A 57671-nucleotide genomic window follows, 5' to 3' on the forward strand; every position below is an offset into this window, starting at 1 on the left:
CTCCTCACCCCAGACACCCCCACCCCCACCAACCTCCCCACCTACCCCTTCCAACGCCACCACTACTGGCTTTCGGCGGCCCAGCGGGTCGGGGACCTCGCCGGGGCGGGGCTGTCCGTGGTGGGGCATCCGCTGGTGGCGGCCGGGGTGAGCATGGCCGAGGGCGGCGGATTCGTGTTCACGGGCCGGATCTCCGCCCGTACCCATCCATGGCTGGCCGACCACATGGTGCTGGGCCGGGTCCTGGTGCCGGGCGCGGCCCTGCTGGAGCTCGTGCTGGGGGCCGGGCACCATATGGGCGCCGAACGGCTGGACGAGCTCGTGCTGCACACCCCGCTGACCCTGCCGTCCGACGACACCGCCCTCGACATCCAGGTGGGCATCGACGCGGCCGACGAGCGGGGCGTGTGCGCCGTACGGCTGCACTCCCGGCCGCACCGCCCGGGGCAGGACGACGATCCGGCGGACTGGATGTGTCATGCCACGGGGACGCTGACGGCGTCGGTGTCGTCGCCCGGCGACGAGCGCAGGGACGCGGACGCGGAGCCGGAGGCCGAGGCCCAGTGGCCGCCGACCGGCGCGGAGCCGGTGGACATCGACGGGTTCTACGAGCGGCTGGCGGACCACGGCTACGGCTACGGCCCGGTGTTCCAGGGCGTGCGTGCCGTATGGCGCCGGGGCGAGGAGACGTTCGCCGAGGTGCGGCTGCCGGAGTCGGCCGCCGGTGACGCGGACCGGTTCGGTGTGCATCCGGCGCTGGTGGACGCGGCGTTGCAGCCGCCGCTTGTGGGGCTCCTGGAGGGCGAGACGGAGCGGATGATGCCGCTGTCGTTCTCCGGGGCGCGGCTGCGTGCCACGGGCGCGACCGTCGCCCGGGTGCGGATCGCGCCCACGGGGCCGGGCGGGATCTCGGTGCGGCTGACGGACCTCGCCGGTCTGCCGATCCTCACCGTCGACGAGGTGGTCTCGCGGCCCCTGGCGGCCGACGCGCTCACCCTCGCCACCGGGACGGACGCGCTCTTCGAGGTCACATGGACGCCGCTGCCCCTCCCGCCGTCCGAGGCCACGGAGTCCATGGCGGTGCTCGGCACTGCCCTGTCCGACGCTCCCGAGGCACCCGACGCCCCCGACGCCCCCGTCCATGCGGACGTGGCCGCGCTCCTCGCCGCCGTACGCACCGGCACACCGCTGCCCCCGCTGGTGCTGCTGCCCGCTCTCCCGGCGCGAGCGCCGGACGGTGTCGCGGACGTGCCCGCCACCAGCCGCGACCGCTTGGCGGCCGTACTGGCGACGGTGCGGGAGTGGCTGAGCCATCCCGAACTCGACGGCACCCGGCTCGCGTTGGTGACCCGGGGCGCGGTGGCCGCGTTCCCGGGGGAACGGGCCGAGCCGGCGTCGGCCGGGGTGCGCGGGCTGTGGCGTTCGGTGTGCTCGGAGCACCCGGGCCGGTTCGCGCAGGTGGATCTGGACGAGGCTCCCGAGTCCACGGCGGCGCTGGCCGTCGCCCTCGCCACCGGTGAGCCCGAGCTCGTGGTGCGCGCCGGAGCGGTGTCCGTGCCCCGGCTGGACCGGGTCTCGCCGTCGGCGCCGTCGGACGCGGGAATCCTGATGGCCCCCGAAGGGGCCTGGAGCCTGGACCTGGACACCGGGGGCACCGTGGAGGGGCTGCGGCTCGTGCCCGCTCCGGGGGTCGAGGAGCCCCTGGCCCCGGGGCAGGTGCGGATCGCCATACGCGCCACGGGCGTCAACTTCCGTGACGTCCTCGCGTCGTTGGGGGTGGTGCCCAGCGGTGAGCCCAGTGGTGAACCCAACGGTGAGCCCAGCGGTGCGGGGCTTTTCGCCGCCGAGGGCGCCGGTGTGGTGCTGGAGGTCGGCCCCGATGTCGACGGCCTCGCCGTGGGCGACCGGGTGATGGGGCTGGTGTCGGGCGCGTATGCGGGCCCGGTGGCGGTGGCCGACGCCCGGATGGTCGTGCGGATGCCCCACGGCTGGACGTTTCCGCAGGCGGCCTCGGTGCCCGCCGCGTTCCTGACCGCGTACTACGCCCTGGTCGAGCTGGCCCGGGTGCGTGCGGGCGAGTCGGTTCTGGTGCACGCCGCCGCGGGTGGCGTGGGGATGGCGGCGGTACGGCTGGCGCGCCATCTCGGGGCCGAGGTGTATGCCACCGCGAGCGAGCCGAAGTGGTCCGTGGTGCGGGGCATGGGCGTTCCGGCCGAGCGGGTGGCGTCGTCGCGCACCCCGGGGTTCGCCGACCGCTTCCTGACCGCGACCGATGGCCGGGGCGTCGATGTCGTACTGAACTGCCTGACCGGGGGGTTCATCGACGCCTCGCTGACGCTGCTGCCGCGCGGCGGCCGGTTCGTAGAGATGGGCAAGACGGACGTCCGGGACGCCGATGAGGTGGCGGCGCGATGGCCGGGCGTCGGCTATCGGGCGTTCGACCTCGCCGAGGCCGGGGCGGAGCGGCTGGGCGCGATGCTGGCCCATCTCGCCGAGCTGTTCGAGGCGGGGGTGCTGGCGCCGCTGCCGGTGACGGCGTGGGACACCCGCCGGGCGCGGGAGGCGTTCCGCCATGTCAGCCAGGCGCGCCACACCGGAAAGGTGGTGCTCATCCCGCCCCGGGGCACGATCGACGGCACCGTGCTGATCACCGGTGGCACGGGGGTCATCGGCTCGGCGGTGGCCCGGCATCTGGTCACCGGCCATGGCGTCACGGACCTGGTCCTCGTCGGACGCCGGGGCCCGGACGCCCCCGGAGCCCGCGAACTCACCGCCGAACTGGCCGGGTTGGGCGCGACGGCCCGCGTGGTGGCATGTGATGTCTCCGACCGCACCGCGCTGGCCGCCCTGCTCGACGGCCTGCCGCGACTGCGCGGTGTGGTGCACGCGGCGGGGGTGCTGGACGACGGTGTGGTCTCCGCGCTCACCCCCGAGCGGCTGGACACCGTGCTGCGCCCCAAGGCGGACGCGGCCTGGTATCTGCACGAGCTGACCCGGGACCGGGATCTGGCGCTGTTCGTGCTCTTCTCCTCCGCGGCCGGGGTGCTGGGCTCGGCGGGCCAGGGCAACTACGCGGCCGCCAACGCGTTTCTGGACGCCCTCGCCCGGCACCGCCGCGACCAGGGCCTGCCCGCACACGCCCTCGCCTGGGGCCTGTGGGGCGAACGCGGCACGATGACCGGTGGCCTGGGCGCCCCCGGCCTGGACCGGATGCGCCGTCAGGGCGTACTGCCGCTCACCACGGACCAGGGGCTGGCGCTCTTCGACGCGGCCATACGGGCGCCCCGCGCGCTCAGCGTTCCGGTCCGGCTGGACGTGGCCGCCCTGCGCCGCCACGGCGAGCCCGCACCGCTGCTGCGCGGCCTGGTCCGTACGACGACGGTCCGGCGCGGCGCCGCCAACACGGCCACCGGTGGCGGGCTGCGGGACCGCCTGGCGGCGCTGCCCCCGGCGGACCGCGAGCGCACCCTGAGCGACCTCGTACGGGCCCAGGCCGCCGTGGTGCTCGGGCATACGGGCGGTGCCGCGGTGGCCTGGGACCGCTCCTTCAGGGACCTGGGCTTCGACTCGCTGACCGCCGTGGAGCTGCGCAACCGGCTCGGCACGGCCACCGGGCTGCGGCTGCCGGTGACCACCGCCTTCGACCACCCCACCCCGGCCGCGCTGGTGGCCGAGCTGCTCCGGCTCCTGGCGCCGGTGAGTGAGACCACCGTCGTCCCCACCCTCGCGGCGGTGGCCGCCGATGACGACGACCCGATCGCGATCGTCGGGATGAGCTGCCGCTTCCCCGGCGGGGTGCGCTCGCCCGAGGAACTGTGGCGGCTGCTCGCCGAAGGGCGGGACGCCATCGGGCCCTTCCCCGACGACCGTGGCTGGCACGCCGAACTGGGCCGCCCCGGCGCGCCCGGGAGCCATGCGCCGGCCGGTGGCTTCCTGTACGACGCGGCCGACTTCGACGCCGAGTTCTTCGGCGTCTCACCCCGCGAGGCGCTGGCCACGGACCCCCAGCAGCGGCTGCTGCTGGAGACCACATGGGAGGCGTTCGAACACGCGGGCATCGACCCCACCGCGCTGCGCGCCACCCCGACCGGGATCTTCGCGGGGCTGATCTACGGCGACTACGCCACGCGCTTCCCCGGGCAGTTGGCCGACGGCTTCGAGGGCTATCTCGGCAACGGCAGCGCGGGCAGCGTGGCCACCGGCCGGGTGGCCTACGCCCTGGGGCTGGAGGGCCCGGCCGTCACCGTGGACACCGCGTGCTCCTCGTCCCTGGTGGCGCTGCACCTGGCCGCGCAGGCGGTACGGCAGGGCGAATGCGGCCTCGCGGTGGCCGGTGGGGTGACGGTCATGTCGACCCCGCGGCCGATCGTCGAGTTCAGCCGGGTCGGCGGGCTGGCCCCCGACGGGCGCTGCAAGGCGTTCGCCGCCGAGGCCGACGGGATGGGCTTCGCCGAGGGGGTCGGCATGCTCGTGGTCGAGCGACTGTCCGACGCCCGCCGCCACGGCCACCGGGTGCTGGCGCTGCTCCGGGGCTCCGCGCTCAACCAGGACGGCGCGTCCAATGGCCTCACCGCGCCCAGCGGTCCGGCCCAACAGCGCGTCATCCGGCAGGCGTTGGCGAACGCGGGGCTCACGGCGGCCGATGTGGACGTGGTCGAGGCGCATGGCACGGGGACGTCGCTGGGCGACCCGATCGAGGCGCGGGCGCTGCTCGCCACGTACGGCCGGGACCGGCCCGCCGACCGGCCGGTGGTGCTGGGCTCGGTGAAGTCCAACCTCGGCCACACCCAGGCGGCGGCCGGGGTCGCGGGCGTCATCAAGATGGTGCTGGCGATGCGCCATGGCGTCGTACCCCGCACCCTGCACGCCGAACGCCCCACCGAGCGGGTGGACTGGACGGCGGGCGCCCTGCGGCTGGCCGGGGAGAACGAGGACTGGCCCGCGGCCGATGCGCCGCGGCGCGGCGCGGTGTCGTCGTTCGGGATCAGCGGCACCAACGCCCATGTGATCCTGGAGGAGGCGCCGGACGCCGACATCCCCACTGAGCCGACGCCGACGCCGGTGGCGATGACGGCGGCGGTGGCGGTGCCGTGGGTGCTCTCGGCGAAGAGCGCCGACAGCCTGCGCGACCAGGCCCGCCGACTGCGGGAGCGGCTGGCCGCCGAACCGGACCTGGCGCCCGTCGATGTGGCCCGCTCGCTGCTGTCCCGGGCCGTCTTCGGCCGGCGCGCCGTGGTGATCGGCCGTACCCGGGAGGACTTCCTGGACCGGCTGGCGGCGCTCGGCCGTGGCGAACCGGCCACCGGTGTGGTCCTGAGCGCGTCCACGGACCGGTCCGTGTCCGGCGACCGGTCGGGGCCGGTGTTCGTGTTCCCCGGGCAGGGCTCGCAGTGGGCCGGGATGGCGGCCGAACTCCTCGGCTCGTCAACGGAGTTCGCGGAGTCGTTCGACGCCTGCGCCCGAGCGCTGGCGCCCTATGTCGAGTGGTCGCCGCTCGATGTGGTGCGCGGACGTCCCGGCGCGCCGTCGCTGGACCGGGCCGATGTGGTGCAGCCGGTGCTGTGGGCGGTCATGGTGTCCCTGGCGCGGGTGTGGCGGTCCCATGGGGTCGAGCCCGCCGCGGTGGTGGGTCATTCGCAGGGCGAGCTGGCGGCGGCGTGTGTCGCGGGGGTGCTCTCACTGGAGGACGCCGCCCGTGTCGTCGCGCTGCGCAGCCGGCTGATCGGGAGCGAACTGGCCGGGCGGGGCGGCATGGTCTCGCTGCCCGTGCCGGTGGACGAGGCCGGGAAGCTGGTGGCGCCCTGGGGCGAGCGGCTCTGCGTGGCCACCGTGAACGGGCCCGGCTCGACCGTGGTCGCCGGGGACGCGGCCGCGCTGGACGAGCTGATGGCGGCGTGTGAACGGGACGGGGTGCGGGCGCGCCGTGTCCCGGTGGACTACGCCTCGCACACCCCGCAGGTCGAACGGATCCGCGAGCGGCTGCTGGAGCTGGCCGCGCCCCTCACACCCCGCCCCGGCGAGGTGCCGATGTACTCGACGGTGACCGGCGCCCTCCTCGACGGCGCGGGCGCCGACGCGGCGTACTGGTACCGGAACCTCCGCGAGACCGTGCGGTTCGAGCAGGCGACCCGCGCCCTGGCCGAGGCCGGGCACACGGTGTTCATCGAGGTGAGCCCGCACCCGGTGCTGATCCCCGGGATCGAGCAGACGGTCGAACGGATGCCGCGGGGCACCCCGGCAGCCGTGGCGGTGGGCACGCTGCGGCGGGACGAGGGCGGCCGGGAGCGGCTGCTCACGGCGCTCGCGGAACTGTTCGTGGCCGGTGGCGCGGTGGCCTGGGCGACCGCGTTCGAGGGCGGGCGGCCCGTCGATCTGCCGACGTACGCCTTCCGTGCGCGGCGGTACTGGCTGGACGCGCCCGAGCACACCGGGGACGTGGGCGGCGCCGGGCTCACGGCGGTGGCCCATCCGCTGCTGGCGGGGGCGGTGGCCCCGGCCGGGAGCGACACGGTGCTGTTCACCGCGCGGCTGTCGCAGACCACTCACCGCTGGCTCGCCGACCACGCGGTGCTGGGCGGCGTGGTGCTGCCCGGCAGTGTGTTCCTCGACTGGGCGCTGTACGCGGGGCGTACGGTCGGCTGCCCGTATCTGCCCGAACTCACCCTCCAGGAGCCGCTGTTCCTGCCCGCCACCGACGCGGCGCACCTCCAGATCCAGGTGGGCGCGCCCGATGCGGAGGGCCGTCGGGAGCTCACCGTGCACTCCCGCCCCGAGTCGGCGGCCGAGGACACGGCGACGGGCTGGACCCGCCATGTGCGGGCCGTCGTGGCACCCGGCCCGGCGGGCCCGGACGACGCCCAGGCGGGTGGTCAGGAGGGCGCTGACACGGCCGCGTTCGCCGAGATGGCGGCCGTCTGGCCGCCCCCCGGTGCCCGCGCGGTCGACCTGACGGGCTTCTACGACCGGCTGGCGTCCGACGGCTTCGACTACGGCCCGGCCTTCCGCGGTCTGCGGTCGGCCTGGCGGCGCGACGGGGAGGTCTTCGCGGAGGTGGCCCTGGGCGAGGGGGCCGGTGGCGGCCCGGTGGACGGCTTCGCGCTGCACCCCGCGCTGCTCGACACCGCCCTGCACGCGATCGGCCTCGGCGGGTTCTTCGACCGGGCGGAGCCGGCGGGCGCGCCGATCCGGATGCCGTTCTCCTGGACCGGCGTCCGGCCGCACTCCACCCCGGACACCGCCCCGCCCGCCACCATACGGGTACGGCTGTCCGCCGTCGGTCCGGACGCCATCGGCGTCCATCTCACGGGCCCCGACGGTCAACCACTCGCGCATATCGCCGAGTTGACGCTGCGACCGGTGTCCGCGGACCGGTTGCGAGCGGCCGCGGAGGAGCGTGCGGCCCGGCCCGTACGGCGTGAACGGCCGGGTCCCCGGCCGCAGGACACCGCCGCCGCCCAGCGCGTCCTGGACGCCGCGTACGAGGACCGGGAGCGGCTGCTGGCGGATCTCGTCCGGGAACAGCTGCGCGCGGTGCTCCACCACGAGACGGGCGCGGAGATCGGACCGGACACCGAGTTCCTGGCGCTCGGCATGGACTCGGTGCGCGGCATCGATCTGCGCGACCGGCTCGCCACGCTGCTCGGGCTCCGGCTGTCGGCCACGGCGACGTTCGAACACTCGACCGTGGACCGGCTCGCCGGGCACCTGGCCACCCTGGTGGACAGCCGGGCCGCCACCCGGCCGAGCGCCCCCGTGGCCGAGGACACCACACCCCCGGCGCAGACCACACCCCCGGCGCAGACCACACCCCCGGCGCAGACCGCGCCCGAGAGCGCTTCCGAGACCGCGTCCGCGATCGCGCCGGACGGTTCAGCGGCGCCGCCGTCCGCCATCGAGCTGGAGCTGGCGAAGGCCACCGCGGCGCCGGAGTCGGATCCGTACGACAGCCTCACCACCCTCTACCACCAGGCCTACGCCAGCGGCCGGGCCCAGTCGGCTGGCATGGCGCTCATCCAGGCCGCGGGCCGGCTCCGGCCGTCCTTCACCACCGAGGGCGCCGCCGACCACATCCTCCCGCCGGTGAAGATGGCGAGTGGCGACGGCACCCGGGCCACGCTGGTGTGTCTGCCCGCCATCACCGCCACCGCCGGGCCGATCCAGTACGGGATGATGGCACAGATGTTCGAAGGCAGGCGGGATGTGCTGTCGCTGGTCAACCCCGGTTACCTCGAAGGCGAGTTGGTGGCCGAAAGCTTCGACGCCCTGATCGAGCTGCACCTCCATCAGCTGCGCGCGGCCATCGGCGCCGAGGCTTACGTCCTGGTCGGCCACTCCATGGGCGGGCTGCTCGCCTACGCGCTGGCGGAGCGCGCCGAGCGGGCGGGGCTGCCGCCCGGCGCGGTCGTGCTGCTCGACACCTTCGAGGGCACCCACCAGTTCTCCGAGAAGACCCACATCGCGCTGAACGAGGGCCTGGACTCACGGGAGCAACTGCTCGGCGACTTCGCGCTGACCGGAGCCAAGCTCTCGGCGAGCGGACGCTACAACGCGCTGCTGATGGAGGAGTGCGCCCTGCGGCCCGTCCAGAGCCCGACGTTCTTCCTCAGCGCGGCCGAGCCCATGCCCCACCAGGACGAGGGGTTCGAGGGCGACGCGTGGCGCGCGTCCTGGCCCTTCCCGCACACCGCCCGGACCACCCCGGGAGACCACTTCACGATCATGGAACACCACCTCCCCGAGACCACCGAGGCCATCGAGAGCTGGCTCACCGAACGCGGTCTGTGACCGAGTGCTGCCTAAAGGGGTGTCCGATGGATCGTGACGCCTGCGGCGGGCCGCTGGGGCTCCGCCCCAGACCCCGCTCCTCAATCGCCGGAGGGGCTGAAATCAGCCCGTCAGGGGGCACCTCCCAGCGGTAGCTGGGGGAGATTGAGGACACGCCCGAAGGGCGTCCGGGGTCCAGGGGCGAAGCCCCTGCCACGCGGCGGGGCAGGGCGCGGCGCGGTCAGCGCACCGGGTGGTCGTCGTCCGCCGCGGCGTCGTCCTGGGCGGCGGTGCTGTTCGTGGCGCCGCTGTCCGCGCCGTCCGCCGCGGACCGTACCTCCGGACGCCTCGGCCCCTGCCGGGGCGTCCGGGGCTCCCCGGCCGCCTTCCCCGAGGGCTGAGCCGTGCCCGGGGGCCGTGTCGTACCCGAGGGCTGAGCCGTACCCGAGGGCCGATCGGCGGGCTTCCCGGCCTTCCCCGCGGCCTTCTCCCCCGCCTTCTCGCCCGCCTCGCGCTTCGTGTGCAGCCGGGAGCGTATGTCGCCGTGCGGCAGGAACTGGGCCCAGCGCTCGGGGAACTCCGACGGCGGGGTGATCTCCGCCGCGCCGTCGTCCGCCGTGCGCTGCTCCTTCGCCCGCAGCCTGGCCGCCTCCTCCCGGGACCGGGCGGCGCGCTCGGCACGACCGGCGGCCGTGGCCACCGAGGGCCAGACCCGGTCGATCGCGGCGTTGACCGCCGCCCCCACCAGCACCGCGAAGGCGGACACCCCGATCCACAGCAGCACCGCGACGGGTGCGGCCAGCGAGCCGTAGATCGTCGGGCCCTCGACCGTATGCACCAGGTAGATCCGCAGCAGGAAGCTGCCCAGCACCCATATCGCGAGGGCCACCAGTGCCCCCGGAATGTCCTCGGGCCACGGCGAGCGCACCGGTACGGACACGTGGTAGAGCGTGGTGAGGAAGGCGATGGAGAGCAGGATCACCACCGGCCAGTACAGGATCGGTACGAGATCCCCGCTGGACGGCAGCAGGTCCACCACCGCCTCCGGCCCGATCACCATCAGCGGCAGCGCCACCGCCCCGATCACCAGCGCCACCAGATAGAGCAGGAAGGACAGCAGACGGGTCCTGACGATCCCGCGCCTCCCCTCCAGCCCGTACATGATCGTGATGGTGTCCACGAACACGTTCACCGCGCGGGAGCCGGACCACAGGGCGATGGCGAAGCCCAGCGAGATCACATCGGGACGGCCGCCCTTGATCACATCGTCCAGCAGCGGCCGGGCGATCTCCTTGACACCCCGGTCGGACAGCACGGTCGCGGAGGCGTCGAGGATGTTCTGCCGGATGGTGGCCACCGTGTCGGTGCTGGTCCAGGCGTCGAAGTAGCCGAGCAGCCCGATCAGGGCGAGCAGCAGGGGCGGGAGCGACAACAGGGTGAAGAAGGCCGCTTCGGCGGCGAGCCCGGTGACCCGGTACTCCATACAGGAGTTGATCGTGTCCTTCAGCAGCAGCCAGGCCATCCTGCGCTTGGACACATTGCGGTACAGGGCGCGGGCCTTGCGGAGCCGGCCGGACGGCTTCGATGTTTCTTCTGCTGGCTGCACCTTCTCACCGTATCCGGCGCTTTCACCGCCGCTCATCCGGTGACCAGGCCGAATCGTCGCAAAAGGCCGCCGCACAGGCATTGGCGGAGGGGATACCGCGCCGACTCGGCACCACCCTCCGCCCGCCGGGCCCACTGTCCGTGCCGGATACAGCCATGCGCAAAGGTTGCGCCGCGTTGCAGCCGGCCGGACGGTCGGTGGGAGCGCTGGGGGCCGCGGGTCAGCAGCCTCCGCAGTTGTAGTAGGTCACGTCCCAGTGGTTGCTCTCGCGGGCGTAGATGTTGCCGGAGCCGGACTTGTACTGCTGGGCGCCGTCACCGGGGCGCGGGCCGATGTTGGTGAAGGTGCCCGTGATGTAGTTGCTGAGGCAGCTGGTGGGGCTGAAGTCCAGCTTGTAGCCGTTCCAGTGGCTGTACGTACCGGAGGCGTGCCCGGTCTCCGTACCGCCGGTGATGGTGAGCGCGCAGCCGGTGGCCCCCTTCAGGGTGATGGCACCCTGCACGGTGGTCAGGTTGATCTGCTCGAACGAGGTACAGGTGGGGTTGTTGCGGTCCGAGCAGCCCCCGCTGGAGGTCCAGGAGACCCCGGCACCGCGCAGCCGGTTCGCCGCGTCGGAGTGGCTGAGCTTGGTCACCGCGGCGGCGGAGGGCGCGTCGGCGGCCACCGGGGCGCTGGGGGCGGCCGCCGCGCTCTGGGCGGTGAGAACGCCGGTGGTAGCGAGGACCGCGCCGCCGAGCAGGGCGCCGAGTCTGATCCGGGTGCTGGTCACAGCCATGGTCGTCTTCGTCTCCTTCATCTGCGGATCCGTGGACCGTCGAGGACGGCGGCAGCACGATCCCAGCCCTTCGGGTCGGACGGGCGACTCACCGGGGAAATCGGGACAGCGGGATCAGAAACCGTCTGTGAGCTGCGGGGACGGCGGGGGCTGGGACGGCCGGTGGGATGCCGGGCGGCGCGGCATGCGGTGATCAGCTCTTCGATCCGGCGCGGTAGGCGCGGTCGCAGGCTTTCCAGGCGCTGAAGTCATGGGTGAGCGCCCACAGCCGATGGGCCGCCCGGATGTTCCAGTCCGGGTCCAGCGCCTGCTCCCGGGTGCCGCCCAGCTTGCGCAGCGTGCCGTCGTACAGCTGGAAGACGCCCCAGTTCCGGGTGGCGTTGGAGTTGGGCAGCGTATAGAGGGGATCGAGGTACGAGGCGCAGTCCGCGATGCCGACCGCGCGCTCGGGGTCCTCGGTGAAGACCTCGCGGATGCGCCGGGTGACCCGGTCCGGTGTCCAGGTGTCGAGCGGCTTGCCCTCGTTCTCGTAGAGCGCCCGTTTGGTCCGCTCGTCCACCGATCCGTTGGGCGTCAGCCCGCTGCGGAGCTGGAACACCACAACCCGCATCTGGGTGACCGGTCCGAAGGCCCCGTCGACGTCGAGCCGACCGCCCGCGCGGGCGAGCAGCGACTGGAGCTCATGCACACACGCGTCCGCCTGCCCCATGCTCACCACGACCGGACAGCGGGAGGACAGCAGCGGCCGACCGTCCGAGGATCCGCCCGACCCGTCCGATGACGTCAGCGCCTTCCCCAACAGCGCGGCCGCCACCCCGGCCGCGGCGAACACGACCAGGGCGAGTACGGCGAGCAGTGGCCGACGGCGCGGCGGCGACGGCAGTGGCGCCATGGCGGCCCCGGGCGCCGGGGCCGCGGCGACGTGCAGGGGCTCCGGCTCGGGTTCAGGGTCCGGTTCAGGTTCACGCTCCGGCCCGGGTTCAGGCTCCGGCTCTCGTTCCGAGGCCGCACCGGGCCCCGTCTCGACATGCGGCTCCTCCTTCGTCTCGATGCGTGAGACAGCCGCCCCAGCGGCCCCACCCCGCCCCACCGGCACCACAGCCGACGCCCGCGACCCGGACCGCTTGCGCTCCGCATCGGCCAGCACCCACCGCCGATGCAGCTCCAGCAGTTCCTCACCGCTGGCCCCGCACACCTTGCCGAACCGGGCGAGCACCTCGTAGTCGCCGGGCACGCTCGCCCCCGAGCAGTAGCGGTGCAGCGCCGACGCGCTCACCCCGCTGCGCGCCGCCAGCGCCGCGTAGCTGCGGTTCGCTCTCCCCTTGAGCTCGCGCAACAGCTCCGCGAACTCCTCCGCATCCCCGTTGTCCCCGTTCCCGGACACCCCGACCCCCGCCCTCCCCGCTTGAGCGATACCCGTCAAGGGGAGTCAACGGCGTCCATGGTTATCTGTCCACCATGACCACCACCGTGACCACCTGGTACCTGGAGCAGACCGCCCCCTCCGACCTCAGCCCGGCGCAGGAGCCGCCCGCCACGGCCGGGGTGCGGATCACCCGGGCCGAGGTGCCGAGCCCCGAGTTCAGCCACTTCCTGTACACGGCGGTGGGCTCCGATGTGTCGTGGACCGACCGGCTGGTGTGGTCACGGGAGGCGTGGGAGGGGTATCTGCACCGGCCCGGCGTGGAGACGTGGGTGGCGTACGAGCGCGGGACCCCGGCCGGGTACATCGAGCTGGAGGGCCATGACGAGGGCGTGGTGGAGATCGCGTACTTCGGCCTGGTGCCCGCCTTCCGGGGCCGCCGGATCGGCGGGCATCTGCTGACCTGGGGGGCCTCCCGCGCCTGGGACATGGCGGAGCGCTGGCCGGACCGGGTGCCGACCAAGCGGGTGTGGGTGCACACCTGCAGCAAGGACGGGCCGTACGCACTGGACAACTACCGCCGCCGGGGCTTCCGGGTGTTCGACGTCAAGACGTCGGACGAGGAGTGACCAACACCACAACGTATCGCATCTTGAGACAGATTCGTCCGCATAGTGGATTAAGGTGGACTCGTCAGAGACCACCATGCGACGCTTCCATCATGTCTCGAGCTGGAATTGCCTTGGTGAGTCGACGCCACGTCGACCTCGGCCGCATGTCCAGCGCGATCTGTCCGGCGGGCTGACCCGCACCTCGACAGGGCCGTCACCAGGACCCCGGGCAGCACCACCACATCTTCCGCACGCCCCCGACGACGTGGGCGGACGCGCATGTCTCGACACTCCCCGCCGCATTCGCACCGGTCAATGCCGTATACCCCTGCCCGCCTGCGCATGCGCAGGTCAGACGGTGCGCGCAAATGTACTACCCGCCGCACCAGAGCCGCATCGAAGGACATACACCGCCATGGCTGCCACCCCGGAACGCGCAAGCGCTACGCCCCGCCGCAAGGCCGGACGCCACCGCGGCGAAGGCCAGTGGGCCGCGGGGCACTTCACCCCCCTCAACGGCAACGAGCAGACCAAGAAGGACGATGACGGTCTCAATGTGCGGACACGCATTGAGACGATCTACGCCCACCGCGGCTTCGACTCCATCGACGGCGCCGATCTGCGCGGCCGGATGCGCTGGTGGGGGCTGTACACCCAGCGCAAGCCCGGGATCGACGGCGGCAAGACCGCGATCCTGGAGCCGGAGGAGCTGGACGACGAGTACTTCATGATGCGGGTCCGGGTGGACGGTGGGCGGCTGACCACCGAGCAGCTGCGGGTCGTCGGCGAGATCTCGGAGGAGTTCGCGCGCGGCACCGCGGACATCACCGACCGGCAGAACATCCAGTACCACTGGATCCGGATCGAGGACGTGCCCGAGATCTGGAGGCGGCTGGAGGCCGTCGGGCTGTCCACCACCGAGGCGTGCGGTGACACCCCGCGTGTGATCATCGGCTCCCCGGTGGCGGGGATCGCCGAGGACGAGATCATCGACGGCACCTCCGCCATCGACGAGATCCACCGGCGCTACATCGGCAGCAAGGAGTTCTCCAACCTGCCGCGGAAGTTCAAGACCGCGGTCTCCGGCTCGCCGGTGCTCGACGTGGTGCACGAGATCAACGACGTCGCGTTCGTCGGCGTCCGCCACCCCGAGCACGGCCCCGGCTTCGACCTGTGGGTCGGCGGCGGTCTTTCCACCAACCCCAAGATCGGCGTCCGGCTCGGCGCCTGGGTCCCGCTGGAGGAGGTCCCGGAGGTCTGGGCCGGAGTCGTCGCCGTCTTCCGCGACTACGGCTACCGGCGGCTGCGCACCCGCGCCCGGCTGAAGTTCCTGGTCGCCGACTGGGGCCCTTCGAGGTTCCGCCAGGTGCTGGAGGACGAGTACCTGGGGCGCCCGCTGTCCGACGGCCCGGCGCCCGAGCAGCCCGTCCAGCAGTGGCGTGACCACATCGGCGTCCACCGCCAGCAGGACGGCCGCTACTACGTCGGCTTCGCACCGCGCGTCGGCCGGGTGGACGGCACGACCCTCACCAAGATCGCCGATCTGGCCGAGGCCCATGGCTCCGGGCGGCTGACCACCACCGTCGAGCAGAAGATGATCGTGCTCGATGTGACCGAGGACCAGGTGGAGTCGCTGGTCGCCGGTCTTGAGTCGCTGGACCTCCAGGTCAAGCCGTCCCCGTTCCGGCGCGGCACGATGGCCTGCACCGGTATCGAGTTCTGCAAGCTGGCGATCGTCGAGACCAAGGCGCGCGGCTCCTGGCTCATCGACGAGCTGGAGCGCCGGCTGCCCGAGTTCGACGAGCCGATCACCATCAACCTCAACGGCTGCCCGAACGCCTGCGCCCGTATCCAGGTGGCGGACATCGGCCTCAAGGGCCAGTTGGTCATGGACGACAACGGCGAGCAGGTCGAGGGCTACCAGGTGCACCTGGGCGGCACCCTGGGCCTGGAGCCGGGCTTCGGCCGCAAGGTGCGCGGGCTGAAGGTCACCGCCGCCGAGCTCCCGGACTATGTGGAGCGACTGCTGCGCCGCTTCCAGGAGGAGCGCGAGGACGGCGAGCGCTTCGCCACCTGGGCGGGGCGTGCCGGTGAGGACGCTCTGCAATGAGTGAGCGTGCCGCGCCGTTCTACTGCCCTTACTGCGGGGACGAGGATCTGCGTCCCTCGGAGGAGGGCCACGGCGCGTGGGAATGCGCGTCCTGCAACCGCGCGTTCCGCCTGTCGTTCCTCGGGCTGCTGGCCAAGGGCCTGCGGCGCGACCCGATCGATGAAGGGGGCACGGCGATATGACGACACGGCTTGAGGACACCGATCTCGAAGGGCTCGCCGAGAAGGCGGGCCACGAGCTCGAGGACGCCCCGGCGCTGGACATCCTGCGCTGGGCGGCGGACACCTTCGGATCGCGTTTCTGCGTCACCTCCTCGATGGAGGACGCGGTGGTGGCACACCTCGCCTCCCGCGCCTTCCCCGGTGTCGACGTGGTCTTCCTCGACACCGGCTACCACTTCCCCGAGACCATCGGCACCCGTGACGCGGTGGCGGCCGTGATGGACGTCAACGTCATCACCCTGACCCCGCGCCAGACGGTGGCCGAGCAGGACGCCGAGCACGGCCCCCGGCTGCACGACCGCGACCCCGACCTGTGCTGCGCCCTGCGGAAGGTCCGGCCCCTCGAGGAGGGATTGCGGGAGTACGACGCCTGGGCCACGGGATTGCGTCGCGACGAATCGCCAACCCGCGCCGATACCCCGGTCGTTGGCTGGGACGCCCGGCGCCGTAAGGTGAAGATCTCCCCGATCGCCCGCTGGACGCAAGCGGATGTCGAGGCCTATGTCGCCGAGCACGGCGTGCTGACCAACCCCCTGCTGATGGACGGCTATCCGTCGATAGGCTGCGCGCCCTGCACCCGTCGGGTTCTGGAGGGCGAGGACATCCGGTCCGGCCGCTGGGCGGGGAGCAACAAGACCGAATGCGGGCTGCACGGCTGATGGCTGTCGACCAGGAGAACGAGATGAGCGCCCCCACGACCACCGGTGCCACGGTGTGGCTGACCGGTCTGCCGAGCGCGGGAAAGACCACGATCGCCTATGCGCTGGCCGAGCGGCTGCGCGGCGAGGGCCGCCGGGTGGAGGTGCTCGACGGGGACGAGATCCGTGAGTTCCTCTCCTCGGGTCTTGGGTTCTCCCGGGAGGACCGGCACACCAACGTCCAGCGGATCGGCTTCGTGGCCGAACTGCTGGCCTCCCACGGGGTCACGGTGCTGGTGCCGGTCATCGCCCCGTACGGGGACAGCCGCGAGGCGGTGCGCAAGCGCCACCAGCGCGAGGGCACCCCGTATCTGGAGGTCCACGTGGCCACGCCCGTCGAGGTGTGCTCCGAGCGGGACGTCAAGGGGCTGTACGCGAAGCAGGCGGCGGGCGAGCTTTCGGGTCTCACCGGTGTGGACGACCCCTACGAGGCCCCTGCCGACCCGGATCTGCGCATCGAAACCCACAGGAACAGCGTGCAGGAGTCGGCGGCCGAGGTGCGGTTGCTGTTGAGTGAAAGGGGACTGCTGTGAGCCACGCACGCGCGGCCACCGCGCTCCCCGCACCGGGGCGCCGACCCATGGCGAACTCCGCCGATATGACGGGAAGCTACTACCGCAGCCGAGCGAACGAAAGGGGCGCGGCATGACGACCGTGACGGCGATCAACGCGGACGAGGGCGCGGGCCTTTACGCGCTCGCGCACCTGGACGCGTTGGAGTCCGAGGCGGTGCACATCTTCCGCGAGGTGGCGGGCGAGTTCGAGCGGCCGGTGATCCTGTTCTCCGGCGGCAAGGACTCCATCGTGATGCTCCACCTCGCGCTCAAGGCGTTCGCCCCGGCGACCGTTCCGTTCTCGCTGCTCCACGTGGACACCGGGCACAACTTCCCCGAGGTCATCGCCTATCGGGACGCCACCGTCGCCCGGCACGGGCTGCGGCTGCACGTGGCCTCGGTCCAGGAGTTCATCGACGACGGCCGGCTGCGCGAGCGCCCGGACGGCACCCGCAATCCGCTGCAGACCGTGCCGCTGCTGGACGCCATCGAGAAGAACCGCTTCGACGCGGTCTTCGGCGGCGGCCGCCGGGACGAGGAGAAGGCCCGCGCCAAGGAGCGGGTGTTCTCCCTCCGGGACGAGTTCGGCGGCTGGGACCCGCGACGCCAGCGCCCCGAGCTGTGGCAGCTCTACAACGGCCGCCACTCCCCCGGTGAGCACGTCCGGGTCTTCCCGCTGTCCAACTGGACCGAGCTGGACGTATGGCAGTACATCGCCCGGGAGAAGATCGACCTGCCGCAGATCTACTACGCGCATGAGCGCGAGGTCTTCCGGCGCGCCGGCATGTGGCTGGCGCCCGGTGAGTGGGGCGGCCCGAAGGACGGCGAGACCGTGGAGCGGCGCATGGTGCGCTACCGCACCGTGGGCGACATGTCCTGCACCGGTGCCGTGGAGTCGGACGCGGTGGCCATCGAGCAGGTCATCGATGAGATAGCCGCGTCCCGGCTGACCGAGCGGGGTGCGACCCGCGCCGACGACAAGCTGTCGGAGGCCGCGATGGAGGACCGCAAGCGCGAGGGGTACTTCTAACGATGACGAGCAATCTGACGTCCGAGGAGCAGGCCGCGGCGGCCGCCGTGGAGCGGTCCGCGGCCACCTCGCAGCTGCGGTTCGCCACCGCGGGCTCGGTGGACGACGGCAAGTCCACCCTGGTCGGGCGGCTGCTGCACGACTCCAAGTCGGTGCTGGCCGATCAGCTGGAGGCCGTGGAGCACGCCTCGCGCAGCCGTGGCCAGGAGGCGCCGGACCTGGCGCTGCTGACGGACGGGCTGCGGGCGGAGCGCGAGCAGGGCATCACCATCGATGTCGCCTACCGCTACTTCGCCACGCCCAAGCGGCGGTTCATCCTCGCCGACACCCCCGGCCATGTGCAGTACACCCGCAACATGGTCACCGGCGCCTCCACCGCCGAACTCGCGGTCGTCCTGGTGGACGCGCGCAACGGTGTGGTGGAGCAGACCCGGCGGCATGCCGCGGTCGCCGCCCTGCTGCGGGTCCCGCATGTGGTCCTCGCCGTCAACAAGATGGACCTGGTGGACTACGCGGAGCCGGTCTTCGCGGCCATCGCCGAGGAGTTCACCGCCTACGCGGCCTCGCTTGGCGTGCCGGAGATCACGGCCATCCCGATCTCGGCGCTGGCCGGGGACAACGTGGTGACGGCGTCGGCGAACATGGACTGGTACGGCGGCCCGACCGTGCTGGAGCACCTGGAGTCCGTGCCGGTGGGCACCGACCCGTCCCAGGACCCGGCGCGCTTCCCGGTGCAGTACGTGATCCGTCCGCAGACCGCCGAGCACCGCGACTACCGCGGCTACGCGGGCCAGATCGCCTCCGGTGTGCTGCGGGTCGGCGACGCCGTCACCGTGCTGCCGTCCGGCCGGACCAGCACCATCACCGGGATCGACGCGCTGGGCACGATGGTGGACGTGGCGTGGTCCCCGCAGTCGGTGACCCTCACCCTCGCCGACGACCTGGACATCTCGCGCGGGGATCTGCTCGCGCCGAGCGACCACGCGCCCGAGACCACCAGGGACGTCGAGGCCACCGTCTGCCATCTGCACGACCGTCCGCTGCGCGTGGGCGACCGGGTGCTGCTCAAGCACACCACCCGCACGGTGAAGGCGATCATCAAGGACATCCCGTCCCGGCTGACGCTGGCCGATCTGTCGCACCACCCGGCGCCGGGCGAGCTGGCCGCCAATGACATCGGCCGGGTCGTGCTGCGTACCTCCGAGCCGCTGGCGCTGGACGCGTACGACGCCTCGCGCCGCACCGGCTCCTTCCTGCTGATCGACCCGGCCGACGGCACCACGCTCACCGCCGGGATGGCGGGCGACTCCTTCGCGGCACCGGCGGACGGCGCCGAGGCCGCGCGGGACGACGAGGGATGGGCGTCTGACCATGGCCGGTGAGGTGTTCTCGACATTCGCCAAGGAGGGCGGCCGCGTGGGCAGCGGGGCGCTCGGCAGCGGGCAGGGCGGGGTCGGACGATGTGCGGGCTGATCCCGCAGTCCGCTCGCGTCCACCAGCACCGCCGCCGAAAGCCGTCTGAACTGCCGGGCGTCCTCTGACGCCGCCCCGGCCCGTCGAGAGGAACACCCCCATGTCGTCTGCCGTCCGCCTCATAGCCCCGCGACCAGCCACGCACCCCGGCCGCCGCACCCGGATCCTGGCGGCCGCGGCCGTCCTCCCCCTGCTGATGGGCGCGCTGGGCGCCTGCGGCTACGGCTCGGAGAAGAAGAACGACGACACCGGATCCTCAGCGGTCCCCGCGGCCGGTGGTGAGAAGGTCGACGGTCTGGACAAGGTGAAGGTCGGCTACTTCGCCAACCTCACCCACGCCACCGCCCTGGTGGGGCTGCGCAAGGGCGGCCCGATCCAGCAGGAGCTCAAGGGCACGAAGGTCGCGCCGTACGTCTTCAACGCCGGTCCTTCGGAGATCGAGGCGCTCAACGCGGGCTCCATCGACATGGGCTGGATCGGCCCGTCGCCGTCCATCAACGGCTATGTGAAGTCCCATGGCTCCAACCTCAAGATCATCTCTGGTTCGGTCTCGGGCGGTGTCAAGCTCGTGGTCAACCCCAAGAAGATCAAGACACTGAACGACGTCAAGGGCAGGAAGATCGCCACCCCGCAGCTGGGCAACACCCAGGACGTGGCGTTCCTCAACTGGATCAAGAGCAAGGGCTGGAAGGTCGACGCCCAGAGCGGCAAGGGCGATGTGTCCGTGGTCCGCAGCGACAACAAGGTGACGCCCGACGCGTACAAGTCCGGCGCCATCGACGGCGCGTGGGTGCCCGAGCCGACCGCGTCCAAGCTGGTCGCCGACGGCGGCAAGGTACTGCTGGACGAGTCCTCGCTGTGGCCGGACAAGAAGTTCGTGATCACCAACCTGATCGTGAAGCAGTCGTTCCTCAAGGAGCACCCGAAGGTCGTCGAGGCCGTGCTGCGCGGCTCGGTGAAGACCAACGCATTCATCAAGGCCAACCCCGAGCAGGCGAAGAACGCGGCCAACGCGGCGCTCAAGGAAGAGACCGGCAAGCCGCTGCCCGCCGACGTGATCGACCCGGCGTGGAAGTCCATCCAGGTCACCGACGACCCCCTGGCCTCGACGCTGAACACCGAGGCCGACCACGCGGTCCAGGCGGGGCTTCTGGAGAAGCCCGATCTCAAGGGGATCTACGACCTGGCCCCGCTGAACAAGGTCCTGAAGGCCGAGGGCAAGCCGACGGTCTCCGCCGCGGGCCTCGGCAACCAGTAGCCGCCCGTCCGTCCCGTACGCACGCACCGTACTCATGTACACGCATGTACGCATCCATCAGGAGGTGACCGGATGTCCCCGGCACTGACCACCGAGAAGGACGACCGGGCGAGCACCGCGGCGGCGGGCTCCGCCGGCGCCGCCGGGTCCGTCTCGATCGCCCACGTCCACAAGGCCTTCGGCCGTCCCGGGGCGGCCCAGCCCGTGCTCGAGGACATCAACCTCCAGGTGCGGCCCGGCGAGTTCGTCTGCATCCTGGGGGCTTCCGGCTGCGGCAAGTCCACGCTGCTCAATCTGATCGCCGACCTGGACAAGCCGACCTCGGGTGCCATCGAGGTCCCCGGCGGGCGACCGGCCCTGATGTTCCAGGAGCACGCCCTGTTCCCGTGGCTGACCGCGGGGAAGAACATCGAGCTGGCGCTGCGGCTGCGCGGTGTGCCGCGCGCCGACCGCAGGCCGCGGGCCGAGCGGCTGCTGGAGCTGGTGCGGCTCGGCGGCGCCTACGGCAAGCGGGTGCACGAGCTCTCCGGCGGCATGCGGCAGCGCGTGGCGCTGGCCCGCGCGCTGGCGCAGGACTCCAGCGTGCTGCTGATGGACGAGCCGTTCGCCGCGCTCGACGCCATCACCCGCGATGTGCTGCACGAGGAGCTGACCCGGATCTGGAGCGAGACCGGCGTCTCGGTGCTGTTCGTGACCCACAACGTCCGCGAGGCCGTCCGGCTGGCCGAGCGTGTGGTGCTGCTGTCCTCCCGGCCGGGGCGGGTCGTCCGCGACTGGTCGGTGGACATTCCACAGCCGCGCCGCATCGAGGACGCGGCCGTCGCCGACCTGTCCGTTGAGATCACCGAAGAACTGCGTGGGGAGATCCGCCGCCATGGCCAGCAGTAAGACCACCCGCGGCGCCGCGGTCGAGGAAGCCGACGGCGGGAAGCGACCCACCGAGAAGTCCACGGCGAAGTCCGCGGGCAAGGCGGGTCCGGGGCAGGACCTGGCGGGCCTGGAGGCCGGTCTTGACGCCCTGGACGCGGTGCAGACCAAGCGGGTCTCAGCGGCCGAGGTGCTGGTCCAGAAGGTGCTGCCGCCCATCGTGGCCGTCGCCTTCGTGCTGGCCCTGTGGAAGGTGCTCGTCGTCGCGAAGGTCACCCCGGACTACAAGCTGCCCGACCCGGGGCTGGTCTGGGACTCGCTGCGCCAGCTGTGGCTCCAGGGCGAGCTGCTCGACATCATCTGGACGAGCGTCTCGCGCGGTCTGTTCGGCTTCCTCATCGCGCTGGCGATCGCGACCCCGCTGGGTCTGGTCGTCGCCCGGGTGAAGTTCATCCGCGCCGGGCTCGGCCCGATCCTGTCCGGGCTGCAGTCGCTGCCGTCGGTCGCCTGGGTGCCGCCCGCGGTGATCTGGCTGGGCCTGAACGACCAGATGATGTACACCGTCATCCTGCTGGGCGCGGTCCCCTCCATCGCCAACGGGCTGGTGGCCGGCATCGACCAGGTGCCCCCGCTGTTCCTGCGCGCCGGACGCACCCTCGGCGCCCGCGGCCTGGTCAGCGCCCGGCACATCCTGCTGCCCGCCGCGCTGCCGGGTTATGTGGCCGGGCTCAAGCAGGGCTGGGCGTTCTCCTGGCGCTCGCTGATGGCCGCCGAGATCATCGCCAAGTCCCCCGACCTGGGCCTGGGTCTTGGCCAGTACCTGGAGAACCAGCGCAACAACTCCGATATGGCGGGGGTGCTCCTCGGCATCCTCCTGATCCTCGTCGTCGGCATCGCCATCGAGCTGCTGATCTTCGCCCCGATCGAGCGCCGGGTGCTGCGGAGCCGCGGCCTGCTGGCGAGCGCACGCTGATCCGACCGGGGATATGACACAGGCTCTGAACCAAACCCACCGAACGGAAGGCCACGGAAAGCCACCACCATGTCTGCCCCGACCCTGCTGATCATCGCCCACGGCAGCCGCGACCCCCGCCATGCGGCGACCGTCGACGCGCTGCGTGCGCGGGTGCGGTCGCTGCGGCCGGGGCTGCGGGTGGAGGCGGCGTTCCTGGAGTTCAACGCGGTGCGCGTACCGCGGGTGCTGGCCCGGCTCGCCGCGGAGGACGCCACCGAGGTGATCGCCCTCCCGCTGCTGCTGACCCGCGCCTTCCACGCGAAGACCGACATCCCGGCGGTGCTGCGCGAGGCCACGGCCCGTCACCCCCGCCTCTCCGTCCGCCAGGCCGAGGTCCTGGGCCCGTCCCCGCTGCTCGTGGACGCCCTGGAACGCCGCCTGTACGAGGCGGGGCTGCGCCCCGCCGACCGCTCCTCGACCGGGGTCGTCCTGGCCTCGGCGGGGTCCACCGACCCGGAGGCGATCGCGGTGATCGCTGAAATCGCGCGGGAGTGGCGGCATACCGGATGGTGCGCCGTGCGACCCGCGTTCGCCTCCGCCTCTCTTCCCCGCACCGAGGACGCCGTCCGCGCCCTGCGCGCGGACGGCGTCCCCCGGGTGGCCGTGGCCCCCTACGTCATCGCCCCCGGCCGCCTCCCCGACCGCATCGCCCACGGCGCCGAGGCCGCGGGCGCCGACCTCCTGGCCTCCGTCCTGGGCCCCGCCCCGGAACTGGCCCGCCTCCTGCTGACCCGCTACGACGAGGCCCGCACGGCACCCCCGGCCCTGCTGACGGCCTGACTGAACTTTTCAGCACAGGGCGGCGTCACAATTGGGTGCCGCCACCGTCCACCGGGAGTTCGGCGCCGGTGGTGTAGGTCGCGTCGAAGGCCAAGAAAATGGCGGCACGCGCGACCTCCTCCGGATTTCCTATACGCTGCATCGGAATCTGGGCGGCTATACCCGCGGCCATTTCATCCGCCACCTCGGCGGGCAGGTTCTTGTGCAGAATTCTGGTGCCGATCGGCCCTGGGCTCACCGCGTTGACACGTACGCCGCGCGGCAGCAGTTCGCGAGCCCAGGTTCGCGCCATCGACCGGAGGGCCGCCTTGCTCGCCGCGTAGACACCGTGGTCCGAGTACCCCACCACGTTCAGGACCGAGGTGGTCAGCACCACGCCACTGCCCTCGGCGAGCAGCGGAAGCAGCCGCCGCAAGGTGAAGTAGGGCCCCTTGGTGTTGGCCGCGAAGATGACGTCGTACATCTGCTCCGTCGTCGCCTCGAGCGACGCCGAGTCGGTGATGCCCGCGTTCAGGAACACCGCGTCCAGTTGGCCGAACGCCTCCTCGACCTTCCCCGCCAGGGAATCGATGTCGGCTTTTGAGGTGGCGTCGCTGCGAATCGCGACCAGCCCCTCTTCGCCCGCCGCTTCGAGCTCGGCTTCCTTGCGTCCCGTGACCATTACCTGAGCACCCTCGGCCGCCAGCAGACGGGCGATCGACAGGCCGATTCCGCTGCTGCCACCGGTGATGAGGGCGCGCTTTCCGCTGTACTTTTCCATGCCCCGATTCAAATCCCGGACCGGCGACGGCGTCCAAGACCTGATCCGCAACCCGTCATGCGCACATTGCATATTGGTACGCTCGAGGCGTGCGCGTTCCCGGATCGGATCTCGACCTGCGGCTTGTCGGCTACTTCACGGTCGTCGCGGAGCACGCCAACTTCAGCCGCGCCGCCGCGGTGCTGCACGTCGCGCAGCCGTCCCTGAGCCGCCAGATCCAGCGCCTCGAGGAACATCTGGGCGTGCGCCTCTTCGACCGCACCCCACAGGGCAGCCGGCTCACGGAAGCCGGTCGCGCCTTCCTGCCGCAGGCCCAGGCGCTGCTCCAAGCAGCCCATCAAGCCGAGCTCACCGCCCGCGAAGGCGCCACCCCGCGCGAATTCACCATCGGGTACGTCGAGGACCTGGTCATCACGCACGCCGTACGCCGGCTGCGGCACCGACACCCCACGGCCCGCATCCGCACCCGCCACCTGGAGTGGAACGACGCCCACGCCCTCACCGACCGCCGCGTGGACGCCCTGGTCGCCCGCGCCCCGCTGCCCTTCCCCGCCGACCGCTTGCGCCTCACCGAGCTGTGGACCGAGCCACGGGTCCTGGTCGTCTCCACGGACCACCGCCTGGCCGGAAAGGAGTCGGTGACCGTCGACGACCTCAGCGAAGAAGTTTTGCCGCAATGCCCGAGCGCGGTCCCGCAATGGAGCGATTTCGCCCGCCTGGAGCCGCGCCCGGACGGCGTTCCGGCGCGCAGCGCGCCGATCGACTACGAATCGTTCGAGGACAAGCTCGACCTTGTGGCCGAGGAGCGGACGGTATTGATCCTGGCCGCCGGCGACCGACGCCCCCAACTCCGCCCCGGCCTGACCACCGTGCCCATCGAGGGCATCGACCCGGTCCGCGTCGTCCTGGCAACCCGCCCGGCCGAGACCAACCCTCTGATCAACGATTTCCTGAACGCCTGGTCATCCGACGCACCCGCTCCTCGGGGTCGCTGAGCAGGGCGCTCCGGGAACCGCGACCGCGGAGCCGGCCGGGAAAAGCCGGCGGTAGGCACGAGGGGCGGTGCGGTCCTCGTGCCTTCTCCCGCCCGTTCACCGTACGTTCCGCAGACCGCCCTCCGCGTGTGCCGTCCCGGTCCCCGGTCGGCGCTGGACTGCCGGTCATGCGCAACGAAGAGAGAACCGTCGGCCGGAGCCTGGGCGTCCGTATGGGGGCCGCGCTGGGGGCCGTCGTCGTGCTGGCGGCCATTCATCCCCCGGCGCAGGCGGCACCGGATACCGGGTCCTGGACGACGGAGACGGTGGCCCCGGGGGTGCAGGTGCGGGCCGGGGTTCTCCGGGACGCGGACGCCGAGCCGAGCTGGACGGTCACCGTGCAGGGGCCCGGTGCCGCGCCGCTGGGCGACCGGTCCTGGGCGGACGACACGGCGGGGCGGCTGCGCGACGCCGGGTTCGAGCCGCGGGTCGAGCGGGTGGTGTGGCCCGCCTACGCGGACACCCCGCACGGCACCATGGGCTGGCGGGTGCGGGTCGGCTCGTACGGCGCGTCCGGCGAGGCGCAGGGCGCACGCGAGAAGGTGGCCGCGGCCGGGTTCACGGCGGTGGCGGAGTGGACCGGCTACGACGGGCAGCACCCCGCGGACCGGGAGAGCGTGCATGTGGCGGTGATCGACCCGGCCCGGTTCTCCGGCAGCGTGGCGGCCACGCATGACCTCAGCGTGGCGGACCGCGAGACGACCTCTTCGGTCGCCGCGAAGCGCCACTCCCTGGTCGCCGTCAACGGTGGCTTCTTCGTCACCTCCGACGCCGACGGCGTCCAGGGCACGATGGCCGGAATCGCCGCGTACGACGGTGAGTTGGAGTCGATGGCCGCCGGTTCGCGGGCCGCGCTGATCCTCGCGGACGGCGGCCGGCACGCCCGTATCGCCGATCTGACCAGCACGGTCACGGCTCGGGCGGGCTCGTCCACATATGCGGTGCAGGGCATCAACCGGGTGCCGGGCAAGGTGCGCAACTGCGGTCGGCCCGGGGCCACTCCGACCGAGCTGCCCCGGCAGGACCTGACCTGTTCGGAGGCCGACGACCTCGTGAAGTTCACCCCGAGGTTCCGCGCCGCGCTGCCCACCGGGCCCGGGACCCAGGTGGTGCTCGAGGCCGACGGCCGGGTGGTCTCCACCGGCCCGCGCGGCGGCACGGTCCCGGCCGGGGGCTCCGTGCTCCAGGGCATCGGCGCCGCGTCCGGCTGGCTGACGGCCCACGCTCGGCAGGGCGAGCGGATCGCGCTGGAGGAGGTCGTCCGGGACACCGCCGGCCGCCGGGTCCGGCTCGACGCCGACGACAGCATCGTCAGCGCCGCCCCCACCCTGGTGAAGGACGGCCGCATCGCCATCGACGCCGCCACCGAGGGCACCCTCGACCCGAAGAACCTCTCCTTCGGCTACGCCTGGTCCAACGTCCGGCAGCCCCGCACGATGGCCGGGCTCGACAAGCGGGGCCGGCTCATCCTGGCCACGGTGGACGGTCGGCAGCCCGGTGTGAGCGAGGGCTTCACCCTGGCGGAGGCCGCCCGCTTCATGCGCTCCCTGGGCGCCGTCCAGGCCCTCAACCTGGACGGCGGCGGCTCCACCGCCATGGCCGTGAACGGCCATCTCGCCAATGTCACCTCCGACGCGACGGGCGAACGCGCGGTGGGCGACACGGTCCAGGTGGTGCCGTAGCGGGACCGGGGTGTCGCCGAAGGGGGCTCTGACCGCCCAAGGGCGCAGCCGGTTGGTCTCGCCACCCGGCTGCGCCCCTGGGACTGTCACCTCACCCGTATGAGCCTTGCTCGAACGAGCCTTGCTCAAAAGAGCCTTACTCGACGACCTTCAGCAGCTTGTTCGGCGTGCCGTCGCCCGGGTTGGAGATCTTGTCGGCGGTGGCGCCGTCCGTCAGCCCCTTCGCCACGTCGGCCGGCTTGGCATCCTGGTGGCCACTGAGGTAGACGGCGGCGGCGCCCACCACGTGCGGGGTGGCCATCGAGGTGCCGGAGATGGTGTTGGTGGCGTCGTCGCCGGTGTTCCAGTCGGAGGTGATGTCCGAGCCGGGGGCGTAGATGTCCACCACGTCACCGTAGTTGGAGAAGTCGGACTGCTCGTCCTGGTCGGTGCTGGAGGCGACCGTGATCGCGTCCTTCACCCGGGCGGGAGAGCTCTGGCTGGCGTCGGCCGACTCGTTGCCCGCCGCCACGCCGAAGGTGACACCGGAGTCGATGGCCTTCTGCACGGCCGCGTCGAGGGCCTCGTCGGGGGTGCCGCCCAGGCTCATGTTGGCGACGGACGGGCCCTCGTGGTTCTCGGTGACCCAGTCGATGCCCGCGACGACCTGCTCGGTGGTGCCGGAGCCCTGGTCGTCCAGCACGCGCACCGCGACGATCTTGGCCTTCTTGGCGACACCGTGCTCGGTACCGGCGATGGTGCCGGCCACGTGGGTGCCGTGGCCGTTGCCGTCGTCGGCGCTGTCGTCGTTGTCGACCGCGTCGAAGCCGGACGTGGCGCGGCCCTCGAAGTCCTTGTGGCTGGTGCGGACACCGGTGTCGATGACGTACGCGGTGACACCCTCACCCGCGCTGTCGGGGTAGGTGTACTTCTTGTCGCCCTGGGTGTCTTCCTGGTCGATCCGGTCCAGGCCCCACGACGGCGGGTCCTCCTGGGTGCCCTTGATGGTGTAGCGGTGGTTCTGGACCACCTTGGCGACCGCCGGATCGGCGGCCAGCCGCTTGGCCTCGGTGTCGGACAGCCCGCTGGCCGAGAAGCCGTTGATGGCGGAGTCGTAGCTGCGGCGCAGCTTGCCGCCGTACTGCTCGGCGAGGTCCTTGCCCTCCGAAGCGGCCTTGACGCTCTTGCCGCCCTTGAGCATGACGATGTAGCTGCCGTCGACGGCGTTCTTCGCCTGGGTGCCGTAGACGGTGCCCTCGGCCTGAGTGGTGGTGGCGCCGGCCGGAACGGCCACGAAGACACCGGCGGTGACGGCGGTCGCGGCGGCTATGGCCAGACCGAGTCGACGCGCGTTGCGCTGCTTGTGAACTGCCATGACGAGGGTTCCTCCTCGTGCGGTTGTGGGGGGAATCCGCACCACGGATCGCGTCCGATCCCTCAAGTGCGGCAGATCCGGAGTGTGTTGGGGCCACTCCGGTTCTGACAAAACCCTGACTGATGAGTACGGGTCAATTCAAGATCCCCACCAATGTGTGACATAGGCAACGTTCTCCACTTCGGCCACACCCGGACCTCGAGGTCAACGCCCTTTGCGTGTAAGGGGCCCGCATCAGGGAGGGTAGGGCTGTCCCCCCTTCTGCGGTTGGAGGGAACCACCGGACGGTTCACCGGTCAGCAGGATGGGTCGGCCGGACGCCACGGCCTAGCGTCGTCAACGAGTGGCGGGACGGTCCGCCACCAGGGCATAAGGGGATGTCGTGGCGGACACAGGCCGCTTGGAGAGGCCGCGCGGGATAGCGGCCCGCGCCGGCAGTTGGAGCGCCCGTCACCGATGGGCGGCGGTCGGGGGCTGGGTGCTGCTGGTCATCCTCGCCCTGGCCGTCGGCTCGATGACGGGCCGGGTCGATGTGTCGGAGAGCGAGCAGGTTCCCGGCGAGTCCGGGCGCGTCTCGCAGATTCTCGACGAGGCGGGCATTGACGACGCGGCCGGGGAAACCGTGCTGATCCAGGCGAAGGGCGGCGGGCTCACCGCGAACGACCCGGCCTTCCGCAAGGCCGTCGACGCGGTGCTGGCGGGCGTACGCGACACCGGCCAGGTGACCGCCGTCCACTCCCCGTACGAGACGAAGACCATCTCCGCCGACCGGCGCTCCGCGCTGGTGCAGTTCGAGATGCGCGGCGACGCGGAGAAGGCGGCCGACCACATCCAGCCGGTCCTGGACGCGGTGGACAAGGCCGGGGACGGCCACCAGGACCTGCGGATCGAGGAGTTCGGCGACGCCAGCGGCCAGAAGGCGTTCGACGACGCGTTCGGCGACGACTTCAGCCAGGCCGAGTACTCCGCGCTGCCGGTGGCGCTCGGCATCCTGCTGATCGTCTTCGGTGCGCTGGTGGCCGCGCTGCTGCCGGTGGCGCTCGCGATGACCGCGTTCCTGGCCACCACCGGTCTGGTCGCGGTGGTCAGCCACTGGGTGCACATGAGCGACACCGCCAACTCCGTGATGCTGCTGGTGGGCCTGGCCGTCGGCGTCGACTACTGCCTGTTCTACCTGCGCCGGGAGCGCGAGGAGCGGGCCGCCGGACGGGACGCGCAGACCGCGCTGCGGGTGGCGGCGGCCACCTCCGGCCGCGCCATCCTGGTCTCCGGCGTCACGGTGATCGTGGCGATGGCGGGCATGCTCTTCACCGGTATCGCGGAGTTCAAGGCGATGGGGCTCGCCACGCTGATGGTGGTGGCGGTGGCGATGGTCGGCTCGGTGACGGTGCTGCCCGCGCTGCTCTCGCTGCTCGGTGAGCGGGTGGAGAAGGGCCGGATGCCGTTCCTGGGCCGCGCCAAGCGGCGCGGCGGCAGCACCGAGAGCCGGATCTGGCGCGCCGTCCTGCGCCCGGTGCTGCGCCGTCCCAAGCTGTCGCTGGCCCTGGCCACTGGCGCGCTGATCGCGCTGGCCGTCCCCGCCGTGGGGATGAACACCGCGAACCTCACCCTGGACCAGGAGTTCGGCGACCGGCTGCCGGTCGTGAACGCGTACAACCACATCGACGAGGCGTTCCCGGGCGGGTCCGATCCGGCCAGGGTCGCGGTGAAGGCGGACGACATCGACGCGGCGCCGGTGCGCGACGCCATCGCCCGCTTCCGTTCCGAGGCCGTGGCGAAGGGCGCCTCCAAGGGCCCGGTCGAGGTGACCGTCCACCACCGGCAGAACGTGGCCGTGGTGGAGGTCCCGCTGATCGGCGGCTCGGACGAGGGCAAGGCCGAGCAGAGCCTGGAGGTGCTGCGGAACGAGGTGCGCCCGGCGACCCTCGGCGCGGTGGACGGCGTGGACGCCCCCATCGGCGGCTCGACCGCCTCCTCCAAGGACTTCAACGACAAGCTCGGCTCGGCCGTCACCCCGGTCTTCGCCTTCGTGGTGGTCTTCGCCTTCCTGCTGATGCTGATGTCCTTCCGGTCGCTCACCATCGCGGTGACCTCCATCGTGCTCAACCTGCTGTCGGTGGGCGCCGCGTACGGCATCCTCACCGCGGTCTTCCAGCACGGCTGGGGCGCGGGGCTGGTCGGCGCGGAGGGCGTGGGGGCGATCGTGTCCTGGCTGCCGCTGTTCCTCTTCGTGATCCTGTTCGGGCTGAGCATGGACTACCACGTCTTCGTGGTCTCCCGGATCCGCGAGGCGCGGCTGGCCGGCCGCACCACCAAGGACGCGGTGGTGCACGGCGTGGTGACGACGGCGGGCGTGGTCACCAGCGCCGCCGTCATCATGGTCGCGGTCTTCTCCATCTTCGGAACGCTGTCGATGCAGTCCATGAAGCAGATGGGCGTGGGCCTCGCGGCCGCGGTCCTCATCGACGCCACCGTCATCCGCGGGGTGCTGCTCCCGGCCGTGATGTCGCTGCTGGGCGAGCGCAACTGGTACCTGCCGAAGTGGCTGGGGTGGCTTCCGGACCTCGCCCACGACGAGCCCGCCCCGGCCCGGCAGCCCAGCACCCCGGTGGGCGCGTCCCCGATGCCGGAAGCGGACGAACGGCCCCGGCACGCGAGGGTCTGACGGCCACATCCCGCGCATCCTGACAACCCTCAACCGGTCACCTGGCCTCCGGGCCGTGTGACCGGTTCGGTGTTTCGGGGTGGGGGCGTGGGGGTGTCGGGGCGTCGGGGCGTCGGGGCGTCGGGGCGTCGGGGCGTCGGGGCGTCGGGTGGAAAAGGCGTTGCGGGGTGTCCCGGCCGGTCCCTACGGTGCGGGGATACGGCGGAGATCCGCATACGCGTCCTTTCGCGTACGCGCGCATGGGAGGAGTGCACCGATGGGCGGAAGTCCCGGCATCGGCGTGTTCACCCGCATCACTCGTGGCTGTGCCCGGGTGGCGTGTGCGCGCGACCTTCCTATGCCTGCCCGCCGCCCGCGGCGCGGCCCCGGTGCCCTGGCCGGCCCGGACGCGCCCGGTGTCTCCCCGAGTCCATGAGCCGTTCGCGCTCGAGGTCCGCCCCGGACCTGAGCGACTGACTCACCCGGCTTCCCGTCTCGGTCTCTCGCTGTGAGCTGATCCCTCACCTCCACGCGCCCTCGGCCAGGGCCCCCGCCAGTCCAGGAATCACTCGTTCCGGGACGGGCGGCAGGGCCCGTTCCGCGCCGCTGCCGCCCGCCCGGCTCCGAAAGGACCGTGGCCGTGGCCCGCAATCGACACCATTCCCATGCCCATCCCCACGCCCGGCGCGGTGGCGAACCGCGCCGTACCGAACGCGACCGGGCGAGGCGTGCGTACGGGCAGAACTTCCTCCTCGACCCGGGGGCCGTCGCCCGCGTCGTACGCGCCGCCCGCCCCGGGCCCGGCGATCTCCTGGTGGAGGTCGGCGCGGGCAAGGGGGTGCTCACCGAGGCGCTGGCGCCGCGCTGCCGTGAGCTGATCAGCTATGAGATCGACCGGCATCTGATCCCGGGGCTGCGGGAGCGGCTCGCCCGCTGTCCGCGGGTCCGGGTCGTGCACCAGGACTTCCTGACCGCGGCGCCGCCGCGCGAGCCGTTCGCCCTGGTCGGCAACGTGCCCTACGCCCGTACCGCCGAGATCGTGGCCTGGGCGCTGCGGGCGGTGCCCCGGCTGACCTCCGCCACGCTGCTCACCCAGGCGGAGTACGCCCGTAAGCGCACCGGGGACTACGGCCGCTGGTCCCTGCTGACCGTACGGTCCTGGCCGGAGGTCGAGTGGCGGCTGTGCGGGCGGGTGGCGCGTACCGCCTTCCGGCCGGTGCCCGCGGTCGACGGCGGGATCCTGCGGCTGACCCGGCGGCCGCGCCCGCTGCTCCCCGACCCGGCGGCCCGGTCCGGCTACGCGGACCTGGTCGAGCTGGGCTTCACCGGGGTCGGCGGCTCGCTGTACGCGTCACTGCGCCGGGTCTGCCCCGCCCGCGCGCTCGACCGGGCGTTCCGGGCGGCCGGGCTGGGGCGGGACGTCGTGGTGGCGTATGTGACGCCGGAGCAGTGGCTGATCCTCGCTCAGGAGTTGACCGAGGTGGTGGCCGGAATGCGGTCGGCCGTTTCGAAGGAGTTGATGGTGCGGGTGAAGTCCCGGGTGGACAACAGCAACTTGTAGATGATGGCCAGCTCGAAGACGAGCAGCAGCACACCCGATACGACGGTCGTCGCCACCACCGCGTCGACGGCCGGGCCGATGATGAACACGCCCATCTGGAACTCGATACCGCTGATGAGATGAGCGCGGATGCGGTGGCGCTGCAGGAAGTTCCGGCACCGGACCCACCACGGGAAGCGGCGCCGGAACTCCTGGTGCAGATCGACGACGGCGGGGCGGCGCGCGGCCGGGGCCGGGGCCGGAGCGGCTTCCGGGGCGGCCGTGGCCTCCAGGGTCGTCGTGGATTCCATGGCCGCCACCGGTTCCCGGGGAGCGACGGGCTCCAAGGGCGCCACCGTGTCGCGGTCCGTCTCCAGGTCGGCCTCGGGGTTCTCCCGCAGCAGGTCCTCCATGAAGGCCAGCTCGGCCTGGTTCTCGGCCTTGCGGGCGGCCCGCATCCGGGCCTTGATCTGCTTGCGCATCCCATGCCGGATCTTGAAGATCTCCAGCGAGTCGATATAGCGCAGCGCGTCCAGGGAGGCGACGGCCAGCGCCAGCCACAGATACAGGACGTCATCCGTGCGCGCGTACTGACCGCCCATCAGGGCGACCGAGCACACCAGCACCCGGATCCGGTCGAAGACGAAGTCCAGCCAGGCCCCGAAGACCGACCCGGTGCCGGTCAGCCGGGCCAGCTTGCCGTCCATGCAGTCGAAGATGAAGCTCACGTGGTAGAGCACGGCCCCGAGCAACAGCCATCTCCAGTCGCCCTGAGCGAAGCACGCGGCGGAGCCGAGGCCCACCAGGAACGCACCCCAGGTGAGCTGGTTGGGGGTGGCCCGGGTGTACCTGGCGATCCAGCGGACCAGCGGTGTGGCCACCGGGTCCACGAGCATGACGGTCCACCACGCGTCTCGCTTCTTCTCGGTGATCCGGCGGACCTCGGCGAGCGGCGGTATGTCTCGGGGCATGGTCAATCTTCCTGGCGTTAGACACAAGTTCACCTGAAGGTAAGAAGCCGTTAAGAGAAGAGACAAGATCAGGCAAGGGCAACCTTTGGCAGGGGGTAATGGTCTGCTTGGAGGACCGGGTCCATGGCAGGGCCAGGTGCGTCGGCGGCGCGGCGGGTCCTACCGCTGGTAGCGGGCGAGCACCAGGTTCCCGTCGTCGACCAGGCGCTCCCGCAGCCGTCCCATGCCGATGGCCCCGCTGTAGTACTCCTGCAGCGCCGGAGTGGCCACCTTGTCCTTCCACTCCGGGTAGCCGCGCACGGTCCGCGCGGGCGCCGGGCGCAACTGTCCGGCCAGGGCGGTGCCGGTGGCCCAGCCGTAGCGGCGGGTGCGCAGGGCGGGATCCCGCAGCGCGGTCCGACCCGTGGGGAGCATCCAGTCGCCCCGGGCGAGCCGCACCATATGCGGCGGGCGCAGGAAGAAGTCGATGAAGCGGGCGGCCTCCCGCTGGTACGGGCTGTCGGCGGCGATGGACAGCGTCCGCGGGCTGACCCCCTGCCGCTGGTCGCCGCCGGGCCCGGCCGGGGACGGCAGTACGGTCCAGGCGAACCCCTTGGGCGCCTGCTGCGCGATCTGCTGGCGGTAGGAGAAGCCGAGCGGCACCATCGCGTACTTTCCGCCGAAGAGGCCCGGGAGGGTGTCGGAGCCGCCCATGCCGAGGGTGGTCCGCGCGGCGGTGCGGTCGCCGCCCAACTGGTCGTGGATGACGCGGGGCACCCGCTGGTCGGCGGCGTCGAACCGGACGGTGACCTTGCCGTCCGCGCCCCGGTGGAAGACCTTGCCGCCGGTGGAGAGCGAGAGGGTGAGGGTCGCGGAGACGGGCTCCTTGAGCGGCCAGGCCACGCCGTACGTCCCGTCCCGGGTCAGCGCTTCGGCCGCGTCCTCGAACTCGGCCCAGCTCCAGGGCCGTTCGGCGGTGGGGATCCGCACCCGGGCCCGCTCCAGCAGCGCGCGGTTGGCGATGAGCACCCGCGGCTCCTGGAGGAACGGCACACCGTGGACGCCGCCGTCGAAGGTGGCGGTCTGCCAGGTCAGGGGCGGGATCTCGGCCTTGAGCCGGCGGGGCAGCAGGTCGGTGAGATCGGCGAGATAGCCGCCGTAGGCGAAGTCGGCGAGGTCGTCGGTGGCGTCATGGATGACGGAGGGTGATCCGGCCGCCGGTCGCCCGCCGCCGCTCGGGCGCGCAGCCGGACAGCAGCCCCCCGGTGGCGGACGCGGCCAGCAGCGTACGGCGGCGCATCAGTGCTTCACCGCCCCGGCCAGGGTGCCGCTGGTGATCCGGCGCTGGATGAGCGCGAACAGCACGAGCGAGGGCAGAGTCGCCAGCAGCGAGGCGGCGGCGAGCGGGCCGAGATCGGCGACGCCACGCCTCTTCGTACGCAAAGAGCATCGGCAGCCGGATGCGGCCGCCGGGCCCGCCGCCCGTCAGGACGTAGACCAGCGCTAAGGCGTTGACGTTCCAGTTGGCTTCCTCCCCCTCGTGAACAAGGGGGATTCCTACGGCTCGCGCCGTGGGGCTTCCTGCTTCGTCACCGACTGCCCCGTCCGGGAGGACTCCCGTTGAGGTCTTACACCGGCTCCACAGGCCGACACCGCCAGCCCGGCGGCCAGAAGGTTCTTCGCCGCGTTCACGTCCCGGTCGTGGGTCGCACCGCAGTCGCACGTCCAAGTACGGACACCCAGCGGCATCCTCTTTTGCATGGTGCCGCATACGGAGCACAGCTTGGAGGAGGGGAACCAGCGGTCGACCGCGATCACTTCGCGGCCGTACCAGGCGGCCTTGTACTCCAGCATGCTCCGGAACCCCGACCATGCCGCGTCGGAGATCGCCCGGGACAGCTTGCCGTTGCTGAGCATGTTCCGGACGGCGAGGTCCTCGATCACCAGCGTTTGGTTCTCACGCACGAGTCGAGTGGTCAGCTTGTGCAGATGGTCACGGCGACGGTCGGCGATGCGGGCGTAGACCTTGGCGACCTTGCGTCGCGCCTTGGACCGGTTGGCGCCGTCGCCCCTGGCCTTGCGGGCGAGGTCGCGCTGGGCGCGGGCGAGGCGGGCGCGGTCGCGCCGCTCGTGCCTGGGGTTAGCGATCTTCTCACCCGTGGACAGGGTGAGCAGGTGGTCGAGCCCGGCGTCGATACCCACCGCCGAGCCGGCGGCGGGAAGCGGCTGGACGGCGGGATCCTCGACCAGTAGGGAGACGAACCAGCGCCCGGCCGCGTCCTGGGAGACGGTCACCGTGGACGGAAGGGCGCCTTCCGGCAGGGGACGCGACCACACGATGTCCAGCGGCTGGTCCATCTTCGCCAGCGTCAGTTCCCCGTCCCGAAACCGGAACGCGCTGGAGGTCTACTCGGCGGACTTGCCGCGCTTCTTAGGCGACTTGAACCGCGGGTACTTCGACCGCTTGGCGAAGAACGCGGTGAACGCCGCCTGGAGGTGCCGCAGGCCCTGCTGGAGCGGAACCGAGGACACATCGTTGAGGAAGGCCAGCTCCGCTGCCTGCGCATCGTTCGGATAGAAGCGGTACTTGTATGCCCGCTTCACGTGAGTGGCGATGACTCACGAACTAACACATCAGCCAGTAAGTGCCTGACGGGTTGTCAGTCCCGGAGGTCCCCGATGAAGTTGACGGCAGTCCGGGAGGGAGAGCCCACGTCATCGTGCGGAGGGCGGGCGGTGCAGTCAAGCGGTTCTACCTGCGAGAGTCGATGCGGTGGTCGGTACGGCGCTACGGACGTGATGGGGCCGTCGGTACGGCAGGTGGCGCACGGCTCAATGCGACACTTGGCCGACGGCGGGGATCGGCACGGAGAAGTCGGCGAGGAGAAGGGGCATGGCGGTGGCGGAGGTCGCGTTCACGGAGGAGCGGGCGCGGGTGGTGCTCTCGGCCGCGCTGCCGCCCTACCGGGCCGGTACGGCGGAGGCCCGGCTGCTGGCCCTCGGTGAGAACGCCGTCTTCGCCGTCGACAGCCTCTCCCTGGTGGTCCGGATCAGCCGCGACCTGGAGGTGTGGGACCGGGCCGCCCGGGAACTGAGGATCGCCGACTGGCTGGCCCGGGAGGGGCTGCCCGCGGTCCGTCCCGACCGGCGCTTCGGCCCCGAGCAGCCGCTTCCGTTCGCCGACCATCTCGTCACGTACTGGCAGCGGCTTCCCGACCCGGTACGCCCCGCCGGGGCGCGCGATCTCGCGGAGCTGCTGCGGATGGTGCACGCCCTGCCCGGCCCGCCCGGCGACCCGGCGCCGCTTCCGCTGCCGCGCCGCGATCTGCTGGGCGGGGTCGAGCGCTGGCTGCGGCTGGCCGGGGACGCGATCGACCCGGCGGACGCGGCGTATCTGCGCGCCCGCCGGGACGACTTCGCGACCGCCGTCGAGGAGCTGACCCCGCGCCTCACCCCCGGCCCGATCCACGGCGACGCGCTGCCGCGCAATGTGCACATCGGCCCGGACGGGCCCGTGCTGGTGGACCTGGAGACCTTCTCGCACGATCTGCGCGAGCACGATCTGGTGGTGATGGCCCTGTCCCGGGACCGCTATGGGCTCGGCGCGGCGGAGTACGACGCGTTCGTGGCGGAGTACGGCTGGGACGTCCGCGAGTGGCCCGGCTGCGCGGTGCTGCGGGGCGCACGCGAGACCGCAAGCTGCGCCTGGGTCTCCCAGCACGCCCCGGGCAACCCGGCGGCCCGCGCCGAGTTCGCCCGCCGCATCGCCTCTCTGCGGGAGGGCGACACGGCGGTGCGCTGGCATACGTTCTGAACGAAACCGCGGGGCCGACGCGCATGGGCGGGAGACCGCCCGCACGCGGACCGGCGGACCGGCCGACGCGCCGTGCGGCATTCGCTCAGGCGCGCCATCCCGGGTCGCGGCCGCTCAAGGCGATCGCCCGGTCGAGCGGAGACGCGTCGGCCGCGACGGGGATCATGGGGCCGAACAGCTCCTTCGGGCGCTCCTCGTCCGGGACCGCCGCCAGCCATTCGATGATGGCCTCGACGCTGCGGGGATCGCAGTCGTAGGGCTGGCCGGTGGCGCGGGCGAGATCCCAGCCGTGGATCACCAGCTCGTCCAGCGCCACGATGCCCATCATCCGGGCAGGCATGGTGACGCCCCCGGCCTCCGTGGTGCCCAGCCAGGCGGACGGCTCGCGCCAGGCCACGGCCAGCGCGTCCAGGCGGCGCGGCAGCTCCTGCCGCCAGTCGGGGTCCAGCTTGTCGGCGGCCCCCTGCCCGGGGGCGGGGCCCGCCGCGGCCGTGGTCTTCTCGGCGGCGTGGCGCATGCCGAGGGCGAGCCCCATGAAGTGGTCGAGCAAATCCGCCACGGAGTAGGCGCCACACGGTGTGGGCGCGCCGAGCTGCTCGTCCGTGACGCCGCTGAGCAGCGCCGTCACCCGCTGGGCTGTGGGTCCGAAATCGATCATGGTGGTCTGTTCATCGGTCACGGTCGTCTTCTCCTCGCTCGAGTCCGTGGTCCGTCCCTCTCACCCGTACGGACCGGCCCACCGCCGCAAACTCATCGGTGCGACGCGCTCCGATATCCGCCCGGCCGACCGCTGCCCCCGCCCGGCCGACCGCTGCCCCGGCCCGGTGGGCCGCTACCCCACCACCGCCCCCGCCTCCCGCAGCGGCCAGCCGCCGTCCACCACCGCGTCCGGGGTGCCCTTGCGACGCAGCCAGGACTGGAAGTCGGCCGCCCAGTGCGCGTACCACCCCACCTGCTTGCGGTGGAGGTCCCACAGCTCGAGCCCGGCGACCTCGCCGTACCGCTCGGCGAGCGCACACGCGACCCGCACCGCCGCCAGCGCGTCCGCCCCGGCGTCATGGGCGCGGTCGTGCACCACCCCGTACTCCCCGCAGACGGCCTCCAGCGTGCGCTTGCCCTTGCGATAGCGGTCGACGGCGCGGTCTATCGTGTACGGATCCACGACGGGGCCGGTCTCGGCTCCCTCCAGCCGCTCGCTCAGCGGGCGCAGCCCGTGCCGCCCCAACTCGGCGGCGAGCAGGCTGAGATCGAACGCCGCGTTGTACGCCACCACCGGGGCGCCGGCGCGCCAGTGGGCCACCAGCACCTCGGCGACCTCCTCGACCACCTCGCGCGCGGGCCTGCCCTCCGCCGCCGCCCGCTCACCGGTTATCCCGTGCACCGCCACGGCGTCCTCGGGGATGGGCACTTGGGGGTCGGCCAGCCACTCGCGGCGCCCGACCTGCTCCCCGCCCCTCACCTCGACCACGGCCGCCGTCACGATCCGTGCCGTGCGCGGATCGGTGCCCGTCGTCTCCAGGTCGAATCCGATCAGCAGCCCCCGGTGCCAGCCCATGGCCGCCCCTCCCTTTGTCGTACTTCCCCCGTGTGTGCACCACCTTCCCATGGGCCACTGACAACGGCCGGTTCGCCGGACCGAGTCCTCAGACGTCTGAGGACTCTGTGTTAGAGTCCCCGCCGTCCTCGGATGATCGTTCAAGGAGAGGCGGCGCGGTGGCGGCGCGGACGGCACGCTTGCGGCACGGACCCGTGGTGCCACGGGTCGAGAGCGCCCTGCGCGCGATGCTCACCGAGGGCCGCTGGCCGCCCGGCGAGCGGCTGCCCAACGAAGTGGCGCTCGCCGCCGAACTGGGCGTCGGCCGCTCCTCGGTGCGCGAGGCCGTACGGCTGCTGGCCCATGACGGGCTGGTCGAGGTGCGGCACGGCTCGGGCACCTACGCCGCCCGGCCCCCGGCCCCCGCCGGGGAGGGCGATATGCGGCGGCTGCTGCGCCGGGCCCGGCTGCGGGAGGTGTACGAGGTGCGCCGCGCCCTCGAGGTCGAGGCCGCCCGGCTGGCCGCCGGGCGCATCCGCCCCGAGGACATCGGGCGGCTGCGGGACCATCTCGCGCTGCGCGAGGAGCGGACCGGAGGCGATCCGTCCGCCTTCGTGGACGCCGATCTGGCCTTCCACCGGACCGTGGTGGAGCTGTCCGGGAACGCCGTGCTGCTCGGCCTGTTCACCTCCGTCCTCCCGGTGCTGCGCGAGGCACTGGTGGAGATGGTGAGCCATGAACCGGCCCTGCCCGATGTGTCGTGCGCCCACGCCGAACTGCTGGACGGGCTGGCGCGCGGGGACGCCGATGCCGCGATCGCGGCCACGGTCTCCCACCTCGAGGCCGTCATGGAACTCTTCGGCGGCAGCGGCGACAGCGATGGCGATGGCGATGGCGATGGCGACAACGGCCACGACAGCGACAGCGACAGCGACAGCGACAGCGACAGCGACACGAGCGAAATCAAAAGCGACAGCGAAAGCGACAACAGCGAAAAGGAGGTGGCGGCCCCGTGACCGCCCCTGCCGTCCCCGTACTCAGGCTGCGCGAGGTGGATGTGGTGCGCGACGGCACCCCGCTGCTGCGCTCGATCTCGCTCACCGTCCACCAGGGCGAGCACTGGGCGCTGCTCGGCTCCAACGGCGCGGGCAAATCCACCCTGCTCAGCCTGGCGGGCGCGCTGGTGCACCCCACCCGCGGCACGGTGGAGGTCCTCGGCCGCACGCTGGGCCGGGTGGATCTGCGGGAGCTGCGCTCGTTCGTGGGCCATGTGGATCCCCGGCATCCGCTGCGCTCCCCGCTGCGGGTGCGGGACGTGGTGCTCACCGGGCTGACCAACACCGTGGAGCCGGTCCCCCGCCACCGCCCCACCCCCGACCAGCGCGACCGGGCCGACCGGCTGCTCACCACCCTCGGCATGGGCGGAAAGCTGGACGCGCGCTGGCCGACCCTGTCGCAGGGTCAGCGCGGCCGGGTGCTGATCGCCCGCGCGCTGATGCCCCTCCCCCGGCTGCTGCTGCTCGACGAACCGGCCACCGGTCTGGATCTGGCCGCCCGTGAGCAGCTGCTGGAGAGCCTGGACACCCTGCGCCGGGACCACCCCGAACTGGCCACCGTCCTGGTCACCCACCACCTGGAGGAGCTGCCCGCCAGCACCACCCACGCCATGCTGCTGCGCACCGGGGAGTGCCTGGCGTCGGGCGCGGTGGACGAGGTGGTGACCACGGACCACATCACCAAGTGCTTCGACCACCCGGTGCACATCAGCCGCACCGACGGCCGCTGGGCCGCCCGCGCCCTGCGACCCCCGTACCAGGGCGCCGGCTCCTGAACTCCCGCTCCTGAGCCCCTAGGCTCCCAAGGTCAGGACACCGGCCGGTCCGTTCAGGACACCGGCCGGGAGTCCGCCCAGACGCTCTCGAACTCCTCGCGGTAGGTCCCGAAGAGCCCGCCCTCGCCATCCTCGGCCGCGCCCTCGCGGACCACCTCGCTGCCCCGTCCGCCGCCGCGCAGCACCAGGACCGGGGCCTCCATGCCCCGGGCCTTGCGCAGATACGACTGGACGACCGCGAGGCCGTCCGCGCCGTCGCCGTTGACCAGGTAGGCGGTGAAGCGGGGAGTCTCGTCGAAGACATGGATCTCGAACGCGTCGGGGTCCCGCAGCCGGGCGCGCACCCGCCGCATATGGAGGATGTTCATCTCCACCGAGCGGCTCATCTCGCCCTTCTTCAGGCCGAGCTCCCGCTCCCGTCGGCGCACCGCGCTGCTCGCCGGGTTGAGGAAGAGCAGCCGGGCCCGGCAGCCGGATTCGGCCAGCCGGACCAGCCGGCGGCCCGAGTAGTTCTGGACCAGGAGGTTGAGCCCGATGCCGACGGCGTCGAGCCGCCGGGCGTTGCCGAAGAGGTCCTCGGCGGGGAGCTGGCGCTGGAGCCGCACCCGGTCGGAATGGACGCCGACCACATCGGCGTAGCGGTCGCCGACGAGGTCCTCGACGGCGTCGATGGGCAGCCGGTCGGCGGAGGGGGAGCCGGTGCCGCTGCCGAGGATCTCCAGCAGCCGGGCGGAGGCCCGCTCGGCCTGGGCGAGGACCGTCTCGGACAGGGCGCGGTTGCGGGAGACCACATTGCGGGCGACTTCCAGCTCGTCCAGGGCCAGCTCCACCTCGCGGCGGTCGTCGAGGTAGGGCTCGAAGCACGGCCAGTGCTGGACCAGGAGCTCCCGCAGCTGGGGCAGGGTGAGGAAGCTGACGACATTGTCGTCGGCGGGGTCGAGCAGATAGCCCTTGCGCCGGCTGACCTCCCGTACGGCGACCGCCCGCTGCACCCACTCCTGCCCGGCGGGGCCGGCCGCGGCGATGACCCAGTCCTCGCCGTGGACCGGTTCGTAGATGGGCCGCAGCACGGCGCTGACGACCGCGCGCAGCCGCTGTTCCACGAGGTTGAGCCAGATATAGGCCCGCCCGGCCCGGCGTGCGCGTGTGCGCACCTCGCTCCAGGCTTCGGCGCCCCAGTCCAGTTCCGCTCCGATCTCCATCGGCCGCACCAGGGACACCGCGCCGGGAGGTGCGTCTGTGGAACCATCGCCCCCGGGACCTCCGTCACCAGGGGGCAGCTCCAGCCCGCCCGAGCTCACCTGTGCACCGCCTTCCGCCCCCGTCCAACGATCACCGCAGACTACTGCGCTGGCGGGGGCGGTGCGACACTCAGGTCCTGCCTATCAGGTCAACGTGCCTCTTCTGTATGGCCGTTGTGTCCGGACAGTGCAGGCGGCGTGAGGGGATTCATAGCGGTGACATCGCGCGGGGAGAGCTGGAAGCCCTGCCAGTGCACCGGCATCGGCTCCTGGTCCTCATCCCGGGCGATGTGGTGGAACCCGATGTTGACCCACACGATGGGGTGCTTGAGGGTCTGCCCGTTGACCCACTTGTCGACGCTCTTACCGGCACCGGCGCCGCAATTGCGCAGATTGTTGCTGGCGAACTGCTCACACTTGTTGTACTCGGTGAAGTAGACGTCGTGTTTGGTGAAACTACGCCCCTGGTACTTGGTGGTGTGGCCGGGAACGATCTCGTAGCTGCGCGGATGGCCGTCCTTGTTCTTGCCCGCCGTGCTGACCACGCGCCACCACCGCGCCGCCGCCGCGTCACCGGCCAGTTCCTTGCCGACCGGGGTGCGGGTGGTCTTGGTCTTCGGGATCCGCCCGGAGGTCGCGGTGGTCTTGGAGTCGTACTGCTCGACCTTGCTCTTGGGCGAGCCGTCCAGCCCGAAGTTCAGCCGCCAGAAGACGTTGTGGGCATGGCTGGTGGCGTAGTCCTTGGCGCCCTTGCCGATGGGCCAGCCGCGCCCGTCGCCCGCGTCGTAGTCCATCGGGGAGAGCGTGCCGGTGGCGCCGACCTGCATGGTCATGGTGCCGTCACCGGCGAATCGCCACTCGGTGATGTACTCGTACCAGCCGACCTGGTTGACGGTGTAGAGCAGCAGGTCCTTGCCCTGGAGCTGGTAGACCTTGTTCTCACCGCCGGCCCCGAAGCCGCCCTCGCCCATGCGGTAGGCGTGGCCGCGGGCCCGGGTGGTGGCGCACAGTCCCTTCACATTCGGATGGTCGGGGTCCCAGGCGTCGGGCACCCGGACGGTCTTGATGGTGCCGCCGGGACACTCGGCCGGGTCCAGTTGCTGCAGCCCCTGGGCGAAGCCCTGCCCGGTGAGGTCGTCGTACTCATTGCTGCCGTCGTCGTAGGGCACATGGATCTGGCCCAGCTTCGCCGAGGTCAGCACCTTGATCGGGGCGCTTTCGCCCTTGGGCTGGTACGAGACGTCGTCGAGTACCAGACCGGCCTTGCTCTCGTAGTGCCAGCACATCCGCCAGGTGGTGCCGCCGTCGAGCTTCTGCTCGATTCTGTACGGGGCGCTGCAGTCCGCCGCGGCGGCGGTCCGCGGGGCCGCCTGGGCGCTGCCGACCGGCCCGGCGGCGATCGCCACGGTGCCGATCAGCGCCGAGGCGCCAATAGCCGCCGCGGCCCGGACACGGGCGCGGCGGAGCCTGCTGTCAGGCATGGGGAGACTCCTGTAATGAAGCGTTGAGGTGGGTGCGAGACGCCAGTGCCGGGCCCTAGCCGAGCTTGGTGACCTTGTGGGCACTGAGATCGATCACCATCTGCCGGGTGTCGATCCAGGGGCCGTTCAGCACCCGGGTGAACAGCCGTACGCAGCGGTGCTTGCCGCAGTCCTGGACCGAGGCCGGACCGGGGTTGCTGCCCTCGCCGGCGCGGTAGACGAAGCCGGTGACGGTCAGCTGGTCCGGGCGGGTCAGCGCCTTGCCGGTGGCGTCCTTGAAGTCCTTCTTCAGCCCCTCGCCCAGCTTGTCGGCCATCAGCAGCCGCGCGGCCTCCACCACCTCGTCGCGGTTGGGCGGCGGCTGCACCCCGTGCTGGGTGTCGGTGCCGGTGACCTTGCCGCTGCCGAGGTCGACCGTCTTGGTGACGTAGGTGTCGTCCTTGTAGTCGTAGTACGTCACCTCGGCACGGCGCGGCGGGTCGGCGGCCCCCACCTCGTCGGGGCTCAGCTCCGCGAGGTCGGTGGAGAGCCGCTCGGGGCCCTTGGCGCCCTTGACGTCCTCGCTGCTCATACGGAAGTCGCGCCCGGCCGCGAGGCTCTGGGCGCGCTTCATCTCGTCGTCGGTCAGCGGATCGCGGCCGCTGCCGGTCTTTCTCTGCTCCGGCGCCTCTTCCACCACTCCGGGCTGCTGCCGGGCCGCCTGGCCCTGCTCCGCCGAGGAGCTCTGGGGTCCCCCACCCGAGCCTTCCTCACCGGACGCGCTCCCCGGGAGCGTCACACCGATCATGACCGCCGTGGCGGTGATCGCCACGGCCGCGCCGGCCACCACCTTGCCCAGGTGGCGGTGCATCACCTTGCGCACATCCTCCCCCAATCCCCCCTGTCGTCATATCGGACCGCATAGCGTGAAACGCGTATGCGTCAGGTCACCCGGTAGGACGAACCGAAATGGCCGTAGGTTGCCTCACTTTTGAGGAAGTTCTGTCGAAAGAGCGGATGGCTCCGGGCAGTTGGGAAAGGATGCAGGGTCGGTCAGGTTCCGTCCGGTGCCTGGGGTGCTCGCGACCCCCGGAGAAGAAGTGGAAGAGTCGACGTATGCAGGTCTGGCCGGGACAGGCTTATCCCCTTGGCGCCACCTACGACGGCGCCGGAACCAACTTCGCGGTGTTCTCCGAGGCCGCCGTCCGCATCGAGCTGTGCCTCCTGCACGACGACGGCTCGGAGACGGCGGTCGAGCTGCGGGAGTCCGACGCGTTCGTGCGCCACGCGTATCTGCCGGGGATCATGCCGGGGCAGCGCTACGGCTTCCGGGCGCACGGCCCGTACGAACCGGAAATCGGCCACCGCTGCAATTCCGCCAAGCTCTTGCTGGATCCGTACGCCAAGGCGATCAGTGGGCGGGTCGACTGGGGCGAGGAGGTCTACGGCTACCACTTCGGGCGGCCCGACAAGCGCAATGACCTCGACTCCGCACCGCACACCATGGCGTCGGTGGTGGTCAATCCGTACTTCGACTGGGGCGACGACCGCCCGCCGCGCACCGACTACCACCGCACGGTCATCTACGAGGCGCATGTCAAGGGGCTGACCATGCGCCATCCCCGGCTGCCGGAGGAGCTGCGCGGGACCTACGCGGCGCTCGCCCATCCGGCGATCATCGAACATCTGACCGAGCTGGGCGTCACCACGCTGGAACTGATGCCCGTGCACCAGTTCGTCCACGACCACCGGCTGGCCGACGCGGGGCTGGCCAACTACTGGGGCTACAACACCATCGGCTTCTTCGCCCCGCACAACGCCTACGCCTCCTGGGGCGACCGGGGCCAGCAGGTGCTGGAGTTCAAATCGGCCGTCCGGGCGCTGCACCAGGCGGGCATCGAGGTCATCCTGGACGTGGTCTACAACCACACGGCCGAGGGCAATCACCTGGGCCCCACGCTCTCCTTCCGGGGCCTGGACAACGCCTCGTACTACCGGCTGACCGACGACCGCCGGTACTACATGGACACCACCGGCACCGGGAACTCCCTGCTGATGCGGTCCCCGCACGTGCTCCAGCTGATCATGGACTCGCTGCGCTACTGGGTGACCGAGATGCATGTGGACGGCTTCCGCTTCGATCTGGCGGCGACGCTGGCCCGGCAGTTCCACGAGGTGGACCGGCTGTCGTCGTTCTTCGACCTGGTCCAGCAGGATCCGGTGGTGAGCCAGGTGAAGCTGATCGCCGAGCCCTGGGACGTCGGCGAGGGCGGCTATCAGGTCGGCAACTTCCCGCCCCTGTGGACCGAATGGAACGGCAAGTTCCGGGACACCGTGCGGGATCTGTGGCGCGGTGAGCCGAGGACGCTGGCCGAGTTCGCCTCCCGGCTGACCGGCTCCTCCGACCTCTACCAGGGCGACGGGCGGCGCCCGCTGGCCTCGGTCAACTTCGTCACCTGCCATGACGGCTTCACCCTGCGCGACCTGGTGAGCTACGACGAGAAGCACAACGAGGCCAACGGCGAGTCCAACCAGGACGGCGAGAGCTACAACCGGTCCTGGAACTGCGGCGTCGAGGGCGACACCGACGATCCGGCGGTACGGAAGCTGCGCGAGCGCCAGATGCGCAACTTCATCGCGACCCTGATGGTCTCCCAGGGCGTGCCGATGCTCAGCCACGGCGATGAGTTCGGGCGCACCCAGGGCGGCAACAACAACGCGTACTGCCAGGACAACGAGGTGTCCTGGGTGCGCTGGCCGGATCACGCCAAGGGCCAGGACGGCGAGTGGGAGGACCGCTCCGCGCTGGAACTGCTGAGCTTCACCCGCTCGCTGGTGTGGCTGCGCCGCGACCACCCGGTCTTCCGGCGCCGCCGCTTCTTCCACGGGCGTCCGGTGGAGGGCACCCATGACGAGCTGTCGGACATCGCCTGGTTCACCCACGAGGGAGAGGAGATGACCCCGCGCGACTGGCAGGCGGCGCACGCGAAGTCCCTCGCGGTCTTCCTCAACGGCAGCGCGATCTCCGAACCGGGGGCGCGCGGCGAGCCGATCACCGACGACTCGTTCCTGCTGCTCTTCAACGCCCACCACGAGCCGCTGGACTTCGTCGTGCCGATCGACCACGGCAAGCAGTGGCAGGTCATCGTGGACACGGCGGTGGCGGCGGGCGTGGAGCCGGGCAGCGGCTCGAAGGTGGCGGCGGGCGACCGGCTGACCCTGGTGGACCGCAGCCTGATGGTGCTGCAGCGGCCTGCCTAGGGCGGGGGTCTGCTCAGGTCGGGGGCCCGCCTGGGCCGAGGGGTTTGCTCACATCCGGGGTCCGCCTGGTCCGGGGGGGGTGTGCTCAGGTCCAGGGTCCGCCTGCGGGCGTCCGGCGCGTCCGTTCGGGTGCGCGGAGCTCTGAAGGGGCGCGTCGGGTGGGTACATACGTTCATATGACGGCTGACCCCGGCACACCCACCGCCACCTATCGCCTCCAGCTCCAGCCCGCCTTCCCCTTCGCGGCGGCGGAGCGAGCGGTGCCGTATCTGGCCTCGCTCGGCGTCTCCCATCTGCATCTGTCCCCCGTGCTGGAGGCGGTGCCCGGCTCCACCCACGGCTATGACGTGGTGGACCACTCCGCCGTCCGGTCCGAACTGGGTGGCGCGGAGGGGCTGCGCGCACTCGCCGGTACGGCGCGGGCGCACGGCCTCGGGCTGATCGTCGACATCGTGCCGAACCATATGGCCGCCCCCGCCCCCGAGCGGCTCAACGCCCCGCTGTGGGAGGTGCTGCGGGCGGGCCCGGAGTCGCCGTACGCGCGGTGGTTCGACATCGACTGGCGCGCCCACGGCGGCAAGGTGCTGCTGCCGGTGCTCGGCGGTCCGCTCGGCGAGGAGTGGGACCGGCTGCGGGTCGAGGACGGAACGCTGCGCTACTACGACCACGCCTTCCCGCTGCGGCCCGGCACCGAGGGACTGCCACTGGCCGAGCTGCTGGACGCCCAGTGGTACCGGCTCGGCTGGTGGCGGCTGGCCCGCACCGAACTCAACTACCGGCGGTTCTTCACCATCTCCGAGCTGATCGCGGTGCGGGTGGAGGACCCGGAGGTCTTCGCCGCCACCCATGCCACGCTGCTGGAGCTGGTACGGGACGGGGTCGTGGACGGGCTGCGGATCGACCACCCGGACGGGCTCGCCGACCCGGAGGGGTATCTGCGGCGACTGGACGAAGCGGTGCGGGCGGCGTCGGGAGACGGGGAGGGCGCGCGGCGGACCGCGCCGGAAGGCGGGGGTGGGCGAGGGATCGCGGCAGAAGGCGGCGGACGGCGGCGGACCGCGCCGGAAGGTGGCGGCGCCCGCTGGACCGTCGTCGAGAAGATCCTCGCCCGGGGCGAGCGGCTGCCCGCCACCTGGCCGGTCGCCGGGACCACCGGCTATGACGCGCTGCACCACATCGCCGGGCTCTTCGTCGACCCGGACGGTCTGGAGAAGCTGACCGCCCTCTACCGCGCCTTCGCCGCTCCCCCGGCCGACCTGGGCGGCGACTGGGCCGCCACGGTCCGCCGCGCCGCCCAGGAGGTGGTCACGCATGAGCTGGCCGCCGAGGTGGAACGGCTGACCCGCACCGCCTCCCGCATCTGCGCGGCCGACCCCCGGCTGCGCGACCACGCGCCCTGGGCGCTGCGCACGGCGATCCGCGAGCTGCTGGTGCGGCTGCCGGTCTACCGTCCGTACGCCGCCGTGGGCGGCCCGCCCGCGACGGACGCCGACGCGGTGATGCTGCGCTCGGCGGCGGCCGACGCCCGGGAGGCGTTCGCGGTGGCGCAGGAGGCCCAGGTGGTGCGGGTCGTGCGGGACGCGGCGCTGGGCGGGCTCGGGGACGGCCCGGACCACCGCGACTTCTGCGCCCGCTTCGCCCAGACGGCGGCCGCGCTGCGCGCCAAGTCGGTCGAGGACACCGCCTTCTACCGCTACGTCCCGCTGCTGTCGGCCGCCGAGGTGGGCGGCGATCCGGGGCGGCCGGCCGTGGCCCCCGGGGAGTTCCACGCCTTCGCGGCCCGGCTGCTGCGGGACTGGCCCGCCACCGGCACGGTGCTCTCCACGCATGACACCAAGCGCAGCGCGGACGCCCGCGCCCGGCTCACCGCGCTCACCGAATGCCCGGACTGGTGGGGGCGGACGGTGGAGGAGCTGACCCGCTCGGCCCCCGCCCCCGACCCCCATCTGGCCTGGACGGCCTGGCAGGCCGCGCTCGCGCTGGGCCACGGGGACGCCGAACGGCTGGTCCCGGCCGTACTCAAGTCGGTGCGCGAGGCGGGGCTGCGGACGACGTGGACGGAGCAGAACGCGGCGTACGAGGCGGAGGTGACCGCCTTCCTGGAGGCCGGACCCTGCGCGGCCGACCCGTCGACGTGGGCCGCGATCGGCGCCGAACTCGACGGTCCCGCGCGGGCCAACGCGCTCGGCGCCGCCCTGCTCCAGCTCACCATGCCGGGCGTTCCCGACCTCTATATGGGCACCGAGCGCGTCTATACGGCCCTCGTCGACCCGGACAACCGTCGCCCGCCCGAGCTGGGCGGCGAACCGGCCGACGGCCCGTCCGCCGAAAAGCTGCTGCTCACCCAGGCGGCACTGAACCTGCGCCGGGAGCATCCGGGGTGGTTCGGCCCCGGGAGCACGTATACGCCACTGCACGCCTCCGGTCCGTCCGCCGGGCACTGCGTGGCCTTCTTACGGACGGACAACAACAGTACGGACGGCTCGGACGGCACACCCGGTGGGGCCGTCACCGTGGTCACCCGGCTGTCGCGGCGCCTTGCGGAGGCGGGCGGCTGGGGCGCCACCCGGCTGCCGCTGCCACCGGGCCGCTGGCGGGACCTGCTGACCGGGCGGACCGCCGAGGGCTCCGCGGCACTGGACGAGCTGCTGTCCGGGCGTCCGGTGGCGCTGCTGGTCCGGATCTGACGGACCCCATCGGAACGGCCCGTTCAGCACCCTGTCCGACAGCACACCCGAACACTCCGCCTGACGCTCCACCTGGCGCCCCGCCCAACACTCCGCCCGACACTCCGCCTGACGCTCCGCCAGAAAGCCTGCGGCCTTCACGTCCTGAAGCATTTACAGCCGCCCGGTGGCGCGCTACGTTCACCAAGAAATTGGGAGCGCTCCCATGCCGACGGTTCCTGACCCGTTCACGTCGAAGGGAAAGCACGCGCAATGCCTCGACGATCACTGGCACTCGCCTTATCCGCACGCCCGCCGGGCGGCTCCCACGCGCGCAGGTCCGTACTGCTGGTCCTGCTCTCGGTCCTGCCCGCCCTGGGCCTTGTCTTCTTCTCCGGCGGCAGCGCCTCCGCACACGGCGCACCGATGGCACCGGGCAGCCGCACCTATCTCTGCTGGAAGTACAGCCTGTCCTCGACCGGTGAGGTCAAGCCGACCAATCCGGCGTGCAAGGCCGCGTACGACAAGAGCGGCGCGACACCGTTCTACAACTGGTTCGCGGTGCTCCGCTCGGACGGCGCGGGCCGCACCAAGGGGTTCATCCCGGACGGCAAGCTGTGCAGCGGCGCGGCCACCGTCTATGACTTCTCCGGTTTCGACCTGGGCAGCAAGGACTGGCCGGTGACCCATCTGACGTCCGGCAAGTCCATGCAGTTCTCGTACAACGCCTGGGCCGCGCACCCGGGGTCGTTCCGCAGCTATGTCACCAAGAGCCCCATCGACCCGACCAAGCCGCTCACCTGGAACGACCTGGAGGACCAGCCGTTCAACACGGTGACGAACCCGCCGCTGTCCGGCCAGGTCGGCACGGTCGACGGCAAGTACACCTGGACGGCCAATCTGCCCTCCGGCAAGAGCGGACGCCACATCATCTACACCGTATGGACGCGCTCGGACAGCCAGGAGACCTTCTACAGCTGCTCCGACGTGGTCTTCGACGGCGGCAACGGCGAGGTGACGGTCCCGGGCGCCAGCAGCGGCGGCGGTGGCAGCGACCCCACGGACCCGCCGGGCAACCCGCCGACGGCCTCCTGCGCCGCCACCCAGAAGGTGACCAGCACCTGGAACGGCGGCTACCAGGCCGAGGTGACCGTCGCCAACTCCGGTGCCACGCCCATCTCCTCATGGATGGTCGACTGGACGGTGCCGTCCGGGCAGCGGATCGACAGCGTCTGGAACGGCAAGCTGTCCACCACCGGCTCCTCGGCATCGGTGACGAACGCCGACTGGAACGGCTCACTGGCCGCCGGGGCGTCGACGACCTTCGGCTATACGGCCGGCGGCGGCTCTCCTGACACAACGGCCGCGCCAATCTGCATGGTGCACTAGTCTGCGTCTCACACCGGTCCACGCAGGTGCTCCGACCCGCTCATTGATCTGTCAGGTGCACCTCATCCCGCGCGCCGGTCTGCCGCCCCTTCCCCCTCGCGGGCGGCAGACCGGCCCCGCCCCGGAAAACCCTGTGGACACGGAGACATCGGCGCCCATAGAGTGCGGGCACGCCCTTGATCAAGGAAGGAGGCGAGAGCAATGGACATCACGACGTTTCCGCGCTCCCGCCCCCTGTCCCCCGGGCGTACCCGCGTCTGATCACACATCGTCTGATCACACATCGTTCGATCAGACATCTGCCGATCAGGCATCCGACCGGGAGCGCATCACTCTCCTGGAAGGAATTCCATGACCGATCTGGTCATCCGTCCCCTCACCGAGGGCGACGCCCAGCTGTTCCATGACCTGCAGGTGCCCGCGCTCGTCGGGCGGGCCACTCTCGGCCACACCTACGCCACCGTCGGCCAGGGCGGCGAGTACCGCCCCGACTGGACCTGGGTGGCGCTGCGCGAGGGGCGGGTCGTGGCCCGCGCCGCGTGGTGGGCCGGGCCGGAGGACTCCGCGCCCATCGCCCTGGACTGGTTCGACTTCGCCGAGGGCGAGGCCGACGCCGCCGCCGAACTGCTGCGCACCGCACCGCTGCGCACCGAGTACAGCCTGCTGGCCCCGCCCGGCTGGCGCGATCGGCCCGAGGTGCGGGCCGCCGCCCAGGCTCGTATCGACGCCGCCATGGCGGGCGGGCTCGAGCCCCTGGTCGAACGCTACCGCTATGAGTGGACGCCGGAGTGCGGACTGCCCGCCCGCCCGGGGCGGCTGGAGTTCCGGCCGGAGCCCGATGACGCGGTGATCGAGGACGTGCTGCGCCGCATCATGCCGGGTTCGCTCGACGCCCATGACCGGCGCGCCATCGCCCGGGGAGGTGTCGACGCCGGGGTGCGCGAGCTCATGGACTTCTTCGCCTGGTGCCCGTCGCCGCGCGAGTGGTGGCGGCTGGCGTGGACGCCCGAGGGGGAGCTGGTCGGCATACAGGTGCCCGCGCGCAACCCCAACGGCCCGTGCGTGGGCTATGTCGGGGTCGTCGCCGAGCAGCGCGGCCACGGCTACGCGTACGACCTGCTCGTGGAGTGCACCCACGACCTGGTGGAACGGGGGGCCACGAAGATCGCGGCGGCGACGGACCAGCCCAACCTGCCCATGGCCGCGCACTTCGCCAGGGCGGGGTATCCCATCACCCAGGAGCGCATCGACCTCATCTGACCGATGTCGCCCCGCCACTGACCGATGTCGCCCCGCTGCGCCGTCGGCGGCGCGTCCCGCAGCATGGTCGAGGACCATAGCCGGGTCGAGGACCGTCGCCGGGTCGAGGACCGTCGCCGGGTCGAGGTGAGGAGACGCCAGTGCTGTTCGAGGTGTGGGCGCCGCACGCCGAGCGGGTCGGGCTCCATATGGACGGGCGGGACCGCCCCATGGAGCCCGACCCGGGCCGCCCGGGGTGGTGGCGGGCCGAGGCCGAGGCCGGGCCCGGCACGCGGTACGGCTTCGCGCTCGACGGCGGCCCACCGCTCCCCGATCCGCGCTCCCGCCGCCAGCCGGACGGCCCGGAGGGGCTGAGCGCGGTGGTCGACCACTCCCGCTTCCGCTGGGGGCGGGAGTGGTTGGGGCGGCCGCTGCCCGGCGCGGTCCTCTACGAGCTGCACATCGGCACCTTCACCCATGAGGGCACCTTCGACGCGGCGGCCGAACAGCTGCCGCACCTGGCCGAGCTGGGCATCACCCATGTGCAGCTGATGCCCGTCTGCCCGTTCCCCGGGACCCATGGCTGGGGGTACGACGGCGTGGCGCCCTGGGCGGTGCACGAGCCGTACGGCGGGCCGGAGGGACTGGCGCGCTTCGTGGACGCCGCGCACGGGCATGGCCTGGGCGTAGTCCTCGATGTGGTCCACAACCATCTGGGCCCCTCCGGGAACCACCTCCCGGCCTTCGGGCCGTACTTCACCGACGCCCACCAGACCCCCTGGGGCGCGGCGGTCAACCTGGACGCGCCCGGCTCCGACGAGGTGCGCGCGTACTTCATCGGCAGCGCGCTCGCCTGGCTGCGCGACTTCCGGCTCGACGGGCTGCGGCTGGACGCGGTGCACGCGCTGCGCGACACCCGGGCCCGGCACTTCCTGGCCGAGCTGTCGGCCGCCGTGGACGCGCTGGCCGCCCGCACCGGGCGTCCGCTGTTCCTCATCGGCGAGTCCGATCTCAACGATCCGCGCACCACCGCCCCGCGCGAGGCGGGCGGCCACGGTCTGCACGCGCAGTGGAACGACGACTTCCATCACGCCCTGCACACATTTCTCACCGGTGAGCGGCAGGGCTACTACGCCGACTTCGCCGCCGAGGGGCCCGGGGCCCTGGTCAAGACGCTGATGGGCGGCTTCTTCCACGACGGCACCCACTCGGCGTTCCGGGGCCGCCGCCACGGCAGTCCGCTGAACACCCACTCCACCCCCGCGAACCGGCTGCTCGGCTACGCCCAGACCCATGACCAGGTGGGCAATCGGGCGGTCGGCGACCGGCTCTCCGCCCGGCTCTCCCCCGGGCTGCTGGCCTGTGCGGCGGCCGTGGTGCTGTGCGCGCCCTTCACCCCCATGCTCTTCATGGGCGAGGAGTGGGGCGCCCGCACCCCCTGGCAGTACTTCACCGACCACCAGGACCCGGAGCTGGCCGAGGCGGTGCGGTCCGGCCGCCGCCGGGAATTCGCCGCCCACGGCTGGGCGGCGGGCGATGTGCCCGACCCCCAGGACCCGGCCACCCGGCTGCGGTCCTGCCTCGACTGGCGGGAGCCGGAGCGGGAGCCGCACCGGGCGCTGCTCGACTGGTACCGCCGGCTGATCGCCCTGCGCCGCGCCGAACCGGCCCTGACCGACCCGACCTGGTCGTACACGGGCCTGTCCTCCGGTTCGGACGGCTGCTTCAGCTTTCAGCGCGGCCCGCTGCGGATCCTGCTCAACCCGGGCGACCGGCCGGTCAAGACCTGGCTCGGGCCCCGGACCGGCGAGGTCACCGAGGTGGTGGCCGCCTGGCGGCGAGTCGAGCTGCCGGGCCCGGACGGCATGCTGAGGCTGCCGCCCGAGACCGCCGCCGTGCTGCGCTGCGGCTCACGCTGAGGCGCCCGAGGCTCAGGCCGGGGCGCCTGAGCCTCTCCGCGGGCTCAGCTCCCCCGGGGTCAGCCCTCCTCGGGGCTCAGCCGCAGCGAGATGGAGTTGATGCAGTACCGCTGGTCGGTCGGGGTGGGGTAGCCCTCGCCCGAGAAGACATGGCCCAGGTGGGAACCGCAGCGGGCGCACCGCACCTCGGTGCGGACCATGCCGTGGGTGCGGTCCTCGAGCAGTTCCACGGCCGAGCTCTCCGCCGGGTCGTAGAACGACGGCCAGCCGCAGTGGCTCTCGAACTTCGTCTCCGAGCGGAAGAGCTCAGCCCCGCACGCCCGGCAGGAGTAGACGCCGACCGTCTTGCTGTCGGTGTACTCACCGGTGAAGGCACGCTCGGTACCGGCCTCCCGCAGCACGTGGTACTCCTGCGGTGTCAGCTCCGCGCGCCACTGCTCCTCCGGCTTGTCGATCTCGTACGCCATGGGGACGGACCTCCTCAGTTCTCCGGGCTCTGCAGGCGGGCGAGGATCTCCGGACCGAGGTCGGTCACATCGCCGGCGCCCATGGTGAGAACAAGGTCACCGGGCTTCGCCATTCCGGCGATCAGCTCCGGCACCGCCCGCCGGTCGTGCTCGGCGGTCACATCCGCCCCGTGACGGGCCGCGGCGTCGATGATCAGGGCGCTGGTGACGCCGGGGACCGGGTCCTCGCGGGCGGGGTAGATGTCCAGGACCACGGAGGCGTCGGCGAGCGCGAGCGCCTCGCCCATCTCGGTGCCCAGCTCCTGGGTGCGGCTGAACAGATGCGGCTGGAAGACCACCAGCACCCGGCCCTCCCCGGCTCCGCCGCGGATCGCCTCGAGGTCAGCGGCGATCTCGGTGGGGTGGTGGGCGTAGGAGTCGATCACCTGCACCCCGGCCGCGACACCCTTGAGCTGGAGCCGCCGCTTGACGCCCGTGTACGAGGCGAGGGCGGGGGCCAGTTCGGCGGCCGGGACGTCGAGGGCGGCGCCCGCGGTGAGGGCGGCCACGGCGTTGAGCGCGTAGTGGCGGCCGGGGACGGAGACGGTGAAGGTGAGCTCCGCACCGCCCAGGGACTCCGCGAGCCGTACAGTGACCTCGCTGGTCAGCCCGTGCGGCTCGATGGCCAGGACCCGCACGTCCGCACTCGCGTCCGCGCCGTAGGTGAGCACCCGCAGCCCGTCGCGCCCGCCGACCCGGGCGGTCAGCTCACGGGCGCCGGGGTGGTCGGCGGAGATCACCAGCGCGCCGCCGGGCCGGACCCGGCCGACGAAGGTGTCGAACGACTCGTAGATCTCGTCCATCGAGGCGTAGTTGGCGTGGTGGTCCAGCTCCACATTGAGGATGATCGCCACCTCGGGCGCGTACTTGTGGAAGCTGCGGTCGCTCTCGTCGGCCTCGGCGACGAAGATCTCGCCCGCGCCGTGAGCGGCGCTGGAGCCGGGAGCGTCCAGGTCGCCGCCGATGACGTACGACGGGTCCAGGCCGAGGGTGCGCAGCGAGACCGCCAGCATCGAGGTCGTGGTCGTCTTGCCGTGGGTGCCCGCGACCGCGATCGGCCGGGAGCCGTCCATCAGCGCGGCGAGCGCATCGGAGCGGTGCACCACCGGAATGCCGCGCTCCCGCGCCGTGACCAGCTCAAGGTTGTCGTCGCGAATGGCGCTGGAGACGACGACGCTGGTGGCGTCGGCGGCGAGGTTCCCGGCGGAGTGGCCGATGTGCACCGTCGCGCCGAGCTCACGCAGCGCCCCGACGATCGGCGAGTCCTTGGTGTCGCTGCCCGAGACCCGCGCGCCGCGCATGGCGAGGACCTTCGCCACGCCCGACATCCCGGCGCCGCCGATGCCGATGAAGTGCGGTCGATCCAGCGTGTCGGAGGCGGTGCCGGCCGGTGCCATGTACGGGTCTCCCCTGGTTCGCGGTGTGTGCTGTCGGCCCGATTCTCGCACCCCCGGCGGCCCGCCCCCGCCGATGGCCGCGGAGGGGCCGGGGCGGGGGCTCAGCCGCTGGGGCCGGGGCTCAGCCGCCGGGGCCGGGGCTCAGCCGCCGGGGCGGGGGCTCCGCCGCCGGGGCGGGGGCTCCGCCGCCGGGGCGGGCCGGGGCCGGGGCTCAGCCGCCCGCGGAGGGCTGGTCCTCGTCCACCGCGTGCGCGAAGAGCTTCAGCACCGGGACCCCCACCTTGTGGCGCGCCCGCGAGGCCCAGTCCCGGTGGAAGAACTCCTCCACGAAGTGCGGAGCGGTGAGCACGATCACCTCATCGGCCCGGGTCTCCTCCACCACCCCGCGCAGCACCTCCAGCGGATGGCGCTGGACGACATGGCCCCGGGCCCGGCTCCCGGCCGCCTCGAGCGCCGCCACCGAGTGGGTCAGCGCCCGCTCGGCGGGCTCGAGCGCCTCCTTGCCCTCCGGCTCCTCCCCCTCCTGGGCGGCCTGCTCCAGCTCGCCGAGGGCGATGTCGTCGATCGCGCGCAGCAGCCGGTCCTTGCTGCCCCGGGGTTGCATCAGGACGACGAACGAGACCGGATCATCGCCGTGCAGGGTGGTGACGAATTCCACGTCGGCGGGGGTCAGGGGCTTCTCAATCATCAATACGCTCGTGAACACGGCGGATGCCCTTCTCCTTCGCGATCCCATTCGCGGGTTTACGGACGTTTTTATGAGTTATTGGTAAATCCGACGGTAGCGGGTGAAAAGAAACCCGGCTTCCTCCAGAACGGAAGCGAGAGTGAAGCGTTCCGGTTCCCCCAGCACCGGGCCGTTCATGATCCGCTTCGCGTCCCCCGCGGTCACCAGGGGGGCCACCGCCAGACAGAGTTCGTCCAGCACTCCGGCCGCCGCGAACTCCGCCAGCAGCGTGGGGCCGCCCTCGGTGAGCAGCCGGGTGTGGCCGAGCTCCGCGAGCGCGGTCACGACCGCCGCCGCGTCCACCCGCCCGGACGGCCCCGCCCCGGCGAAGACCACCTTCACCCCCGCCGCGCGGGCCGCTTCGATCCGCTCCACCGCGGCCGTCGCACCCGTGATCACGATCGTCGGGACCAGCGGCTCGGTGAACAGCGGCTGCGAGAAGTCCAGGTCCAGGCTCGCGCTCACGACGGCGATCGCGGGCGCGGGCGGCTGGCCGAGCGCCGCCCGCCGCTCGGCGAACGCCTCCCGGGCACGCGCCGGGCGGTAGCCCTCGCGGCGGACGGTCTCCGCGCCCACGACGACGGCGTCGGCGAGCCCGCGCAGCACCCCGAAGATCCGCATGTCCGCGTCGGAGGACAGGGGCTTCGACCGGCCGTCGTGATGGGCCGCCCCGTCCAGCGAGGACACCATGTTCGCCCGTAGCCAGGCGCCGGAGGGGCCGCGCGGCGGCTCCGGATACGCATAGGCGTCGGCCAGTTCGCCGAGGGCCCATTCACGGTCTTCGGCAGGTGTTTCGGCAGGTGTTTCTGCGGGTGTTTCGGCAGGCGCGGGGACAGGCAGGGGGAACAGGCGTCGCATAGGCCGCAGTGTGACATGCCTCCCTCTCGGACAGTGGTCGGGTGAAGAGCGACTACCCTGGACATCCGTGTCTGCACCAACCACCGCATCCGGCTCGGCAGGCCGTATAGCCGCCGAAGCCCCCGCAGTCCCCTCAGCCCCCGCAGCTCTCACCGCCCGTGCACCGCAGGTTCCGGCGGAGCGCATGGTCGCCGAGATGGTGCCGCCGCCCCGCTTCGCCACCGTGAGCTTCGACAACTACATCACCGACCCCGGCCAGCCCAGCCAGGCCGAGGCGGTCGAGGCGCTGAGAGACTTCGCCGCACGGCTCGGCGACGGCGCGGACGCGAAGGGCGGGCGCCGCAGGCACTGGTTCCGCCGGGAGGCCAAGCCCGCCGCGAGCGGCGGCCCGCGCGGGATGTATCTCGACGGCGGCTACGGGGTCGGCAAGACCCATCTGCTGGCCTCCCTGTGGCACGCCACCCCGGCCGCCCCCGAACTGAAGGCGTTCGGCACCTTCGTGGAGCTGACGAACCTGGTCGGCGCGCTCGGCTTCCAGCAGACCGTGAAGACCCTGGGCGGGCACCGGCTGCTGTGCATCGACGAGTTCGAGCTGGACGACCCGGGCGACACGGTCCTGGTCTCCACGCTGCTGGGCAAGCTGGTCGAGGCGGGCGTGGCGCTCGCCGCGACGTCCAACACGCTGCCCGGCAAGCTGGGTGAGGGCCGGTTCGCCGCGGCCGACTTCCTGCGCGAGATACA

Annotated in this window: 41 protein-coding genes and 4 pseudogenes (1 of these 45 running past the window's edge); 26 read left to right on the top strand and 19 right to left on the bottom strand. The window is 72.1% G+C overall.

The annotated features are described in order from the left end of the window. The first annotated feature begins 117 nt into the window (after window positions 1-117). The gene (locus NP777_RS41145) at window positions 118-8784 is read left to right on the top strand and encodes a type I polyketide synthase (RefSeq protein ID WP_256655298.1); all 8667 of its coding nucleotides are present in this window, start codon (window positions 118-120) and stop codon (window positions 8782-8784) included. 220 nt (window positions 8785-9004) lie between these two features. Here the strand turns inward: NP777_RS41145 and NP777_RS41150 are convergent, their stop codons facing one another. The 3 genes from NP777_RS41150 to NP777_RS41160 all read right to left on the bottom strand — a co-directional run bounded on the left by NP777_RS41150 (window position 9005) and on the right by NP777_RS41160 (window position 12528). Next, window positions 9005-10369 carry a YhjD/YihY/BrkB family envelope integrity protein gene (locus tag NP777_RS41150; RefSeq protein WP_256655299.1) on the bottom strand — a complete coding sequence of 455 codons (1365 nt, stop codon included), beginning with the start codon at window positions 10367-10369 and terminating at the stop codon, window positions 9005-9007. Between the two features lie 220 nt (window positions 10370-10589). Next, entirely contained in the window at window positions 10590-11144 is a 555-nt protein-coding gene (locus NP777_RS41155; RefSeq protein WP_256655300.1) for a hypothetical protein, read from the bottom strand. Window positions 11145-11337: 193 nt separating this feature from the next. Beyond that, window positions 11338-12528: a helix-turn-helix domain-containing protein gene (locus NP777_RS41160; RefSeq protein ID WP_256655301.1), complete on the bottom strand. Its 1191-nt coding sequence runs from the start codon at window positions 12526-12528 to the stop codon at window positions 11338-11340. A gap of 74 nt (window positions 12529-12602) precedes the next feature. On the opposite strand from NP777_RS41160, the gene NP777_RS41165 reads away from it, so the two are divergent. From NP777_RS41165 to NP777_RS41215, 12 genes are all read left to right on the top strand, one after another. Beyond that, window positions 12603-13136 (top strand): GNAT family N-acetyltransferase, encoded by a 534-nt coding sequence (locus tag NP777_RS41165; RefSeq protein ID WP_256655302.1) that lies wholly within the window; start codon window positions 12603-12605, stop codon window positions 13134-13136. Between the two features lie 92 nt (window positions 13137-13228). Beyond that, the gene (locus NP777_RS48385; RefSeq protein ID WP_309471194.1) at window positions 13229-13312 is read left to right on the top strand and encodes a putative leader peptide; all 84 of its coding nucleotides are present in this window, start codon (window positions 13229-13231) and stop codon (window positions 13310-13312) included. A gap of 221 nt (window positions 13313-13533) precedes the next feature. Beyond that, the gene (locus tag NP777_RS41170) at window positions 13534-15228 is read left to right on the top strand and encodes a nitrite/sulfite reductase (protein ID WP_256655303.1); all 1695 of its coding nucleotides are present in this window, start codon (window positions 13534-13536) and stop codon (window positions 15226-15228) included. Then, the gene (locus NP777_RS41175) at window positions 15225-15410 is read left to right on the top strand and encodes a hypothetical protein (RefSeq protein WP_210949678.1); all 186 of its coding nucleotides are present in this window, start codon (window positions 15225-15227) and stop codon (window positions 15408-15410) included. Before NP777_RS41170 ends, NP777_RS41175 begins: the two co-directional genes overlap by 4 nt. Next, a complete protein-coding gene (locus tag NP777_RS41180) occupies window positions 15407-16108 on the top strand; it encodes a phosphoadenylyl-sulfate reductase (protein ID WP_256655304.1) in 702 nt (233 codons plus the stop codon). Before NP777_RS41175 ends, NP777_RS41180 begins: the two co-directional genes overlap by 4 nt. Then, window positions 16090-16680: an adenylyl-sulfate kinase gene (gene cysC / locus NP777_RS41185; RefSeq protein WP_210949676.1), complete on the top strand. Its 591-nt coding sequence runs from the start codon at window positions 16090-16092 to the stop codon at window positions 16678-16680. Before NP777_RS41180 ends, cysC begins: the two co-directional genes overlap by 19 nt. A gap of 112 nt (window positions 16681-16792) precedes the next feature. Continuing rightward, complete coding sequence (gene cysD, locus NP777_RS41190; RefSeq protein WP_256655305.1) at window positions 16793-17731, top strand: sulfate adenylyltransferase subunit CysD; 939 nt, start codon at window positions 16793-16795, stop codon at window positions 17729-17731. Between the two features lie 2 nt (window positions 17732-17733). Continuing rightward, window positions 17734-19113, top strand: a complete 1380-nt coding sequence (locus NP777_RS41195; RefSeq protein ID WP_256655306.1) for a sulfate adenylyltransferase subunit 1 — start codon at window positions 17734-17736, stop codon at window positions 19111-19113. A 191-nt stretch (window positions 19114-19304) separates the two neighbouring features. Beyond that, window positions 19305-20462 (top strand): aliphatic sulfonate ABC transporter substrate-binding protein, encoded by a 1158-nt coding sequence (locus NP777_RS41200; protein WP_256655307.1) that lies wholly within the window; start codon window positions 19305-19307, stop codon window positions 20460-20462. A 72-nt stretch (window positions 20463-20534) separates the two neighbouring features. Next, on the top strand, window positions 20535-21350 hold the full coding sequence (locus NP777_RS41205; RefSeq protein WP_256655308.1) for an ABC transporter ATP-binding protein: 816 nt from the start codon (window positions 20535-20537) through the stop codon (window positions 21348-21350). Next, complete coding sequence (locus tag NP777_RS41210) at window positions 21337-22302, top strand: ABC transporter permease (protein WP_256655309.1); 966 nt, start codon at window positions 21337-21339, stop codon at window positions 22300-22302. The genes NP777_RS41205 and NP777_RS41210 overlap by 14 nt, the downstream gene beginning before the upstream one ends. 69 nt (window positions 22303-22371) lie before the next feature. Continuing rightward, entirely contained in the window at window positions 22372-23124 is a 753-nt protein-coding gene (locus NP777_RS41215) for a sirohydrochlorin chelatase (protein ID WP_256655310.1), read from the top strand. A gap of 25 nt (window positions 23125-23149) precedes the next feature. Here NP777_RS41215 and NP777_RS41220 read toward each other — a convergent pair whose 3' ends face one another. Then, the gene (locus NP777_RS41220; RefSeq protein ID WP_256655311.1) at window positions 23150-23884 is read right to left on the bottom strand and encodes an SDR family oxidoreductase; all 735 of its coding nucleotides are present in this window, start codon (window positions 23882-23884) and stop codon (window positions 23150-23152) included. 89 nt (window positions 23885-23973) lie between these two features. Between NP777_RS41220 and NP777_RS41225 the strand changes: the two genes are divergently transcribed. Together NP777_RS41225 and NP777_RS41230 are read left to right on the top strand one after the other, a co-directional pair. Continuing rightward, window positions 23974-24879 carry a LysR family transcriptional regulator gene (locus NP777_RS41225; RefSeq protein ID WP_256655312.1) on the top strand — a complete coding sequence of 302 codons (906 nt, stop codon included), beginning with the start codon at window positions 23974-23976 and terminating at the stop codon, window positions 24877-24879. A gap of 167 nt (window positions 24880-25046) precedes the next feature. Next, window positions 25047-26600 (top strand): phosphodiester glycosidase family protein, encoded by a 1554-nt coding sequence (locus NP777_RS41230; RefSeq protein WP_256655313.1) that lies wholly within the window; start codon window positions 25047-25049, stop codon window positions 26598-26600. Window positions 26601-26736: 136 nt separating this feature from the next. Here the strand turns inward: NP777_RS41230 and NP777_RS41235 are convergent, their stop codons facing one another. Continuing rightward, window positions 26737-27954 (bottom strand): S8 family peptidase, encoded by a 1218-nt coding sequence (locus tag NP777_RS41235; RefSeq protein WP_256655314.1) that lies wholly within the window; start codon window positions 27952-27954, stop codon window positions 26737-26739. A gap of 382 nt (window positions 27955-28336) precedes the next feature. Here NP777_RS41235 and NP777_RS41240 point away from each other — a divergent pair, with 382 nt between their 5' ends. Together NP777_RS41240 and erm are read left to right on the top strand one after the other, a co-directional pair. Beyond that, entirely contained in the window at window positions 28337-30619 is a 2283-nt protein-coding gene (locus NP777_RS41240) for an MMPL family transporter (protein WP_256655315.1), read from the top strand. A gap of 619 nt (window positions 30620-31238) precedes the next feature. Next, the gene (gene erm, locus NP777_RS41245; RefSeq protein ID WP_256655316.1) at window positions 31239-32159 is read left to right on the top strand and encodes an ErmE/ErmH/ErmO/ErmR family 23S rRNA (adenine(2058)-N(6))-methyltransferase; all 921 of its coding nucleotides are present in this window, start codon (window positions 31239-31241) and stop codon (window positions 32157-32159) included. Here the strand turns inward: erm and NP777_RS41250 are convergent. The 5 genes and pseudogenes from NP777_RS41250 to NP777_RS41270 form a co-directional block, all read right to left on the bottom strand. Further along, complete coding sequence (locus NP777_RS41250; RefSeq protein WP_256655317.1) at window positions 32063-33109, bottom strand: CDP-alcohol phosphatidyltransferase family protein; 1047 nt, start codon at window positions 33107-33109, stop codon at window positions 32063-32065. The two genes, erm and NP777_RS41250, sit on opposite strands and share 97 nt — an antisense overlap. A 159-nt stretch (window positions 33110-33268) precedes the next feature. Beyond that, a pseudogene (locus NP777_RS41255) lies at window positions 33269-34297 on the bottom strand (ABC transporter substrate-binding protein); the annotation flags it as partial. Between the two features lie 90 nt (window positions 34298-34387). After that, a pseudogene (locus NP777_RS41260) lies at window positions 34388-34513 on the bottom strand (carbohydrate ABC transporter permease); the annotation flags it as partial. Continuing rightward, a pseudogene (locus tag NP777_RS41265) lies at window positions 34509-34610 on the bottom strand (sugar ABC transporter permease); the annotation flags it as partial. The pseudogenes NP777_RS41265 and NP777_RS41260, both read right to left, overlap by 5 nt. Window positions 34611-34645: 35 nt before the next feature. Beyond that, window positions 34646-35704, bottom strand: a pseudogene (locus NP777_RS41270) (RNA-guided endonuclease InsQ/TnpB family protein). A 277-nt stretch (window positions 35705-35981) separates the two neighbouring features. On the opposite strand from NP777_RS41270, the gene NP777_RS41275 reads away from it, so the two are divergent. Beyond that, window positions 35982-36902, top strand: coding sequence for a phosphotransferase enzyme family protein (locus NP777_RS41275; protein ID WP_256655318.1), 921 nt, complete (start codon window positions 35982-35984; stop codon window positions 36900-36902). A gap of 85 nt (window positions 36903-36987) precedes the next feature. Here the strand turns inward: NP777_RS41275 and NP777_RS41280 are convergent, their stop codons facing one another. Both NP777_RS41280 and NP777_RS41285 read right to left on the bottom strand, forming a co-directional pair. Continuing rightward, window positions 36988-37581, bottom strand: a complete 594-nt coding sequence (locus tag NP777_RS41280; RefSeq protein WP_256655319.1) for a TIGR03086 family metal-binding protein — start codon at window positions 37579-37581, stop codon at window positions 36988-36990. A 153-nt stretch (window positions 37582-37734) separates the two neighbouring features. After that, entirely contained in the window at window positions 37735-38457 is a 723-nt protein-coding gene (locus NP777_RS41285) for a 3'-5' exonuclease (RefSeq protein WP_256655320.1), read from the bottom strand. 179 nt (window positions 38458-38636) lie between these two features. Between NP777_RS41285 and NP777_RS41290 the strand changes: the two genes are divergently transcribed. Continuing rightward, complete coding sequence (locus NP777_RS41290) at window positions 38637-39452, top strand: FadR/GntR family transcriptional regulator (RefSeq protein WP_256655321.1); 816 nt, start codon at window positions 38637-38639, stop codon at window positions 39450-39452. Beyond that, window positions 39449-40267 (top strand): ABC transporter ATP-binding protein, encoded by an 819-nt coding sequence (locus tag NP777_RS41295; protein WP_256655322.1) that lies wholly within the window; start codon window positions 39449-39451, stop codon window positions 40265-40267. Before NP777_RS41290 ends, NP777_RS41295 begins: the two co-directional genes overlap by 4 nt. A 53-nt stretch (window positions 40268-40320) precedes the next feature. On the opposite strand, the gene NP777_RS41300 is transcribed toward NP777_RS41295, so the two are convergent. From NP777_RS41300 to NP777_RS41310, 3 genes are all read right to left on the bottom strand, one after another. Next, window positions 40321-41568, bottom strand: coding sequence for an SAV2148 family HEPN domain-containing protein (locus tag NP777_RS41300; protein WP_256655323.1), 1248 nt, complete (start codon window positions 41566-41568; stop codon window positions 40321-40323). Between the two features lie 89 nt (window positions 41569-41657). Continuing rightward, the gene (locus NP777_RS41305; RefSeq protein WP_256655324.1) at window positions 41658-42989 is read right to left on the bottom strand and encodes a copper amine oxidase; all 1332 of its coding nucleotides are present in this window, start codon (window positions 42987-42989) and stop codon (window positions 41658-41660) included. A gap of 55 nt (window positions 42990-43044) precedes the next feature. Further along, a complete protein-coding gene (locus tag NP777_RS41310; protein ID WP_256655340.1) occupies window positions 43045-43839 on the bottom strand; it encodes a Tat pathway signal sequence domain protein in 795 nt (264 codons plus the stop codon). Between the two features lie 245 nt (window positions 43840-44084). Between NP777_RS41310 and glgX the strand changes: the two genes are divergently transcribed. The 5 genes from glgX (at window position 44085) to treZ (ending at window position 53442) form a co-directional block, all read left to right on the top strand. Beyond that, a complete protein-coding gene (gene glgX / locus NP777_RS41315) occupies window positions 44085-46229 on the top strand; it encodes a glycogen debranching protein GlgX (RefSeq protein ID WP_256655325.1) in 2145 nt (714 codons plus the stop codon). A 176-nt stretch (window positions 46230-46405) separates the two neighbouring features. Continuing rightward, on the top strand, window positions 46406-48916 hold the full coding sequence (treY, locus tag NP777_RS41320) for a malto-oligosyltrehalose synthase (RefSeq protein ID WP_256655326.1): 2511 nt from the start codon (window positions 46406-46408) through the stop codon (window positions 48914-48916). A 252-nt stretch (window positions 48917-49168) separates the two neighbouring features. Next, window positions 49169-50284, top strand: a complete 1116-nt coding sequence (locus tag NP777_RS41325) for a lytic polysaccharide monooxygenase (RefSeq protein WP_256655327.1) — start codon at window positions 49169-49171, stop codon at window positions 50282-50284. A 351-nt stretch (window positions 50285-50635) separates the two neighbouring features. Next, entirely contained in the window at window positions 50636-51544 is a 909-nt protein-coding gene (locus NP777_RS41330) for a GNAT family N-acetyltransferase (protein ID WP_256655328.1), read from the top strand. Between the two features lie 140 nt (window positions 51545-51684). Then, window positions 51685-53442: a malto-oligosyltrehalose trehalohydrolase gene (treZ, locus tag NP777_RS41335; RefSeq protein ID WP_256655329.1), complete on the top strand. Its 1758-nt coding sequence runs from the start codon at window positions 51685-51687 to the stop codon at window positions 53440-53442. A 59-nt stretch (window positions 53443-53501) separates the two neighbouring features. Here treZ and msrB read toward each other — a convergent pair whose 3' ends face one another. The 4 genes from msrB to NP777_RS41355 all read right to left on the bottom strand — a co-directional run bounded on the left by msrB (window position 53502) and on the right by NP777_RS41355 (window position 56930). Beyond that, on the bottom strand, window positions 53502-53909 hold the full coding sequence (msrB, locus tag NP777_RS41340) for a peptide-methionine (R)-S-oxide reductase MsrB (protein WP_256655330.1): 408 nt from the start codon (window positions 53907-53909) through the stop codon (window positions 53502-53504). Between the two features lie 14 nt (window positions 53910-53923). After that, a complete protein-coding gene (murC, locus tag NP777_RS41345) occupies window positions 53924-55345 on the bottom strand; it encodes a UDP-N-acetylmuramate--L-alanine ligase (protein ID WP_256655331.1) in 1422 nt (473 codons plus the stop codon). A 211-nt stretch (window positions 55346-55556) separates the two neighbouring features. Continuing rightward, the gene (locus NP777_RS41350) at window positions 55557-56033 is read right to left on the bottom strand and encodes an indole-3-glycerol phosphate synthase (protein ID WP_256655332.1); all 477 of its coding nucleotides are present in this window, start codon (window positions 56031-56033) and stop codon (window positions 55557-55559) included. Window positions 56034-56108: 75 nt separating this feature from the next. Next, window positions 56109-56930 (bottom strand): pyrimidine reductase family protein, encoded by an 822-nt coding sequence (locus tag NP777_RS41355; protein ID WP_256655333.1) that lies wholly within the window; start codon window positions 56928-56930, stop codon window positions 56109-56111. Between the two features lie 106 nt (window positions 56931-57036). On the opposite strand from NP777_RS41355, the gene zapE reads away from it, so the two are divergent. After that, a protein-coding gene (zapE, locus tag NP777_RS41360; RefSeq protein WP_256655341.1) for a cell division protein ZapE crosses the window boundary here: on the top strand, window positions 57037-57671 show its 5' portion. 460 nt of this gene lie beyond the right edge of the window; only the first 635 of its 1095 coding nucleotides appear in the window; its start codon is at window positions 57037-57039; its stop codon lies beyond the right edge, outside the window.

It is taken from the genome of Streptomyces rugosispiralis, assembly GCF_024505145.1.
Taxonomy (GTDB): domain Bacteria; phylum Actinomycetota; class Actinomycetes; order Streptomycetales; family Streptomycetaceae; genus Streptomyces; species Streptomyces rugosispiralis.

What these genes read in the sequence shown, in the direction of transcription:
- NP777_RS41155 (WP_256655300.1), bottom strand. Translation starts at nt 11,144, where the DNA reads ATGGCTGTGACCAGCACCCGGATCAGACTCGGCGCCCTGCTCGGCGGC.
- NP777_RS41165 (WP_256655302.1), top strand. Translation starts at nt 12,603, where the DNA reads ATGACCACCACCGTGACCACCTGGTACCTGGAGCAGACCGCCCCCTCC.
- NP777_RS48385 (WP_309471194.1), top strand. Translation starts at nt 13,229, where the DNA reads ATGTCTCGAGCTGGAATTGCCTTGGTGAGTCGACGCCACGTCGACCTC.
- NP777_RS41170 (WP_256655303.1), top strand. Translation starts at nt 13,534, where the DNA reads ATGGCTGCCACCCCGGAACGCGCAAGCGCTACGCCCCGCCGCAAGGCC.
- NP777_RS41175 (WP_210949678.1), top strand. Translation starts at nt 15,225, where the DNA reads ATGAGTGAGCGTGCCGCGCCGTTCTACTGCCCTTACTGCGGGGACGAG.
- NP777_RS41180 (WP_256655304.1), top strand. Translation starts at nt 15,407, where the DNA reads ATGACGACACGGCTTGAGGACACCGATCTCGAAGGGCTCGCCGAGAAG.
- cysC (WP_210949676.1), top strand. Translation starts at nt 16,090, where the DNA reads ATGCGGGCTGCACGGCTGATGGCTGTCGACCAGGAGAACGAGATGAGC.
- cysD (WP_256655305.1), top strand. Translation starts at nt 16,793, where the DNA reads ATGACGACCGTGACGGCGATCAACGCGGACGAGGGCGCGGGCCTTTAC.
- NP777_RS41195 (WP_256655306.1), top strand. Translation starts at nt 17,734, where the DNA reads ATGACGAGCAATCTGACGTCCGAGGAGCAGGCCGCGGCGGCCGCCGTG.
- NP777_RS41200 (WP_256655307.1), top strand. Translation starts at nt 19,305, where the DNA reads ATGTCGTCTGCCGTCCGCCTCATAGCCCCGCGACCAGCCACGCACCCC.
- NP777_RS41205 (WP_256655308.1), top strand. Translation starts at nt 20,535, where the DNA reads ATGTCCCCGGCACTGACCACCGAGAAGGACGACCGGGCGAGCACCGCG.
- NP777_RS41210 (WP_256655309.1), top strand. Translation starts at nt 21,337, where the DNA reads ATGGCCAGCAGTAAGACCACCCGCGGCGCCGCGGTCGAGGAAGCCGAC.
- NP777_RS41215 (WP_256655310.1), top strand. Translation starts at nt 22,372, where the DNA reads ATGTCTGCCCCGACCCTGCTGATCATCGCCCACGGCAGCCGCGACCCC.
- NP777_RS41220 (WP_256655311.1), bottom strand. Translation starts at nt 23,884, where the DNA reads ATGGAAAAGTACAGCGGAAAGCGCGCCCTCATCACCGGTGGCAGCAGC.
- NP777_RS41230 (WP_256655313.1), top strand. Translation starts at nt 25,047, where the DNA reads ATGCGCAACGAAGAGAGAACCGTCGGCCGGAGCCTGGGCGTCCGTATG.
- NP777_RS41235 (WP_256655314.1), bottom strand. Translation starts at nt 27,954, where the DNA reads ATGGCAGTTCACAAGCAGCGCAACGCGCGTCGACTCGGTCTGGCCATA.
- NP777_RS41250 (WP_256655317.1), bottom strand. Translation starts at nt 33,109, where the DNA reads ATGCCCCGAGACATACCGCCGCTCGCCGAGGTCCGCCGGATCACCGAG.
- NP777_RS41275 (WP_256655318.1), top strand. Translation starts at nt 35,982, where the DNA reads ATGGCGGTGGCGGAGGTCGCGTTCACGGAGGAGCGGGCGCGGGTGGTG.
- NP777_RS41285 (WP_256655320.1), bottom strand. Translation starts at nt 38,457, where the DNA reads ATGGGCTGGCACCGGGGGCTGCTGATCGGATTCGACCTGGAGACGACG.
- NP777_RS41305 (WP_256655324.1), bottom strand. Translation starts at nt 42,989, where the DNA reads ATGCCTGACAGCAGGCTCCGCCGCGCCCGTGTCCGGGCCGCGGCGGCT.
- NP777_RS41310 (WP_256655340.1), bottom strand. Translation starts at nt 43,839, where the DNA reads ATGCACCGCCACCTGGGCAAGGTGGTGGCCGGCGCGGCCGTGGCGATC.
- glgX (WP_256655325.1), top strand. Translation starts at nt 44,085, where the DNA reads ATGCAGGTCTGGCCGGGACAGGCTTATCCCCTTGGCGCCACCTACGAC.
- treY (WP_256655326.1), top strand. Translation starts at nt 46,406, where the DNA reads ATGACGGCTGACCCCGGCACACCCACCGCCACCTATCGCCTCCAGCTC.
- NP777_RS41325 (WP_256655327.1), top strand. Translation starts at nt 49,169, where the DNA reads ATGCCTCGACGATCACTGGCACTCGCCTTATCCGCACGCCCGCCGGGC.
- NP777_RS41330 (WP_256655328.1), top strand. Translation starts at nt 50,636, where the DNA reads ATGACCGATCTGGTCATCCGTCCCCTCACCGAGGGCGACGCCCAGCTG.
- msrB (WP_256655330.1), bottom strand. Translation starts at nt 53,909, where the DNA reads ATGGCGTACGAGATCGACAAGCCGGAGGAGCAGTGGCGCGCGGAGCTG.
- murC (WP_256655331.1), bottom strand. Translation starts at nt 55,345, where the DNA reads ATGGCACCGGCCGGCACCGCCTCCGACACGCTGGATCGACCGCACTTC.
- NP777_RS41350 (WP_256655332.1), bottom strand. Translation starts at nt 56,033, where the DNA reads ATGATTGAGAAGCCCCTGACCCCCGCCGACGTGGAATTCGTCACCACC.
- NP777_RS41355 (WP_256655333.1), bottom strand. Translation starts at nt 56,930, where the DNA reads ATGCGACGCCTGTTCCCCCTGCCTGTCCCCGCGCCTGCCGAAACACCC.